Origin of the sequence: Alkalihalophilus pseudofirmus (genome assembly GCF_029094545.1) — a bacterium.
In the GTDB taxonomy this organism is placed as follows: Bacteria; Bacillota; Bacilli; order Bacillales; family Bacillaceae_D; genus Alkalihalophilus; species Alkalihalophilus pseudofirmus.
Window position 1 is genome coordinate 634,386 of the sequence record NZ_CP117835.1, and the last position, 57,671, is coordinate 692,056.

Annotated in this window: 47 protein-coding genes, 16 tRNA genes, 2 rRNA genes and 1 riboswitch (2 of these 66 cut by a window edge); of the genes, 53 read left to right on the plus strand and 12 right to left on the minus strand. The window is 41.2% G+C overall.

Translation table 11 applies throughout. From position 1 onward, the window contains the following. From PQ478_RS03235 to PQ478_RS03355, 25 genes are all read left to right on the plus strand, one after another. Positions 1-1,723 (plus strand): 23S ribosomal RNA (locus PQ478_RS03235); it begins 1,217 nt to the left of the window's first position. Positions 1,724-1,801: 78 nt separating this feature from the next. Beyond that, a 5S ribosomal RNA gene (rrf, locus tag PQ478_RS03240) occupies positions 1,802-1,917 on the plus strand. Positions 1,918-1,925: 8 nt separating this feature from the next. Beyond that, positions 1,926-2,000, plus strand: a tRNA-Asn gene (locus tag PQ478_RS03245). Positions 2,001-2,004: 4 nt separating this feature from the next. Further along, a tRNA-Ser gene (locus PQ478_RS03250) sits at positions 2,005-2,098 on the plus strand. A gap of 26 nt (positions 2,099-2,124) precedes the next feature. Further along, positions 2,125-2,199, plus strand: a tRNA-Glu gene (locus PQ478_RS03255). 25 nt (positions 2,200-2,224) lie between these two features. Further along, positions 2,225-2,300 (plus strand) — tRNA-Val (locus PQ478_RS03260). Positions 2,301-2,464: 164 nt separating this feature from the next. Continuing rightward, positions 2,465-2,541 (plus strand) — tRNA-Met (locus PQ478_RS03265). Positions 2,542-2,545: 4 nt separating this feature from the next. Beyond that, positions 2,546-2,622, plus strand: a tRNA-Asp gene (locus PQ478_RS03270). Positions 2,623-2,634: 12 nt separating this feature from the next. Next, a tRNA-Phe gene (locus PQ478_RS03275) sits at positions 2,635-2,710 on the plus strand. A 74-nt stretch (positions 2,711-2,784) separates the two neighbouring features. Then, a tRNA-Tyr gene (locus PQ478_RS03280) sits at positions 2,785-2,869 on the plus strand. 7 nt (positions 2,870-2,876) lie between these two features. Then, positions 2,877-2,950, plus strand: a tRNA-Trp gene (locus tag PQ478_RS03285). Positions 2,951-2,963: 13 nt separating this feature from the next. Beyond that, a tRNA-His gene (locus PQ478_RS03290) sits at positions 2,964-3,039 on the plus strand. Positions 3,040-3,049: 10 nt separating this feature from the next. Next, positions 3,050-3,124, plus strand: a tRNA-Gln gene (locus PQ478_RS03295). Positions 3,125-3,130: 6 nt separating this feature from the next. Further along, a tRNA-Gly gene (locus tag PQ478_RS03300) sits at positions 3,131-3,205 on the plus strand. 18 nt (positions 3,206-3,223) lie between these two features. After that, positions 3,224-3,297, plus strand: a tRNA-Cys gene (locus PQ478_RS03305). Positions 3,298-3,313: 16 nt separating this feature from the next. Beyond that, positions 3,314-3,402 (plus strand) — tRNA-Leu (locus PQ478_RS03310). Positions 3,403-3,408: 6 nt separating this feature from the next. Continuing rightward, a tRNA-Arg gene (locus tag PQ478_RS03315) sits at positions 3,409-3,485 on the plus strand. A 27-nt stretch (positions 3,486-3,512) separates the two neighbouring features. Then, positions 3,513-3,594 (plus strand) — tRNA-Leu (locus PQ478_RS03320). A gap of 772 nt (positions 3,595-4,366) precedes the next feature. After that, entirely contained in the window at positions 4,367-6,037 is a 1,671-nt protein-coding gene (gene ilvD / locus PQ478_RS03325) for a dihydroxy-acid dehydratase (RefSeq protein ID WP_289235814.1), read from the plus strand. A gap of 279 nt (positions 6,038-6,316) precedes the next feature. Then, on the plus strand, positions 6,317-6,691 hold the full coding sequence (locus tag PQ478_RS03330; RefSeq protein ID WP_289235815.1) for a VOC family protein: 375 nt from the start codon (positions 6,317-6,319) through the stop codon (positions 6,689-6,691). Positions 6,692-6,808: 117 nt separating this feature from the next. Beyond that, positions 6,809-7,636: an SPL family radical SAM protein gene (locus tag PQ478_RS03335; RefSeq protein WP_289235816.1), complete on the plus strand. Its 828-nt coding sequence runs from the start codon at positions 6,809-6,811 to the stop codon at positions 7,634-7,636. 328 nt (positions 7,637-7,964) lie between these two features. Then, positions 7,965-8,369 carry a YidH family protein gene (locus tag PQ478_RS03340; protein WP_012957609.1) on the plus strand — a complete coding sequence of 135 codons (405 nt, stop codon included), beginning with the start codon at positions 7,965-7,967 and terminating at the stop codon, positions 8,367-8,369. A gap of 44 nt (positions 8,370-8,413) precedes the next feature. After that, positions 8,414-8,791 (plus strand): rhodanese-like domain-containing protein, encoded by a 378-nt coding sequence (locus PQ478_RS03345; protein ID WP_289235817.1) that lies wholly within the window; start codon positions 8,414-8,416, stop codon positions 8,789-8,791. Positions 8,792-8,834: 43 nt separating this feature from the next. Beyond that, entirely contained in the window at positions 8,835-9,455 is a 621-nt protein-coding gene (locus tag PQ478_RS03350) for a polysaccharide deacetylase family protein (RefSeq protein WP_289235818.1), read from the plus strand. Between the two features lie 11 nt (positions 9,456-9,466). Then, positions 9,467-9,832 carry a rhodanese-like domain-containing protein gene (locus tag PQ478_RS03355; RefSeq protein ID WP_289235819.1) on the plus strand — a complete coding sequence of 122 codons (366 nt, stop codon included), beginning with the start codon at positions 9,467-9,469 and terminating at the stop codon, positions 9,830-9,832. Between the two features lie 40 nt (positions 9,833-9,872). On the opposite strand, the gene PQ478_RS03360 is transcribed toward PQ478_RS03355, so the two are convergent. Then, complete coding sequence (locus PQ478_RS03360) at positions 9,873-11,498, minus strand: PAS domain-containing sensor histidine kinase (protein ID WP_289235820.1); 1,626 nt, start codon at positions 11,496-11,498, stop codon at positions 9,873-9,875. A 398-nt stretch (positions 11,499-11,896) separates the two neighbouring features. Here PQ478_RS03360 and PQ478_RS03365 point away from each other — a divergent pair, with 398 nt between their 5' ends. From PQ478_RS03365 to PQ478_RS03375, 3 genes are all read left to right on the plus strand, one after another. After that, the gene (locus tag PQ478_RS03365; RefSeq protein WP_289235821.1) at positions 11,897-14,719 is read left to right on the plus strand and encodes a 5'-nucleotidase C-terminal domain-containing protein; all 2,823 of its coding nucleotides are present in this window, start codon (positions 11,897-11,899) and stop codon (positions 14,717-14,719) included. A 125-nt stretch (positions 14,720-14,844) separates the two neighbouring features. Continuing rightward, positions 14,845-15,447: a DUF3298 and DUF4163 domain-containing protein gene (locus PQ478_RS03370; RefSeq protein WP_041822578.1), complete on the plus strand. Its 603-nt coding sequence runs from the start codon at positions 14,845-14,847 to the stop codon at positions 15,445-15,447. Between the two features lie 123 nt (positions 15,448-15,570). Further along, positions 15,571-16,980 (plus strand): NAD-dependent succinate-semialdehyde dehydrogenase, encoded by a 1,410-nt coding sequence (locus PQ478_RS03375; protein WP_289235822.1) that lies wholly within the window; start codon positions 15,571-15,573, stop codon positions 16,978-16,980. A gap of 328 nt (positions 16,981-17,308) precedes the next feature. On the opposite strand, the gene PQ478_RS03380 is transcribed toward PQ478_RS03375, so the two are convergent. After that, a complete protein-coding gene (locus PQ478_RS03380) occupies positions 17,309-17,749 on the minus strand; it encodes a Dps family protein (RefSeq protein WP_012957618.1) in 441 nt (146 codons plus the stop codon). A 103-nt stretch (positions 17,750-17,852) separates the two neighbouring features. After that, the gene (locus PQ478_RS03385) at positions 17,853-18,527 is read right to left on the minus strand and encodes a B3/B4 domain-containing protein (RefSeq protein WP_289235823.1); all 675 of its coding nucleotides are present in this window, start codon (positions 18,525-18,527) and stop codon (positions 17,853-17,855) included. A gap of 74 nt (positions 18,528-18,601) precedes the next feature. On the opposite strand from PQ478_RS03385, the gene queG reads away from it, so the two are divergent. The 6 genes from queG (at position 18,602) to PQ478_RS03415 (ending at position 23,337) form a co-directional block, all read left to right on the plus strand. Then, complete coding sequence (gene queG / locus PQ478_RS03390) at positions 18,602-19,759, plus strand: tRNA epoxyqueuosine(34) reductase QueG (protein WP_012957620.1); 1,158 nt, start codon at positions 18,602-18,604, stop codon at positions 19,757-19,759. A gap of 69 nt (positions 19,760-19,828) precedes the next feature. Next, positions 19,829-20,374 carry a methylated-DNA--[protein]-cysteine S-methyltransferase gene (locus tag PQ478_RS03395; protein ID WP_075683204.1) on the plus strand — a complete coding sequence of 182 codons (546 nt, stop codon included), beginning with the start codon at positions 19,829-19,831 and terminating at the stop codon, positions 20,372-20,374. 127 nt (positions 20,375-20,501) lie between these two features. Continuing rightward, positions 20,502-21,434, plus strand: coding sequence for an amidase domain-containing protein (locus PQ478_RS03400; RefSeq protein ID WP_075683203.1), 933 nt, complete (start codon positions 20,502-20,504; stop codon positions 21,432-21,434). A 144-nt stretch (positions 21,435-21,578) separates the two neighbouring features. Continuing rightward, positions 21,579-22,052, plus strand: a complete 474-nt coding sequence (gene trmL / locus PQ478_RS03405; protein ID WP_012957623.1) for a tRNA (uridine(34)/cytosine(34)/5-carboxymethylaminomethyluridine(34)-2'-O)-methyltransferase TrmL — start codon at positions 21,579-21,581, stop codon at positions 22,050-22,052. Positions 22,053-22,357: 305 nt separating this feature from the next. Beyond that, positions 22,358-22,663, plus strand: coding sequence for an antibiotic biosynthesis monooxygenase family protein (locus PQ478_RS03410; protein WP_012957625.1), 306 nt, complete (start codon positions 22,358-22,360; stop codon positions 22,661-22,663). Between the two features lie 116 nt (positions 22,664-22,779). Next, a complete protein-coding gene (locus PQ478_RS03415) occupies positions 22,780-23,337 on the plus strand; it encodes a YufK family protein (RefSeq protein WP_289235824.1) in 558 nt (185 codons plus the stop codon). A 34-nt stretch (positions 23,338-23,371) separates the two neighbouring features. Here PQ478_RS03415 and PQ478_RS03420 read toward each other — a convergent pair whose 3' ends face one another. After that, positions 23,372-25,228 (minus strand): transglycosylase domain-containing protein, encoded by a 1,857-nt coding sequence (locus PQ478_RS03420; protein ID WP_289235825.1) that lies wholly within the window; start codon positions 25,226-25,228, stop codon positions 23,372-23,374. 204 nt (positions 25,229-25,432) lie between these two features. On the opposite strand from PQ478_RS03420, the gene PQ478_RS03425 reads away from it, so the two are divergent. The 8 genes from PQ478_RS03425 (at position 25,433) to PQ478_RS03460 (ending at position 35,262) form a co-directional block, all read left to right on the plus strand. Then, positions 25,433-27,328, plus strand: coding sequence for a PrkA family serine protein kinase (locus tag PQ478_RS03425; RefSeq protein ID WP_012957628.1), 1,896 nt, complete (start codon positions 25,433-25,435; stop codon positions 27,326-27,328). A gap of 309 nt (positions 27,329-27,637) precedes the next feature. Then, complete coding sequence (yhbH, locus tag PQ478_RS03430; protein WP_012957629.1) at positions 27,638-28,810, plus strand: sporulation protein YhbH; 1,173 nt, start codon at positions 27,638-27,640, stop codon at positions 28,808-28,810. A gap of 112 nt (positions 28,811-28,922) precedes the next feature. Further along, on the plus strand, positions 28,923-29,906 hold the full coding sequence (locus PQ478_RS03435) for an aldo/keto reductase (RefSeq protein WP_289235826.1): 984 nt from the start codon (positions 28,923-28,925) through the stop codon (positions 29,904-29,906). Between the two features lie 162 nt (positions 29,907-30,068). Next, entirely contained in the window at positions 30,069-31,085 is a 1,017-nt protein-coding gene (locus PQ478_RS03440) for an ABC transporter substrate-binding protein (RefSeq protein WP_289235827.1), read from the plus strand. Position 31,086: 1 nt separating this feature from the next. Next, positions 31,087-33,069: a Fe(3+)-hydroxamate ABC transporter permease FhuB gene (gene fhuB, locus PQ478_RS03445; RefSeq protein ID WP_289235828.1), complete on the plus strand. Its 1,983-nt coding sequence runs from the start codon at positions 31,087-31,089 to the stop codon at positions 33,067-33,069. Between the two features lie 26 nt (positions 33,070-33,095). Next, on the plus strand, positions 33,096-33,983 hold the full coding sequence (locus PQ478_RS03450; protein ID WP_012957633.1) for an ABC transporter ATP-binding protein: 888 nt from the start codon (positions 33,096-33,098) through the stop codon (positions 33,981-33,983). Next, the gene (locus PQ478_RS03455) at positions 33,958-34,686 is read left to right on the plus strand and encodes an IucA/IucC family C-terminal-domain containing protein (RefSeq protein ID WP_289235829.1); all 729 of its coding nucleotides are present in this window, start codon (positions 33,958-33,960) and stop codon (positions 34,684-34,686) included. Before PQ478_RS03450 ends, PQ478_RS03455 begins: the two co-directional genes overlap by 26 nt. Before the next feature lie 114 nt (positions 34,687-34,800). Next, positions 34,801-35,262, plus strand: a complete 462-nt coding sequence (locus tag PQ478_RS03460; protein ID WP_289235830.1) for a GNAT family N-acetyltransferase — start codon at positions 34,801-34,803, stop codon at positions 35,260-35,262. A gap of 543 nt (positions 35,263-35,805) precedes the next feature. On the opposite strand, the gene PQ478_RS03465 is transcribed toward PQ478_RS03460, so the two are convergent. Continuing rightward, positions 35,806-36,990 carry a DUF418 domain-containing protein gene (locus PQ478_RS03465; protein ID WP_289235831.1) on the minus strand — a complete coding sequence of 395 codons (1,185 nt, stop codon included), beginning with the start codon at positions 36,988-36,990 and terminating at the stop codon, positions 35,806-35,808. Between the two features lie 141 nt (positions 36,991-37,131). Here PQ478_RS03465 and nfsA point away from each other — a divergent pair, with 141 nt between their 5' ends. The 5 genes from nfsA to PQ478_RS03490 all read left to right on the plus strand — a co-directional run bounded on the left by nfsA (position 37,132) and on the right by PQ478_RS03490 (position 42,145). Further along, entirely contained in the window at positions 37,132-37,884 is a 753-nt protein-coding gene (gene nfsA / locus PQ478_RS03470; protein ID WP_289235832.1) for an oxygen-insensitive NADPH nitroreductase, read from the plus strand. Between the two features lie 94 nt (positions 37,885-37,978). Then, a riboswitch (SAM riboswitch) is annotated at positions 37,979-38,082 on the plus strand. Between the two features lie 97 nt (positions 38,083-38,179). Continuing rightward, positions 38,180-39,358: a pyridoxal phosphate-dependent aminotransferase gene (locus PQ478_RS03475; protein ID WP_289235833.1), complete on the plus strand. Its 1,179-nt coding sequence runs from the start codon at positions 38,180-38,182 to the stop codon at positions 39,356-39,358. A gap of 71 nt (positions 39,359-39,429) precedes the next feature. Next, positions 39,430-40,326 (plus strand): manganese catalase family protein, encoded by an 897-nt coding sequence (locus PQ478_RS03480; protein ID WP_012957639.1) that lies wholly within the window; start codon positions 39,430-39,432, stop codon positions 40,324-40,326. Between the two features lie 116 nt (positions 40,327-40,442). Further along, the gene (locus tag PQ478_RS03485; protein ID WP_289235834.1) at positions 40,443-41,504 is read left to right on the plus strand and encodes a tartrate dehydrogenase; all 1,062 of its coding nucleotides are present in this window, start codon (positions 40,443-40,445) and stop codon (positions 41,502-41,504) included. Between the two features lie 14 nt (positions 41,505-41,518). Next, entirely contained in the window at positions 41,519-42,145 is a 627-nt protein-coding gene (locus tag PQ478_RS03490) for a fumarylacetoacetate hydrolase family protein (RefSeq protein ID WP_289235835.1), read from the plus strand. Between the two features lie 268 nt (positions 42,146-42,413). On the opposite strand, the gene PQ478_RS03495 is transcribed toward PQ478_RS03490, so the two are convergent. The 3 genes from PQ478_RS03495 to PQ478_RS03505 all read right to left on the minus strand — a co-directional run bounded on the left by PQ478_RS03495 (position 42,414) and on the right by PQ478_RS03505 (position 45,679). Continuing rightward, the gene (locus tag PQ478_RS03495) at positions 42,414-43,052 is read right to left on the minus strand and encodes a class I SAM-dependent methyltransferase (RefSeq protein WP_289235836.1); all 639 of its coding nucleotides are present in this window, start codon (positions 43,050-43,052) and stop codon (positions 42,414-42,416) included. Between the two features lie 147 nt (positions 43,053-43,199). Next, entirely contained in the window at positions 43,200-44,162 is a 963-nt protein-coding gene (locus PQ478_RS03500; RefSeq protein ID WP_289235837.1) for a sensor domain-containing diguanylate cyclase, read from the minus strand. 143 nt (positions 44,163-44,305) lie between these two features. Beyond that, positions 44,306-45,679: an alanine/glycine:cation symporter family protein gene (locus PQ478_RS03505; RefSeq protein WP_289235838.1), complete on the minus strand. Its 1,374-nt coding sequence runs from the start codon at positions 45,677-45,679 to the stop codon at positions 44,306-44,308. A 258-nt stretch (positions 45,680-45,937) separates the two neighbouring features. On the opposite strand from PQ478_RS03505, the gene PQ478_RS03510 reads away from it, so the two are divergent. The 6 genes from PQ478_RS03510 to PQ478_RS03535 all read left to right on the plus strand — a co-directional run bounded on the left by PQ478_RS03510 (position 45,938) and on the right by PQ478_RS03535 (position 52,133). Next, positions 45,938-47,212, plus strand: a complete 1,275-nt coding sequence (locus PQ478_RS03510) for a GntP family permease (protein WP_289235839.1) — start codon at positions 45,938-45,940, stop codon at positions 47,210-47,212. A gap of 108 nt (positions 47,213-47,320) precedes the next feature. Beyond that, entirely contained in the window at positions 47,321-47,494 is a 174-nt protein-coding gene (locus PQ478_RS03515; RefSeq protein ID WP_139314710.1) for a YfhD family protein, read from the plus strand. A 126-nt stretch (positions 47,495-47,620) separates the two neighbouring features. Further along, a complete protein-coding gene (locus PQ478_RS03520) occupies positions 47,621-48,361 on the plus strand; it encodes a glycerophosphodiester phosphodiesterase (protein WP_289235840.1) in 741 nt (246 codons plus the stop codon). Positions 48,362-49,150: 789 nt separating this feature from the next. Continuing rightward, positions 49,151-50,194, plus strand: coding sequence for an ArsR/SmtB family transcription factor (locus PQ478_RS03525; protein WP_289235841.1), 1,044 nt, complete (start codon positions 49,151-49,153; stop codon positions 50,192-50,194). A gap of 89 nt (positions 50,195-50,283) precedes the next feature. Next, on the plus strand, positions 50,284-51,552 hold the full coding sequence (locus tag PQ478_RS03530) for an MFS transporter (protein ID WP_289235842.1): 1,269 nt from the start codon (positions 50,284-50,286) through the stop codon (positions 51,550-51,552). 83 nt (positions 51,553-51,635) lie between these two features. Beyond that, positions 51,636-52,133 carry a hypothetical protein gene (locus PQ478_RS03535; protein WP_289235843.1) on the plus strand — a complete coding sequence of 166 codons (498 nt, stop codon included), beginning with the start codon at positions 51,636-51,638 and terminating at the stop codon, positions 52,131-52,133. Between the two features lie 44 nt (positions 52,134-52,177). Here PQ478_RS03535 and PQ478_RS03540 read toward each other — a convergent pair whose 3' ends face one another. The 4 genes in view from PQ478_RS03540 to PQ478_RS03555 are tightly spaced (at most 23 nt apart) and all read right to left on the minus strand, a layout consistent with a single transcriptional unit that may run on beyond the window. Next, positions 52,178-54,607 carry a glycogen/starch/alpha-glucan phosphorylase gene (locus PQ478_RS03540; protein ID WP_289235844.1) on the minus strand — a complete coding sequence of 810 codons (2,430 nt, stop codon included), beginning with the start codon at positions 54,605-54,607 and terminating at the stop codon, positions 52,178-52,180. Then, positions 54,600-56,039 (minus strand): glycogen synthase, encoded by a 1,440-nt coding sequence (locus PQ478_RS03545; protein ID WP_289235845.1) that lies wholly within the window; start codon positions 56,037-56,039, stop codon positions 54,600-54,602. Before PQ478_RS03545 ends, PQ478_RS03540 begins: the two co-directional genes overlap by 8 nt. Positions 56,040-56,062: 23 nt before the next feature. Continuing rightward, positions 56,063-57,169 carry a glucose-1-phosphate adenylyltransferase subunit GlgD gene (glgD, locus tag PQ478_RS03550; RefSeq protein ID WP_075683181.1) on the minus strand — a complete coding sequence of 369 codons (1,107 nt, stop codon included), beginning with the start codon at positions 57,167-57,169 and terminating at the stop codon, positions 56,063-56,065. 16 nt (positions 57,170-57,185) lie between these two features. Continuing rightward, positions 57,186-57,671: the 3' end of a glucose-1-phosphate adenylyltransferase gene (locus tag PQ478_RS03555; protein WP_075683180.1), read on the minus strand. The gene runs 669 nt beyond the window's last position; 486 of the gene's 1,155 nt are visible here — the last part of the coding sequence; its start codon lies beyond the right edge, outside the window — the gene reads right to left on this strand; the stop codon is at positions 57,186-57,188.

Here is a 57,671-nt window from a genome sequence, read left to right on the forward strand (position 1 = left end):
CCTTAGGTGTCAGTGGTAGGGGAGCGTTCTAAGTGCAGCGAAGTCAGATCGTGAGGACTGGTGGAGCGCTTAGAAGTGAGAATGCCGGTATGAGTAGCGAAAAGAGGGGTGAGAATCCCCTCCGTCGAAAGCCCAAGGTTTCCTGAGGAAGGCTCGTCCGCTCAGGGTAAGTCGGGACCTAAGCCGAGGCTGAAAAGCGTAGGCGATGGACAACAGGTTGAAATTCCTGTACCACCTCCTCACCGTTTGAGTAATGGGGGGACGCAGTAAGGTAGGGTAAGCGCACTGATGGATATGTGCGTCCAAGCAATTAGGCTGAGAAGTAGGCAAATCCGCTTCTCACGAAGGCTGAGTTGTGATGGCGAGGGAAATTTAGTACCGAAGTTCCTGATCCTCCACTGCCAAGAAAAGCCTCTAGCGAGGTGAGAGGTGCCCGTACCGCAAACCGACACAGGTAGGCGAGAAGAGAATTCTAAGACGCTCGGGAGAACTCTCGTTAAGGAACTCGGCAAAATGACCCCGTAACTTCGGGAGAAGGGGTGCTCTGGTAGGGTGTATGCCCGAGAGAGCCGCAGTGAAAAGATCCAAGCGACTGTTTAGCAAAAACACAGGTCTCTGCGAAGCCGCAAGGCGAAGTATAGGGGCTGACACCTGCCCGGTGCTGGAAGGTTAAGAGGAGGGGTTATCCCTTACGGGAGAAGCTCTGAATTGAAGCCCCAGTAAACGGCGGCCGTAACTATAACGGTCCTAAGGTAGCGAAATTCCTTGTCGGGTAAGTTCCGACCCGCACGAATGGTGTAACGACTTGGATACTGTCTCAACGAGAGACCCGGTGAAATTATAGTACCTGTGAAGATGCAGGTTACCCGCGACAGGACGGAAAGACCCCATGGAGCTTTACTGTAGCTTGATATTGGATGTTGGTACAGTTTGTACAGGATAGGTAGGAGCCTTGGAAGTCGGAGCGCCAGCTTCGATGGAGGCGTCGGTGGGATACTACCCTGACTGTGCTGACATTCTAACCTCGAGCCGTGATCCGGTTCAGGGACAGTGTCAGGTGGGCAGTTTGACTGGGGCGGTCGCCTCCTAAACAGTAACGGAGGCGCCCAAAGGTTCCCTCAGAATGGTTGGAAATCATTCGTAGAGTGCAAAGGCAAAAGGGAGCTTGACTGCGAGACCTACAAGTCGAGCAGGGACGAAAGTCGGGCTTAGTGATCCGGTGGTTCCGCATGGAAGGGCCATCGCTCAACGGATAAAAGCTACCCTGGGGATAACAGGCTTATCTCCCCCAAGAGTCCACATCGACGGGGAGGTTTGGCACCTCGATGTCGGCTCATCGCATCCTGGGGCTGAAGTAGGTCCCAAGGGTTGGGCTGTTCGCCCATTAAAGCGGTACGCGAGCTGGGTTCAGAACGTCGTGAGACAGTTCGGTCCCTATCCGTCGCGGGCGTAGGAAATTTGAGAGGAGCTGTCCTTAGTACGAGAGGACCGGGATGGACACACCGCTGGTGTACCAGTTGTTCCGCCAGGAGCATCGCTGGGTAGCTACGTGTGGACGGGATAAGTGCTGAAAGCATCTAAGCATGAAGCCCCCCTCAAGATGAGATTTCCCATGGAGTTAATCCAGTAAGACCCCTTAGAGATGATGAGGTTGATAGGTCTGGTGTGGAAGCATGGCGACATGTGGAGCTGACAGATACTAATCGGTCGAGGACTTATCCAAATTATTCTTGACATATGTTTACACATTATCTAGTTTTGAGAGAACCATCTCAAACATTCACTGTAAAGTGAATCATAGTCTGGTGGCGATAGCAAAGAGGTCACACCCGTTCCCATGCCGAACACGGTCGTTAAGCTCTTTTGCGCCGATGGTAGTTGGGGGCTTCCCCCTGTGAGAGTAGGACGTTGCCAGGCTTTAATATTCCACAGTAGCTCAGTGGTAGAGCAATCGGCTGTTAACCGATCGGTCGTAGGTTCGAGTCCTACCTGTGGAGCCAATTAGGAGAGCTGTCCGAGTTGGCCGAAGGAGCACGATTGGAAATCGTGTAGGCGGTGTAAAACCGTCTCGAGGGTTCGAATCCCTCGCTCTCCGCCAGCAAAGATTTCATATACTTATTAGTTGGCCCGTTGGTCAAGCGGTTAAGACACCGCCCTTTCACGGCGGTAACACGGGTTCGAATCCCGTACGGGTCACCATTTATATATCTATTATTTCTGCGATGGAGGATTAGCTCAGCTGGGAGAGCACCTGCCTTACAAGCAGGGGGTCGGCGGTTCGAGCCCGTCATCCTCCACCATTTATATCATACTCATTTACTTTTTAAAACGACGCGGGTGGAGCAACGAGCACTACATCATGAGAAACTTCGAGTAACCTCGACGCATGATAGCATCGTTGGCAAAACTTTTAGAGGAGAGGTATTCTTCTTTGAAAAAACAACATCCGTTTACTTTAAAACGACGCGGGGTGGAGCAGTTCGGTAGCTCGTCGGGCTCATAACCCGAAGGTCGGAGGTTCAAATCCTTCCCCCGCAACCAAAATGGTCCGGTAGTTCAGTTGGTTAGAATGCCTGCCTGTCACGCAGGAGGTCGCGGGTTCGAGTCCCGTCCGGACCGCCATTTTAAAAATAAGGCTTGGTAGCTCAGTCGGTAGAGCAATGGACTGAAAATCCATGTGTCGGCGGTTCGATTCCGTCCCAAGCCACCATCTTAATATATCAATTATATTAATTTAGTATTGACGAATTGATAGATGATATTGTATTATAGGTATTGTTGTTTGGAGGGGTAGCGAAGTGGCTAAACGCGGCGGACTGTAAATCCGCTCCCTCAGGGTTCGGCGGTTCGAATCCGTCCCCCTCCACCATCTTCATAGGGGCATAGTTTAAAGGTAGAACAGAGGTCTCCAAAACCTCCGGTGTGGGTTCAATTCCTACTGCCCCTGCCAATATATTATTACGGCGATTGTGGCGAAGTGGTTAACGCACCGGATTGTGATTCCGGCATTCGTGGGTTCAATTCCCATCAGTCGCCCCATTTTTAATTTTGGGCTATCGCCAAGCGGTAAGGCAACGGATTTTGATTCCGTCATGCGTAGGTTCGAATCCTGCTAGCCCAGCCATTTTTTGCGGAAGTAGTTCAGTGGTAGAACACCACCTTGCCAAGGTGGGGGTCGCGAGTTCGAATCTCGTCTTCCGCTCCATTTTTTTGTTTAAATTGAGGCGGCATAGCCAAGTGGTAAGGCACGGGTCTGCAAAACCCTTATCCCCGGTTCAAATCCGGGTGCCGCCTCCAATGATTTTTCTGCCGTGCCGGGGTGGTGGAATTGGCAGACACACAGGACTTAAAATCCTGCGGTAGGTGACTACCGTGCCGGTTCAAGTCCGGCCCTCGGCACCATATATTGCGCCCTTAGCTCAGCTGGATAGAGTGTTTGACTACGAATCAAAAGGTCGGGAGTTCGAATCTCTCAGGGCGCACCATTATTTTTTTTTATCTTTTTTTGATTTGCCGGTGTGGCGGAATTGGCAGACGCGCACGACTCAAAATCGTGTTCCTTCTGGAGTGTCGGTTCGACCCCGACCACCGGTACTTAATAGCTACTAATACCAAGACTTCAACGTTATGTTGAGGTCTTTTTTTTATTGTTTTCGTAACACGATCAAAATAACTTAAAATCGTGTGCGTTGGAGCCTGTTAGTGAAAAACGAAATAATTAACTGCTGATGAATTACGAATGATTAAGAAGAAAATTAATGATGACGAAGCATTTGATAAATTCTTTAGAGATTGCTATCTCAGAAATCTTAGACCAGCAACCATAACTTTAAGCATTAAGGAACGGTTTCTCAAGTACAAAATCAATATTTTGCTACATAATCAACCTAAACTGTGCAGCATAATCTTCATTTCAGGGTGACTTTGTGAAAGAATTTAAGAGTTTAAGAACAAGATGAACACTTCCGATACGAACACGCTCTTTACGTCTTATCTTGTTAGGAGATACCCCAACTACAAATTTGTTAAATAGCTGCAAAGATTGAATCCATACTTTCTAAAAAAAGCATTGATCTAAAGAGGGATTAATGCTTTTTTTGTTTAAGTATGTTATTATGATATTTTAATATTCTTTATATTTCGATAAAATTATACAGAGCTTCAGGATTTTTAAGTTGAGGGGTTGTTTTTTTCTAATTAAAGTAAACTTATAGTTTACTTGGAAGTGGAAGTTTGCAATAGACAAAACCTGTGCACAGTTGTTTACCAAGATGGATCAACGAGATGCTTTAACTTGTTTTTAGTTAGAATAATCTAGCTATACATTTTATTTTAAAATTATAAAGATGAAGGAGAATGTGTTCAAATGAGTAAAAATATTTCAAAAAGCCGTAGTTCAGTTTTTAACGATATAAATCGTGCCCCAAATCGTGCAATGATCAGGGCAACGGGGATTAATGACGAAGGCTTTAATAAACCCTTTGTAGGAATTGCTAGTACCTGGAGTGAAGTTACACCGTGTAACATGCATATTGATAAGTTGGCTCTAAAGACAAAGGAAGGAACTTTAGAGAATGGGGGAACTCCTTTTATTTTCAATACGATTACAGTATCAGATGGTATCTCAATGGGAACTGAAGGGATGCGTTATTCATTACCGAGTCGGGAGGTTATAGCCGATTCCATTGAAACAGTAATCGGTGCTCAAAGTTATGACGGGGTTGTAGCAATAGGTGGATGCGATAAAAATATGCCAGGATGTATGATTGCGATAGGGCGTTTAAATTTGCCGTCTGTATTTGTATATGGGGGGACGATTCGACCAGGAAAAGTAGATGGGAAAGACATAGATATTGTTTCTGCCTTTGAGGGAGTCGGAAAATACAATAATGGAGATATAGACCGTGATGAACTACATAAAATTGAATGTCAAGCCTGTCCGGGAGCTGGGTCATGTGGCGGGATGTACACAGCAAATACAATGGCCTCGGCGATCGAAGCAATGGGAATGAGTCTGCCAGGAAGTTCTTCCAATCCAGCCGAAACGCCAGATAAATTAAAAGATTGTGAAGAAGCAGGAAAGGCAGTGATGAATTTACTGGATAAAGGGATTACTCCAAAGGATATTATGACTAAACAAGCATTTGAGAATGCCATCACAGTTGTAATGGCTCTTGGCGGATCTACTAATGCAGTACTCCATTTACTCGCTATGGCTCATTCAGTTGATGTTGACCTTGACTTAGATGATTTTGAGCGAATCGGAGAGCGTGTGCCGCATATTGCAGATCTTAAACCAAGCGGGCGATATGTTATGGAACACTTATCAGAAATTGGAGGCGTACCGGGAGTAATGAAATTACTTCTTGAAAAGGGGCTTCTTCATGGTGATTGTATGACAGTTACTGGGAAAACACTCGAACAAAATCTTGCTGAAGTGGAACCATTAAGGGAAGGTCAAGAAATTATTTCTTTTGAAAATCCTAAGCGTAAAACAGGGCCTTTAGTTATCTTGAAAGGAAACTTGGCACCTGAGGGAGCTTTAGCAAAAATGTCAGGATTAAAAATAAAAGAAATAACCGGACCTGCTCGTGTGTTTGATACAGAAATAGATGCTACTAAAGCTGTGTTAAACAATGAGATTAATTCAGGAGATGTTATCGTAATTCGCTATGTAGGTCCTAAGGGCGGCCCAGGGATGGCTGAAATGCTGTCTATTACTGCCATCGTAGTTGGAAAAGGCTTAGGCGAAAAGGTCGGTTTAATAACTGATGGGAGATTTTCAGGAGGTACACATGGATTAGTCGTTGGTCATATCGCTCCTGAAGCACAGGTAGGTGGACCAATAGCATTAATTAAAGAAGGAGATATGATCACGATCAATAGTGAGACTCAGGAACTCCAAGTCGATATTTCACCAGAAGAATTTAAGGTGAGAAGAAAGGAATGGTCTGCTCCCCAACAAGATTTAAAAGGGTATCTTTCTAAATACGCACGTTTAGTTTCCTCTGCATCTAAAGGGGCAATAACTGATTAATAATTTACTTGAGGAAGAACAATAAAGAGAAAGGCCCACGTTGTTATGCTGATTTGCAAGGAGGACCTATACCTAAAAACCAACAAGGTTCTTATAATGCTTCACACTTCATTCGTACACAATCATCGAAAGACGATTATGCTTAGCGTGATCGTCTTTCTTCTTGCATAAAGAATACCTACCCTAGCAAGATAAGAAACTCCTAAAAAAGTGAAAGGATATCTCTCCCTCACGTCAAATAGACTTAATAACTAGTTTTTACAAAGAGGGGAGAGTGCCATGAACCAATCATTCATTGATCAAGTCCATTACATTCGCATTCCGGTGAGGAATTTAGAGACTGCATCTGTGTGGTATAGAGATGTGTTAGGGTTTCAACTTTTGAGCATTACCCACGATCCTTTTGCGATCATGAAAGTGAATGAGGGGCCTTTGTTGATTATCTTAGTGCCAACTACAGAGGCGACGTATGCTCATTTTTCAGTGAACGGGGAATCTGAGTTTTGTGTTGGTTTCACAAATCCTAAGCTGCAGGAATTTCATCAGCACTTATCTGAGCAGGGAGTTAAAGTAGAGGAAATAAAAGAAGACAATGGTCATGCTTACTTTTATTTCTATGATCCAGATGGAAAACAGCTTCAGGTGCATTGGTAATGCTTATCCCTGCTCTTAAGACTCTGACGATGGTCAGGGTCTTTTTTGTCGGGAGTGGAGGATTGTAATCTGCACAAAAGGGAATTAGACTAACACATAGAAAGTGAGGGATCTCAATTGACTCGGCATCAAATCGCATACAAGGAACCGAAGAAAATATTAACTCCTGCGAGCGGATTTTTATATGGGTATACCCATTCTCTTAACCCTTATACCGGCTGCTTATTTGGGTGTTCTTATTGTTATGTTAGACAGAGCCCGGTTGGCTTATTTAGAGGAGAAGAGTGGGGCGAGTGGGTTGATATAAAAAAAGGCATTCACGAAAAATACATTCGTGAAATGAGCAGCCTGCGAAAGCGGGGCAAAGAAGTAACGATTTTCATGGCATCTGCGACAGATCCATATCAATCGGTTGAATATAAAGAAAAGATAACAAGGGCTCTGCTTGAAGCAATGGTAGAGATGCCTCCAGATTTTCTTTTTGTGCAGACAAGGAGCCCGCTTGTCACGCGAGACATTGACTTGTTTTTAAAGCTTAAAGACAGCCTGCGCCTCAGTGTGACAGTTGAGACAGATCTCGATGAAGTACGAAAAAACTTCTCACCACAAGCCCCTCCAATTCAAGCAAGGCTGAAGGCAATCGGAGAGCTTCAAAAAAATGACTTGCCAGTACAAGCCGCGGTGGCGCCTGTACTCCCTTTTTCAAAACAATTCCCAGAAACCTTGGCTGCTCTCGTTAATCGAATAGTCATTGATGATTTTTATACGGGGGATGGAAGCAACGGGAAGAGAACGGAACGGCTTAAAATTAAAGAACGATTTACAGAAGAAGAATTAGAAAAGTGGTACGGAGAACATGTACACGAGTATGCGTATGAACAAATGAAAACAGCATTCTCTACTGAACAGATTTTAATCAGCAAGGAAGGGTTTATGCCTTATTAACTCATCTATAAGAACGTTCTTTAGCTAAAAGCAAAGGCGTTTCTTTTTATTTGACCTTATACCCTTATAGGTATATAATGTTGATATAAAGTAAAAGAAGAGGAGGAAGTTCCTGATGTCAGAACAAGAAAAACATGCATGCAAAAGTGATCAGTGAGGCATAACAAAGAAAGGAACAGATGGGGTAAAAAAGGCATCTAAGCCGCCTATATGACCAGCTGTTTACTTATGGTTCCTGGTAGGAGCTATCTTTATTGTATATAATGTCGGCCTGTACTTTATGGGTTTTTTCAAATAAATAGCTATAAGGGTAAGATCGGAGGCTTATATGGATGAACAGAAGAATGAGAGCAAGAATGGTGCTAGTAAAAATGAGACGGTCGAATCTAAATATATTCAACAGCATCTAGCAAACGAGCGAACGTATCTAGCGTGGATTAGAACGGCTATTGCTATTATTGGGCTAGGGTTTTTAGCTACGACTCTTCACTTTAATACGCCTTTGCATCAATTTATGGATAATGCATTAGCAATGTTTATAAGCGGCTTTTCACTCATGCTCGGTCTATTGACAATCGCACTCGCTACTCATGTGTATTTTCGTAACAGGAAAATGATTAATACACAAGAGTTTCATTCTTCTTTTAAGTTTATCGTGTATATGACTGCCGTAATTTTTATGATTTTAGTATTATTTATGGTGTACTATTTCTATCTAATGGCTGGAACGTAAGAAACGCAGTATACCTAATGGTGTATAAGGGTGAGGTGATTTACATGACAAGTGTGGTTGTCATTATGGCAATGGGCATTGCGTACTTTTTGTATAAAAGATATATACCTGTTATCGGTTTAAAATGTACTGATATACAGAATATAAAAGATAAAAATGAGGTTGTTATTCTCGATGTGCGTGATTTTCCCGTTGCAAATAAAACAAGTATAGACGGTACAATGAATATTCCGTTAGCCTATCTTAAAAGATATTATCACGACCTAGATAAGAAAATGATCTATCTCGTTTGTGCAGAAAGACAAGAGGTTAATTTAAGCGCACGTTTTCTAAAGAGTAAAGGATATCGTGTAGGAGGCTTTATGATTAAGAATGAGGCGACTCCTCACCCTTGTCGTGGTAAAGAGGCATACGGATTGTAAAATATACAGAGCAGAGGTGGGGTCTATGGTGAAAAGTCCTTGAATGCCAAGTGCTAGAGCGGTTGGAGACCACTCACTAAGAGAACATCATTTGATCACAAAAGCTGACTTTTCTTTAGAAGGTGAGAAGGCAGTTGTATTAACCTTTGATGATGGGCCTAGTAAATACATAGGTTCATTTCTTGATGTGTTAAATGAGGAGCAGGTTCAAGCCATGTTCTTTTGGCAGTCTCGGTTACTTCATTATAAGCGGCTGTGGAAAAGAACGATAGCTGAAGGGCATATGATAGGGACACATACTCATAGACATCCAAATCTTGCTCAATTGAATGCAGATAAGCAGAGAGAAGAGATCGAAACGAGCAAAAGAGAAATGGAGAGGATCATAGGCCTGCCCATTCAGCATTTTAGACCGCCTTTCGGTCAATATAATGTGGATACACTGAATATTGCAGCTGCTATGCAGCTCGATGTAGTCCTTTGGGATGTTCCTTCTTATGACTGGGAGTTAAAAAAAGATCCGGATAAAATCGTTTCAAATGTAGTAGAAAACGTAGAAAATGGATCAATTATCCTGCTGCATGAATTAGAGCAGACATTATATGTACTGCCACAATTGATAAAAGAATTAAAAAGAGACGGCTTCAGTTTTAGGACATTATAGGGGGAGTTAGAATGGAATTAATTATTCAAGGATTATTTATTGCTTTTATCGTATGGTTTGTTGTGAAGAGAATTTTACCTGCTAATGGCGTAAAACAAATCACAACTGAAGAACTAAGAAAAGAATTAACACGAAAAGATGTACAGCTTGTTGATGTAAGAACGCAAGGGGAATTCAGCGGACGTAAAATTAAACAAGCTAAAAACATTCCATTGCATGAGCTAAAAGGTCGTCATAACGAGCTTTCAAAGGGTAAAGAAGTGTTTGTGATCTGTCAAAGCGGGATGAGAAGCAATAAGGCCTGCGGTACATTAAAGAAATTAGGATATTCGAATATAACAAATGTCAAAGGCGGAATGTCCGCTTGGAGAGGCTGATCTCCATTAAAAACAAGAAGACTAGAGCAGATTCATTGCTCTAGTCTTCTTTTGTTGGAAACGTCATAGTGACGGTCGTGCCCGTTCCAACTTTACTATCATATTTAATTGTTCCGTTATGAGCTTCCACGATTTTAAAGCTGACTGTCAGCCCTAATCCAGTTCCCTTTTCTTTTTCGGAATAGAAAGGTTCTCCTAATTTTTTGATTCTCTCTTCACTAATGCCTTGGCCGTTATCTGCAATACTCACAATAATGGAGTCATCTTGTTTCTTGATATGAATACATATGTTCTTGGCCTCTGCTTCGATCGCGTTTTTAAGCAGATTAATGAATAGCTGCTTAAATTGATTCGGCTCACAATCAAGGAGTGTTGGATCATCCTCTGTTTGGAAATCAACAGACACCCCGTGCAAGTTCATCTCTGACTCAAGCAGGGTTAAGACATCTTTTATGGAGTGATTTATATTTTTCTTAGAGAACGTAATTTCTTGCGGTCTTGATAATACGAGCAGCTCACTGACAATCGAATTGATCCGATCAAGTTCATCTAACATAATCGTATGGATAAAGTTCTCCTTTTTGCTCTCAGACTGAAACATTTGCACGAACCCTTTTAAAGAAGTGAGCGGATTTCTGATTTCATGGGCAATCCCCGCAGCAAGTTCTCCAATCACAGCAAGTTTTTCTGTAGTTTTAAGCTTTTCTTCCGTCTCGAGTATTTGAGTAATATCAGTGGCATAACCGATAATTCCAGTTGTTTCATTATCAATAATAATCGGTACAAATGCGAAGTGGGCGATAACCTTTTTCCCTTCTTTATGGCAGATCGCTACTTCACGATTAGTTTTAGCTCGCTTTTCTTTAATGACCGCATTAAATGCTTCAAAGATCCGCGTCTTGTCTTTTTCGCAAATGTAGTTAAAAATCGGTGTGCCCATTGCTTCATCATCGCTGTAGGCAGTCAGAGGTTCGAACTTAGGATTTAAGTCTGTAATCGTTCCGTTTAAATCCACCATGAAAACGAGCTCAGGATTATATTTAAAAAGAGATTTATATTTAAGTTCATTCTCTTTCATTTGCTTCTCTGCTAGTTTCCGTTCTGTAATATCTCGCCCGATCACAACTAACCCTTTACGTTCTTTATTTGATTTGAAAAGAGGCACTTTAATCGTATCAAACGTTTTCTCATCCCCATTCGGCAGCGGTATGACTTCTTCACAGCGTGTCACTTTAGCTGCTTGCCATGTCTCCTCATCCGACGTCATGCAGTAATTCAGGGCATCATGATAAAAGTCTGTAAACTTTGCAAGTTCAGCATCTGTTTTTCCGCGGTAATCAACATCCTCTAGTTGAAAAAGCTTTAGACCGAATTCATTCGATTCAATCCAGCGTCCTTCCCCGTCTTTAAAGTTAACAAAATCAACCATGGAATTAATCAGGGTTGTCAGTTTCTCCTTCTCATTTTTAAGGAGTTCAACTTCTTCTCGTTTTCCTAGAATATAGTAAATGAAAAATCCAGTTAACACCACAAAGATAATTCCTTTGATTTTCTGGATGCTAAGATAGGTCCCAAGGTCTAACATTAAGACTAGGTAGTCCGTGAAGACAATCCATACCAAACCTAAGACCAAATAGATAAGAAGCATTTTCTTCTTGTAACTCATCTCAAAGCCGCCTTCTCTCTTATTCCTTGATCAACGTTTCGTCTCAGCTGAATCAAGTAGTATCTAACTATTTATTATAACCATATTCGCATCAAAAAAATGTACTAATTCACTAGAAACATTTCCTAATACGTAGAAAAAATTCGACAAATCCCTATAAAAAGAGGATGAATCTTTCTGTCTATCAAAAACGAATCTTTTGGTCTGCTAACTATGAACTATATAATGTAACAGTTTGGTTAAAATGAAGTTTTTTATGTAATTATAAGTTAATTTAGGCTATACCAAATTTACAAAAAATAATGCTAGACTTAGAACGAATGGAAAATGTTGTCGAAATAAGTCAATGGAAATGCTCGGCAATAGCCATTTAAACTACATATTATGGAGGGTATGAGATGTCTACAAATGATTCAATGAGATGGAAGAAGATTCTCTCTATTATTCTTTGTCTAGTATTACTAGCAATCCCTTTTGCTTGGAATCAAGTACAAGCAGAGGAATTGAATGAAGACATAGTAGATTTACGTGTGTTATACACCAATGATATTCATGCGAGTATCGATGGTTTTGGAGCAGCAGCAGCGTATATTAATGAGCAACGCAACGCGGCTGATTATTCTCTATATTTAGATGCAGGAGATATTTTTAGCGGCAATCCTGTAGTCGATTTAAACTACGGAAAACCGATCATTGAAATTCTTAACCTTGTTGGTGTAGATGCAATGACAATTGGAAACCATGAGTTTGATTACGGACAAGAGATCTTTGCTGAGAGAATGGAAGAATCAAACTTCCCATGGATGGCTGCTAATATGGAAGTATTTGATGAATCCATTGCGATTGAACAGCCAAAGCCATATGAAATCTTTGATGTGAACGGAGTAAATGTAGCAGTATTTTCTCTTACTCAAGCCCCTCCATCAACTGCCCCTGCTGGAGTAGTTGGTATTGATTTTGAAGCTGATTATGCAGCGGTTGCAAAGCAGTATCAAGAAGAACTTGAGGGTCAATCCGACATTATTATCGCGTTGACTCATATTGGACATAACGATGACCGCCGTTTAGCAGAGGAAGTAAACTATTTTGATGTGATTATTGGCGGACACAGCCACACATTGTTAAATGAACCAGCAATTGTGAATGGCACACCAATTGTACAGACAAATGGCAACTTGAACTTCGTCGGTAACTTAAATCTGCAGCTTAATACTGCAACAAATGAAGTGACAGTAACAGAGGGCTTCGTTCAAAGAGTTAATGAATTAACAAATGTGGATGAGGACGTTCAAGCAGTAATTGATGAATATAATGAAGAAATGAATGAACTTCTTGGTGAAGTCATTGGTTATTCAGATACAGGGTTAAGCCGTGATGGACGTTATGAGTATGATGCGCCGCTTGGAAACTTCTGGACAGATGCAATGAGTGCATATGCAGATACGGACTTTGCAATTACAAATAATGGTGGAATTCGTGATAGTATCGCACCAGGTGAAGTAACGGTAGGCGATATTTATGCGATCGAGCCATTTGCGAATGAAATTATGGTTTATGAAATGACAGGTCAGGCGATTAAAGATGTTCTTGCATTCTCATACTCTCGCGGGGACCGTCATCAAATTGACTTGCAAGCATCAGGCTTTGAATATGAAATTGTAGCAGGGCCTGTTGGAAATCTATTAGATGTAAACTTAACAAGAAATGGACAGCCCCTTGATTTAGAAGAACGTTACACGATTGCTGTGCCTGATTATATCGGGACAGGCGGATCTGGTTATGAGTTTGAAGGAACGATTGTTAATCCGTTAGTAGGTCAAATGACTACAGCGATGATCGACTATGCAAAAGAGCTTACAGAGAATGGAGAAGCAATTAACTACATTCGCGAAGGAAGAATTAAGATTTCTGTTGATCCAAGCGGTCCAATGCCAGGTGAAGTGATTGGAACAACGGACAATGGACTGTTTTCTAGCAATAAAAACATTGCTGATGTAGGTATGGGAAATCTTTATACAGATGCAATCCGTGATAAGGCTGATGCAGATATTGCTTTACTAAACGGCTCTTCTGTATCAGGAGAAATTCCTGCAGGATACATTACAGATAAACAAATTGAAGCACTTGATCGATTTGGAAATGAAATTGTTGTTGTAGAGACTACAGGAGCTAAATTGAAAGAAGTGATTTTATCACAATCTAGCTACCACCGTGGAGTAGACCTGCAAGCTTCTGGAATCAAGTATCAATTGATCCCTAGTGAGGGTGGTTCAGGGATGCAGGATGTTCTGTTATTTAATGAAGATGGTACAGAGCTAGATCTTGATGCAAACTATACAGTTGCTTACAACGATTACATGCATGGCCAAGGATTCTATCGTCTAAGTGACTCTACTTTATCTCAATCAGAAGGTACCGTTTGGGAAGCGACAGTTGAGTATATTCAAAATCATGATGGTGCGATTGATTATATTGAGGGAGAACGAATTTCTATTGAAGGCGTAGACCTTCCTGATGGAGATCGTTTCCTAACAGTAGCTGAAGCGATTGCACAGAATTCAGGTATTGCGAATGTTCGTGGATACATTGTTGGGTCGATTAACTCGAATCAAGTGATCTTAGGTGAAGGGACACACGCAGCTTCTAACCTGTTGCTTGCAGATGATCCTAATGAAACAGATCGTGAGAAGATGCTGCCAGTTCAATTAGTAAATGGAACAACAGTGCGCACAGGTTTAAACTTAGTATCCCACCCTGATAACCTAGGGAAATATGTATCGATTACTGGTTCTCTTGAAGCTTATTTCCAAACACCAGGCATGAGAAACCCATCAGCTTTCACATTTGAAGCGGTGCCAGGTGATGAAGAACCAGGTGATGATGAAGAAGAGCAAGAGCCACAAGGTCCTTTATCTGTTGAAGATGCCCTGAATCAATCTGAGGGTGAAGTAGAAGTAAGCGGCTATGTAGTTGGAAATGCTCGTTCAAAAAATCATGTAGCCCTAGCTCCAGCTTATTACGATGATTTAAGTGTACTTATTGCCGATGATCCGAATGAAACGGACCAAAGCAAAATGATGATCGTTCAGCTTAAGCCAAATGACCGTGCAAGTTATGGTTTAGTCACAAATCCTGAATTGCATGGAGAAAAAGTAACTGTCCTAGGGGAACGCGATCACTTTAAGGGGTTTGAAGCAGTAAAACACCCTGAATTTAATTAAGTAAGATAGAAGAGACAGCAGAGAGATGCTGTCTCTTTATTTTTTGTTTTATGTATCTGACGTTAAGTATTCCTCCTCTGCATATATATCAAACAATAATGAGAAGGAGGGAACTTGGATTGAATATGTCGATACTGCCTGTTGAGATTCGTACTCGTCACCTGCTCCAGCCGAAGCTCGATGTTTACTACCCGCAGCTTGCTGGCTTAGTTGATCACACCATAGAAGAGAAATTAAATGAGCGGATCTATCAGCAAGTGCAAACGATGATTACGAAGCAAGGATTTTATGATTATCCAGAAACTGAGATTACGGGTGGCTATGAGGTGAAAACGAACGAAAGGAATATTGTCAGTCTTACGAATCTACACTATTCCTATTCTGGCGGGGCTCATGGCCTATCTACGCTGCGCTCCCTGACAATGGATGTACAAACAGGAAAAGTTTATAAGCTGAAGGAATTATTTAAACCTGATGCTCCTTACATCAAGAGGTTGAACAAGATCATTGAAGCACAAATAAAAGACCGAGACCTTCCATTGCTATCTCCATTTAAGGGAATTGCTCCAAATCAATATTTTTATCAAGCTGACCGGGCCCTCATCATTTACTTTCAATTATATGATCTCGCTCCTTATGCATTTGGATTCCCGTTCTTTGTCATCTCTGTGTATGAAATAGAAGATATAGTCGATCAAGAGGGGCCGTTAGGGAGGATGCTGTATTAGCATTCTTCTTTCTTTTTTACAGAGAATTCTCATCCAGTATCTCGTTTAGCTCTCCTAGATAAAGGAACCTATACAATAAATGTCGAATACATATCAGGTGACTAAAATGGAGGAGATGAGTAAATGAAAATGCTGATTGGCGGCTCTTTTGTAGGAGAAGGGCTCAGTACGATTAATGTGTTCAATCCGGCAACTGGAGAAAAGGTTGGGACGGCCCCGGATGGCGGAGAAAACGAAGCGAAGGCTGCGATAGATAAAGCTTATTCAGCATTTAAAACGTGGTCTAAAAAGACAGCGAATGAACGAAGCAAAGCTTTAATGAGCTGGTTTAGAAAAATTGAAGAAGCAACCGAAGAGCTGGCTGAATTAATGACTAAAGAGCAAGGGAAGCCGCTAAAAGAAGCCAAAGGTGAGATTGGCTATGCGAATTCTTTTATTGAATGGTATGCAGAAGAAGGTAAACGGATCTACGGTGAAACAATTCCTGCATCAGCTGCGAATAAACGAATTTTCGTCCAAAGACAAGCCGTTGGAGTCGTTGCGGCTATTACTCCGTGGAACTTCCCGGCAGCGATGATAACAAGAAAGGTAGCGCCGGCTCTTGCTGCAGGTTGTACGGTTGTAGTTAAGCCTGCTGAGCAAACACCGCTGACAGCCTTACGCTTAGGAGAGCTAGCAATTGAAGCTGGCATTCCAAGCGGAGTAATCAATATTGTTACAGGAGATGCAAAAACGATTGCAGAGGTGTGGCAGGAAGATTCTCGCGTGCGTAAGCTGACGTTTACCGGCTCAACGGAAGTGGGAAAAATCTTAATGGAAGGCGCTTCTAAAACGATGAAGAAAATCTCTTTAGAACTTGGCGGACAAGCACCGTTTATCGTAATGGATGATGCAGATCTTGATGCAGCCGTTTCTCACTTTATCGCTTCTAAATATCGGAATGCGGGGCAGACATGTGTATGTGCTAACCGAATCTATGTGCATGAAGATGTAGTCGATGCTTTTTCTGAAAAAGCAAAAGCTGCCGTCTCTGAGCTGAAAGTAGGCAACGGGCTTGAAGAGGGCGTTGACCTTGGGCCATTAATTGATGAAGATGCGGTTAAAAAGGTTCAAGAACATATTGAAGATGCAAAAGATAAAGGGGCAGAGGTCGTATATGGTGGAGCAGAAGCAGATGGTCAATTTATCGGCCCGACTGTACTACGCGGCGTCACCGAAGAAATGAAGTGTATGCGGGAAGAGACGTTTGGCCCGCTCGCTCCTATCTCGACGTTTAAAACAGAGGAAGAAGTCATCGAACGTGCCAATGGAACCCCATTTGGTCTTGCTGCCTATCTATTCACTCGTGATATAGGCAAGGCTGTGCGCTTAAGTGAAGAGCTGGAATTTGGCATTGTAGGGATCAATGATGGATTGCCTTCTGTTCCACAGGCGCCATTCGGCGGATTTAAAGAGAGCGGATTAGGACGTGAAGGCGGACATCACGGCATGGATGAATTTCTTGAAGTAAAGTATATTTCACTTGCTTTTTAATAATTAATAATAATAGTGGTAAAAGAGCTGTCCTAGTCTGGGCAGCTCTTTGCTTGGTTAAGAGAGGCAGGATGGGCGCAATTATGTGAGAAAGAAATATAATTCATCTTAACAGTGACGCATATCGGCTGTGAACTGACGCAATGAGAGCAGATAAGCGAAATAAGGCTCTTAACAGACGCAATTACAAAGAACAGGAATATAATTCACAATGTTACTGACGCATAAACTACTTGAATTCATACAATTCCAGAGAACCGATTGATAAGGCACCTACAGAAATAAAAAAACGAGTCTGAAGGGGTTGCCTCAAACTCGTTTTACTTCATTATTTCAAGAATGAACGGAGCATCCAGTTGTGTTTCTCAAGAGATTGGTGGATAGAGAGTAGCATATCAGCTGTCGTTTCATCTCCAAGAGAATCTGCAGCATCCATACCTTCTTTTAGTTCATCAATTAGTTTTGTGAAATCATCTGATAACTCACTTACCATTTCTTCTGCTGATTGGCCTGGTTTCGCCTCTTCAATTGAAGAAGTTTCAAGGTAATCTTTCATTGTAGCGACTGGATGGCCTTTAAGTGCTAAAAGTCTCTCAGCAAGCTCATCAATATACGTTTGTGCTTCATTGTAAAGTTCTTCAAACTTTGTGTGAAGCGTGAAGAATTGTGGCCCTTTAACATACCAGTGATAGTTATGTAGTTTTACAAAAAGAACACTCCAGTTAGCAATTTGCTTGTTTAGAATAACGGAAACTTTATCTTGACTCATAATAACATCGTCCTCTCTTTGTAAGTAATAGTCTCTTTATACATTCCCATAATACCCTTACATTAAACGTGTTAACAACAAGAACTTCCAATGTTTAGGAATTTCATAAATTGATCACAGATGTTTGCAGGAGTTCTCCTCCGTGTATTTGGGTGAACATGGATGCCGCTGCAGATACAAGTTTTTCAGCTTCTTCTACTTCCATGGAAGGCTTTAAATAAATAAGCTGGATCGCATCAGTTGTCGATGTTGATACGCTTGTACGTCTGGAGTCGACGATAGGGCTGCCGAAGGGACCGTGTTCATCTGCGGTAATAATCTTTCCAGACATATCATTAAAGCGGCCATTCACCCCCTCATAGCCTTCACCCGCCTCACCTAAGCGAACAGAGAGATCTCCTTTTAAAGCAGAAGCATCGTAAATTCCAAAAGGGATCATGTACTGTAGAGAAAAAAACGTGTTCAGGTCAACCGCAGATTGAACAGTAGGTAGAAAGTTTCCTTTTTTAATTCTTCGCATCAAAGCTTCATGTGAGGGACGGTATTTAGACGGATCTATTTTACAAATTTTAAATACGTCTCTCCATTCAGACACACCGCTAAAGGCTGTTAAAGGTTTTTCCTCAAGGTCCATCTGCAGAGTTTCTTGAAAAAATTGCAAACGGCCTTTTAACATTTGTGGTGAGTCGCTAATCACGATAGAATGGTATGATATATAGCCAAGCTTAAATTGAGGGATAAGAGATGAGATGCTTTTATCTATTTGTATGGCTGACATAAGACTGCCTCCTCCATTCGTTGTGTACGTATTGTAGCATAAAGGTGGATTTGGTAGAAGAAAGGTGATGGGGCATGATACTCGCCCAATTAAAAGAAGAGCTTATTGCATATAGTAAAACTATCGGAGTTGATAAAATCGGCTTTACTACAGCTGATCCATTTCTAGATTTGAAAGACCGCTTGGTGACCCAGCAGAATCTAGGCTATCAATCAGGTTTTGAAGAGCCGGATATTAATAAAAGAGTGCATCCTAATCAGAATTTAGAAGAAGCTAGAAGCATTATTTCCATAGCGTTAGCCTATCCTTCTAAAATGAAAGATGCACCGAAAAACACGAAGGATGCACGCCGCGGGATTTTTTGCCGGGCATCATGGGGGCAGGACTACCATGACGTGCTTCGTGACCGGTTAAGCAAAATTGAGAAGTTCTTAGAAGAGAAGGTGCCTCAAGCAAAAAAGGTATCAATGGTTGATACAGGAGCTCTATCTGACCGTGAAGTCGCAAGAAGAGCTGGAATCGGCTGGAGCGGGAAAAATTGTGCGATTATTACTCCTGAGTTTGGCAGCTATGTGTACTTAGGAGAAATCATAACCACTATTCCGTTTGAGCCAGATACACCGATGACTGATCAATGCGGCACATGCAATAAATGTGTGGATGCGTGTCCGACAGATGCCCTTGTTCAAGGGGGGCAGTTAAACTCTCAAGCTTGTATTGCCTATTTAACGCAAACAAAAGGATTTCTTCCTGAACCATATAGAGAAAAGCTTGGTAATCGATTATACGGGTGTGACACATGTCAGCAGGTGTGTCCTGAAAATAAAGGGAAAGATGTTCATCATCATCCTGAAATGGAGCCAGACCCAGAAATCGCTAAGCCGCTTCTGAAGCCTTTATTAACGATTTCAAACCGTGAGTTCAAAGAAACATTTGGTCACGTATCGGGCTCTTGGAGAGGGAAAAAGCCGATTCAGCGAAATGCAATCATAGCCTTAGCCCATTTTAAGGATGAATCAGCACTGCCTATTTTAGCTGAGTTGATGAAATCTGACCCAAGGCCCGTTATTCGGGGAACGGCTGCATGGGCGATCGGCAAAATAAGTCGAATGAACGAGAATCGTCGAAATGAAGAGAAAATTAAGCTTATATCAGCGAAAGAGCGTGAAAAAGACGATGAGGTACTCCGAGAGATTGATAGAGCGCTTGAAATGCTCGAAAATGCACAATGAGTAATTGGTCAACTTACCTAACAGTAAGGTAAGATGATGGAAAATGGACAATCGGAAGGAAGGGCTAACATGGCAGTAGAATCAACGCTTTTTGTTAATGAAATGGATAGTCCACTTGGTACGCTAACAATCGTTGCAACAGAACGAGGCGTTTGTCATATACATTTTGGAGATTTAGAAACATGTACAGCAGCTCTTCGGGCTAAATTAAGAAAGCAAGGTTTGACAGGTGAATTTATCAGGTGCGAAGAACAATCTGCAAACGATACGCTGCATTCTGTATGTGAGCAGCTGGGTGATTATTTTAAAGGTGAAAGAATTCAATTCGATGTTCCGCTTGATCTCTCAGGCACACCGTTTCAACGAAAAGTCTGGGAAGCCTTGCGAGAGATTCAATATGGTGAGACCAGGTCTTATAAACAAATTGCTGAATCTATTGGGGCACCTAAAGCTGTGCGTGCAATCGGCGGGGCTAATAATCAAAATCCCCTTCCAATTATTGTTCCTTGCCACCGCGTGATTGGCAGTAATGGAGCAATGGTAGGGTATGGCGGAGGATTAGACAAAAAAGAGATCTTACTTAATCTCGAAGGTGCAATTGAAAAAATTTCATAAACAATTTCTCAATATATAGCCTCTTTCATTTGAAGGGGGCTTATTTTTATATGAGAGGCATGATGGACAATACCTCGCTCATAAATTAAATAAAAGCATATTCGGTTATAAAAGGCAGGTGCGATGGATGGAAAGACGAATTGTTGAGCCTATTCATGCATTAATTCAAAAGAGAAATACACGATGGGTACAGACTGCCGAGCGTGATTCACCTGGTTCTCTTGAAAACCCCGAGGCAATGGAAAACCAATCAGAGTTGAATTGCTTTATGCGAGCTAAGGAGTCGTTAGTTCGGCGGGGAGGAGAATGTATCCGCTCTAAAGCATCCGGCACAATCCTTCGTAAACAGCAGATTGGCAGAAAGGAATTTGTGGATTATGTTGTTAAATATGAGCAGTTTATCCGCATCAAAAAGAACATTCATTTAACAGAAATCGTGGAAGAAAGAAGAGCTGTATTTGAAGACGGTCTCCTAACAAAAGACAGTGAGAAGAGGCCTCTTATTCAAAGAAGAGAGGACAAAGAGAGTTCTCAACCGTTAACATTTTTAAATGCAGCTGAAACAAGGAGCAGCCGTAATGCCTATAATCGTCTTGAGGCAGTAAAATATGCAGAGCGATGGTGGAATGATTATAACCCCGCCTATAAAAAGTTTAAGGATAACTGCACGAATTACATTTCTCAATGTCTTCAGGCTGGGGGAGCTCCAATGACAGGTGCCGGTAATCGTTCTAAAGGCTGGTGGATGCAAAAAGGCAATTGGAGCTACAGCTGGTCTGTTGCTCATTCCTTTAGGTGGTATTTGAGCGGGGCAAAGACAGGACTGCGGGGTGTTGAGAGAGAAAAGGCACGTGATCTGACTTTAGGTGATGTAATTTGCTATGATTTCAACGGAGACGGAAGGTGGCAGCACTCTACGATTGTGGTCGCAAAAGATGGAAACGGGGAGCCGTTAGTCAATGCACAGACAACGAACAGCCGGATGAGGTATTGGGCCTATGAAGATTCAACGGCCTGGACGCCGAATATAAAATATAAGTTTTTCCATATTAATGTATAAGGATCAAAAACCGCTTGAAGGTGACAAGCGGTTTCTTCTTTGATCTCACCTTTTGAAGTGATATACTAATTGTTATGTAAAATGAGATGTAAAATGAGATAATACATGATCATTTAAGAACATGAAGAAATAGAGGTGTGCCACTTGGGCTTACATATTGTCCTTTATCAACCTGAAATTCCTGCAAACACTGGAAATATTGCTAGAACATGTGCTGGAACGAATACATCGCTGCATTTAATCAGACCGCTTGGTTTTTCAACAGACGATAAAATGTTAAAACGTGCTGGCTGTGATTATTGGCCAAGCGTTGATATTCATTATTATGACTCGTTAGAAGAGCTGTTTGATACGTACAAAGAGGGCGAATTTTACTTTATTGAAACGGTTGGAACGAAAAATTTCAGTGAGTTTGATTACTCAGATGATAATAAAGATCATTTCTTTGTATTTGGACGTGAGACAACAGGTATTCCACAAGACATTATTGACCGTAATCTTGACCGCTGTTTTAGGATCCCTCAAACAGATAAAGTGCGTTCACTAAATGTGTCTAATACTGCGGCGATTGTGATTTATGAAGCCATCCGCCAGCAAGGATTTAAAGGGTTATCATAAATACGAAAAATCGACCTTACATCATGGTAAGGTCGATTTTTGTTAGTTCTTATGTGGATTGTCTTCGTAGCCAGCTGTGAAAATCGCAGCTAAAAATGCTACACAGACACCAAGGATTAGGATTGTACCCATGATTATTCCTCCTTGTGAGTCAACATAGTTTCTATTATAAAGCAAGTCTCTTGCAAATGAAATAAAAGCTGTCGAAAATCTTTGTCAAGCTCATGACGCTTTGCCAGAATACTTTGCAACTATGAGTGAAAACGTTATACTTAAAGGGAGCTTATGACAAAGGAGGAAGATCAATGTACGTTGTAATGAATGAACTTCACGTGCCAAAGCAAGCTAAAGAAGAACTTTCTAATCGTTTTGGCAATGCTGCTGAGAATATGAAGAAGGTACCTGGCTGCCTTGAATTTATGTTTTTAGGAAACGAAGACGAAGATGGTAAGCAAGTCGTTTTCACAAAATGGGAAACAAAAGAGCATTACGAAGAGTGGTTACATAGTGATGCGTTTAAGCGCGCACATAAAGAAAAGCGCGAGTCAAAAGAAAAAGGACCAACAACAGGAAATGAATTAAACGCCTATACGGTTATTCATCAATCCTAAGCAGCAGGCCCGTCCTGCTGTTTTTTTAGTGACTATGAACGATGTCTGGAAACGATGACTAGAAACGATACTTTGAAGCCAAGCTGGTATGAAATGAGAATAGGAGACATATAGGAATGTCGAATCGATATATTACGAGTCATTTCCCCTTAATTTCTATTTTGCTATTTAGTTTAACGTTTGCCCTTTATACTCAAACCCTCATTTTAACGCAGCTTGTTGACCTTGGAGTGTATGAGGGGATGCGCGAGTTTTTCTCTGAAAATGGGATTAAGTTAACGCTGTTATTTTTATTAATGTTGTTCTTTTTTATGATTTTTTCTGCGTTAAAGCTTATTGCAGATACTACGGTTGAGCTCTCCATGCTATTTTTCTCAAAAGATATTGAAGGGGTAGAGCTGAATAAAATACGTGCCGGATCGTCTATTTTTATGGCATTGAGCATTATTTCGCTTGCTCTTACACAGGATATCATTTATTTAACTGCGGCTTTTGCAGCTGCTTGTTTTATTTATTTTGTCTACTTCGTTTATAAAGTAAGTGATTCGCTTTCCATTCTAGGATTGATTGGACTTATCTTTTTTCATATTACCTTTTGGAGTACATTATTAATTGCTGTGATCTATGCGTTAGTAAAACTATATAACAGCTTTATGGCAAGTCTGCCAATATAGAAGGCCCGTTACAACGAATGTAACGAGCCTTTTCTTATTTCATAATCTCTCTCCAGATTGTTAAATGCGGGGAGCTGCCGTAAATAGCTGACAGTGATTCACGTCGATCCTTTCCGATCCAGATGCCTGTTGTATATTGTTCATTTAAGCCGATAAACCACATGTCATGATAATCATTTGTTGTTCCCGTTTTTCCTCCAACATAATTCGAGGAAATCGAGGCGCGCCTGCCGGTTCCGCTTCTTACAACCTCTCTTAAAAGAGTACGCATTTTATCATTTGTCTCAGGACTCCAAATCTCTGCATCCACGGCTTCCCAGCTGTATAAAATATCCCCCTCATCCGTTTTTACAGAACGAATGCCGTAAGCGGGAGCATACTGGCCATTGCGGCCAAACGGAGTATAGGAGCGGGTAAGTTCAAGCGGCGACATCCCGTAAGTAAAACCTCCTAATGCTGCAGGGAGAAAATGATCCTCTTTAGTTACTTCTTTAAAGCCGAATGTGTCTAAATAAGTAAAGGCTGTCTCAATCCCTACACGGTCAAGAATTCTTACTGCGGGCGTATTATACGAGTGTTTGAAAGCAGTCATTAAGCTGACATTCCCATATTGGCCGCCGCCGTAATTTTTTGGACAATATCCGTTCGAACAAAAGTTATTCGCATTAATAGAGCTTTGAAGAGGGACGGCTGATTCTTCCATATACGGTGCATAGACGAGAATCGGCTTAATCGCTGACCCGGGCTGCCTGTACATTTGATATCCACGGTGGAAATCAAACTTTTGATACGCTTTGCCGGCAGTTATCCCAACAAGTTCATTACGCAGATGATCAATCATAACTGCAGTTGCTTGGATGTCTGTTTGTGGCAGTGTGTTTGCGATCACATCATTGGCTCTTTTTTGCATGGCAGGATCGAGTGCCGTCTCGATATGTACACCTGATTGAAGCACCTTTTCCACTTTCTGATTCAGCTCTCGTTCAATCGCTTCAATCTGACGAGGAGATTCAGCAGACGAAAGTCTTCTGTTAAAGCCCTCCTCTTCAGCAATTAATTCTTTCAATTCATAATGAATATACGTTATGTAATCAGGGAAAAGATCAATCCTTTTCTTCGGAGTAACGGTTATTTGCTGTTTCTTTGCTTGATCAGCTTCCTCTATTGTAATGACCTCGGCTTCTAGCATTTTCTCAATGATCCAGTCTTTTCTGAGGTTCGTATTTTGACTGTTCTTTATTGGGTCATAGTGGGTTGGGTTATTAGGAACAGCACTCAAGAACGCGACCTCTGCTAGCGTGAGCTCTGAACTCGTACGCCCGAAATAAAATTGACTGGCCGCTTCAAAGCCGTACACACCATTTTGAAAATAGATCGTATTTAAATAGAGTTCAATAATTTCTTCTTTTGAGTACTGCTTTTCAATTTCATGAGCATATAACAGTTCACTTAACTTACGGTTATAGCTTTGTTCATGAGAAAGGAACACGTTGCGAGCAAGCTGCTGAGTCATCGTACTTGCCCCTTCTTCAATGGAACTGCTTTTTGCATTTATAACAAGCGCACGAATAATGGCTGTCCCGTCGTATCCTTTATGATCAAAGAACCTGCGATCCTCTGTTTGAATAAAGGCATCAATGACTTTCTTTGGAATGTCTTGAAATTCTATATACTCACGGTTGCCTTCATTATAAATCTCTGAGATAACTTGCCCTTCCTTATCATACATATAACTATTCGAGGACAATTCAATCGTATCTATGGCTACATGTTCTTCGAATACTTCACTTAAAGTCTGAATATCCTTTATTTCTGCTGCTGCTTCCATAAACAAAAAGGAGAAGCCGAAAAGCAGCAGGATAATCAGAAACCAGCCTATCAATGTTTTCATCTGTTTACACTCTTTTCCTATTAATCAATGATGATTGTACCACGACTTTTGTTGTTTTTGGGTTAAAGAATTACAGCTGTCATGGAAAATATTAATCTTTGTATTTGCCGAATGAAGTCATTATCTGAAATGGGATGCATGTTCACTTGGGCCTGTGCATAAAGTATATTAATCTCTCTTGACGATGAGGATGGGGGTAAAATAATGGATATCTTAAAAAAGATTGAGAATTTCAGAGAAGAAGAAGAGCGGTTGAAATGGGAAGGAACATTCGCTGACTACTTAGAGTTATTAAGAGAAAAACCGTACGTAGCCCAAACAGCACACTCCCGCGTTTATCATATGATTAAAGATGCTGGGGTGGAAGAAGAAAATGGAGGAAAGAAATACTCATTTTTCAGTGATCAAATCTATGGCTTAGAAGAATCAATTGAAAAGCTGGTAGAAGAGTATTTTCACTCGGCAGCGAAGCGATTAGATGTACGCAAACGTATCCTTTTATTAATGGGACCTGTCAGTGGTGGTAAATCAACTCTTGTTACGATGCTGAAAAGAGGTCTTGAGCAGTATTCACGCTCAGATCAAGGTGCTGTATATGCGATTAAAGGTTGTCCGATGCATGAAGATCCGCTTCATTTGATCCCGCAGCATTTACGAGGAGATTTCTTTGAAGAATACGGAGTGAAAATTGAGGGGAATCTTTCTCCACTTAATATGATGAGGCTTGAGCAGGAATATGGCGGAAGAATTGAAGATGTGATGGTTGAGCGTATCTTCTTCTCAGAGGATAAGCGAACAGGTATCGGTACATTTAGTCCGTCTGATCCTAAATCCCAAGATATTGCCGACCTGACAGGGAGTATCGATTTTTCAACGATTGCCGAATATGGCTCAGAGTCTGACCCGCGCGCTTACCGTTTCGACGGAGAATTAAATAAGGCCAATCGCGGGATGATGGAATTTCAGGAGATGTTGAAGTGTGATGAGAAATTCTTATGGCACTTATTATCACTAACTCAAGAAGGAAACTTTAAAGCTGGCAGGTTCGCGCTGATTTCTGCTGATGAGCTGATTGTCGCTCATACGAATGAATCAGAGTATAAATCGTTTATTTCAAATAAGAAAAACGAAGCCTTGCACTCGCGGATTATTGTGATGAAGATTCCTTATAACTTAAAAGTGAGTGAAGAGGAACGAATTTATAAGAAAATGATTCAAGACAGTGACTTGTCTCATGTTCATATTGCTCCGCATGCGCTTAAGGTGGCAGCTATATTTACCATTTTAACGAGATTAAAAGATCCTAAGAAACAAGGGGTCGACCTGGTGAAGAAAATGCGTCTATACGACGGAGAAAGTGTGGAAGGCTTTAACTCTCAAGATCTTGAAGAGTTAAAAGCAGAGCATCCAGATGAAGGGATGAGCGGGATTGATCCACGTTATGTCATTAACCGGATCTCATCTGCGATTATTAGAAAGCAATTAACATCGATTAATGCGCTTGATGTGTTAAGGTCGATTAAAGAGGGATTAAATCAGCACGCCTCGATCTCACAAGAAGACCGCGAGCGCTACATGGACTTTATTGCAGTTGCTAGGAAAGAATACGATAAAATCGCTAAGAAAGAAGTTCAAAAAGCGTTTGTGTATTCGTATGATGAGTCTGCTAAAACGTTAATGGACAATTACTTGGATAATGTTGAGGCCTATTGTAATAAAAATAAGCTGCGTGATCCATTAACAGGCGAGGAAATGACTCCAGACGAGAAGTTAATGCGCTCGATTGAAGAGCAGATCGGCATTTCAGAGAATGCTAAAAAAGCGTTCCGTGAAGAGATTCTCATTCGTATTTCTGCCTACGCACGTAAGGGTAAGAAATTTGATTATAATTCACATGAACGTCTGCGTGAGGCTATTCAAAAGAAACTCTTTGCTGATCTTAAAGATATCGTGAAAATTACGACATCTGTTAAGACGCCAGATGAGTCGCAGTTGAAGAAGGTAAATGAAGTTATTGCTAGATTAATTGATGAGCATGGCTATAACTCTACTTCAGCCAATGAGCTGCTTCGTTACGTCGGAAGCTTGTTAAATCGCTAATAAAGGGTGTCATCATCTCAAAGAAGAGATGATGACACTTTTTTATTTAGAGGAAGCGTATGTATGGTAAGGGATATTGATGTATTTTTGCTTGTACAACACGAATTTGTCAGAATTTATTAGCAACTCTTATCCCTGTCTGCATAGGATATTATAAGCCCCTATCTAAACGACAGTAAAACAAAGGGCGGTTCGAGATTAGTATATGACATTATTTGAGAAGTGTGCTTGGATATGTTGAAGGAAGTTGCTGATTATCAGGTTTGATTCATTGTATACAGAGGATGGAGATATAGGAGGGGAAAAGGTGTGAAAAATCCAAACAATCATAACTTTGTCGTGTCGCAAGAGAATTGGTCCCTCCATCGCAAGGGACATCAAGATCAAAGACGTCATCAAGAGAAGGTTCAGGAAGCGATTAAAAAGAACCTTCCTGATTTAGTAAGTGAAGAAAATATTGTTATGTCAAATGGACGTGAAGTCATACGTATCCCTATTCGGTCTTTAGATGAGTACAAAATTCGCTATAATTATGATAAGAATAAGCATGTTGGGCAGGGAAAAGGTGACAGTAAAGTAGGCGATGTAGTAGCAAGAGATCCGAATGCGCAGCAACAGCAAGGACCAGGAAAAGGCCAGGGTGCAGGAGAAGATGCAGGAGAAGACTATTTTGAGGCCGAAGTGTCAATTATGGAACTGCAGGAAATGCTGTTTAAAGAGCTAGAACTTCCTAACTTGCAGAAAAAAGAAGAAGCTGAAATTATTGTAGAAGATATTTCATTTAATGATATTCGAAAAAAAGGATTAATGGGTAATGTCGATAAACGCCGTACGATTTTATCAGCAATTAAACGAAATGCCCTAGAAGGCAGACCAGGTCTTATTCCGATTTATAATGATGATCTACGTTTTAAAACATGGACAGAAACGACCAGACCAGAATCAAAAGCCGTTGTACTTGCGATGATGGATACAAGCGGCAGTATGGGGCGCTGGGAAAAGTATATGGCACGCAGCTTCTTTTTCTGGATGACTCGATTCCTGCGTACGAAATATGAAACCGTTGATATTGAATTTATTGCTCACCATACAGAAGCTAAAGTCGTATCTGAGGAAGACTTCTTCTCAAAAGGGGAGAGCGGGGGAACGATTTGTTCATCGGCTTACCGCAAAGCACTAGAATTAATCAATCAAAAATATGATCCTAAGCGTTTTAATATTTACCCATTCCATTTTTCAGATGGGGATAATTTAACGAGTGATAATGCAAGGTGCTTAAAGCTTGTGCAGGAGCTGATGGAGAAGAGCAGTATGTTTGGATACGGGGAAGTCAATCAATACAGCCGTCACTCTACTTTGATGAGTGCCTATAAAAATATTGATGACCCTCGCTTTAGACATCATATTTTAAAAGAAAAAGGCGATGTATATCATGCGATGAAAACCTTCTTTAAAAAAGAAGAAGAAGGTGCGATGGCGTAGTAGACATTATAGTAAGCATTTCTTCGGCTGCGAAGAGGTGCTTTTTTTCTTTGTTTAAGGATTGTTTTGGCCGGATAGAGAGGGGGTAGAGCATTGATAAAGGAGTGATAGTATGAATTTACAAGAGGCATTGAAGAAGAAAATCGGGTTCGGTACAGCTCCTCTCGGCAATATGTTCCGAGATGTACCCGAGGAAGAAGCCATTAATACAATACAATCAGCTTGGGATCATGGTATCCGCTATTTCGATACAGCCCCTTTCTATGGATTCGGTTTAGCAGAAATGCGCTTAGAAAAGGTGCTTTCAGCATATCCAAGAGAGGAATACTTACTCAGCTCTAAGGTAGGGCGGATCGTGTCAGAGGAGAAAGAAGACAAAGAAGGTCTTTTCGAATATGCTCGTAAAAATAAAATCATTCATGATTACACCGAAGACGGTACGTTAAAGTCAATCGAAGATAGTCTTACACGTCTAAAAACAGATTACTTAGATTTTGTATTCGTGCATGATATTTCGCCTGATTTTCATGGGGATGAATGGATAACAAAATTTGATGAAGCCCGTAAAGGAGCCTTTCGAACTCTCAGCCGATTGCGTGATGAGGGAGTGATTAAATCATGGGGACTTGGAGTGAATACTACGACCCCAATTGAGCTCGCTATGCAATTAGATGATGTCCGGCCGGACCTATGTTTATCAGCCACTCAATACACGCTTATGCAGCATGAAGGTGCATTAGAGAAAATGATGCCCTTAGCTCAAAGAAAAAACATGGAATTTGTAATCGGCAGTCCTTATAACTCTGGGGCGCTCTTAGGAGGCGAGCACTTTGATTATGCAGAAATAACAGATGATAAAAAAGCGCATGTCCAGAAATTAAGGAAAGTGGCAGATGAACATAACGTTTCTCTTAAAGCAGCAGCCTTGCAATTTTCAACTGCTCATCCTGCAGTAAAAGCAGTCATACCTGGATCTACTAGACCAGGTCGAATAAAAGAGGATTTGGCTTCTATGGACGAGCAAATCCCTCGAGCCTTTTGGGAGGACTTGCTTGATCGTAAATTAATTTCTGCAAAAGCACCACTACCTAAATAAAAGAAAGCTGGTAAGACCATTCAGATTAACCTCTGAATGGTCTTAATTTATATAATAATGATAATCGATATCAATTAAACCTTGATCCTATTTAAATAGGATAGTATACTGTGAGTGTCAATGATAATCATTATCAAATTTACTTACATATTGGAGGAACAAATGATGAAGACATGGTTACGTTTAGCGGTCCTTGTTTTACTTATCTCTTTGCTTGCTGCTTGCGGCGGGAATACGGATGAACAGGAGTCAGCTGAAAATACAGAGGAAAACACAGAACAAATGGAAGGTACAGAAAGTACAGAGGCGGTGACAGTTCGAGATGCCTTTGGAGAAAAAACATTTGAGGAAACCCCATTAAAAGTTGTAGCACTTGAATGGACGTATGTAGAAGATTTACTTGCCTTAGGTGTGCAGCCTGTTGGTGTAGCTGATATTGAAGGCTATAACTCATGGGTCGATATTGATGCCGAGCTAGACCAAGACGTAGTTGATGTAGGGACACGTCAAGAGCCTAATCTAGAAATGATTGCTGAACTGGAGCCTGATTTAATTATTACAGCAGGTTTCCGTCATGAAGCGATTCAACAAGAGCTTGAATTCATTGCGCCAACATTATTCTTTGATCCTTACCCAACCGATGAAACGGTAAGTCAATACGATGAGATGGAAGAAACATTCCGTACGATTGCTAAAGTCGTTCAGAAAGAAGATGAGGCAGAGAGTGTTCTAGAAGAGCTAGATGCCAAATATGAAGAAGCTAAAGAACAAATTGCAGCAGCAGATCTAAAAACGAATGAGTTTGTGTTAACGCAAGCGTTCAGCGCCAACCAAGCCCCTACTCTTCGCTTATTTACACCAAATGCAATGGCTACACAGATTTTTGAAAAAGTGGGTCTTGAAAATGTATATGATTCTGGCCAATTTGAAATGTACGGTTACTCAGAGGTAAACGTAGAAGCATTGCCGGCAGTTGAAGATGCTAATTTCTTCTATGTTGTGCAAGATGATGACAATGTATTTGAAAATCAGCTTCAGTCTAACAGCGTTTGGCAGAACCTAAACTTTGTTCAAAATGATCAGCTTTACCCGCTTGGCGGAGATGCTTGGTTATTTGGAGGTCCGCTTTCAGCAATGACGCTTGTTGATCGCATTGTTGAAGTAGTGGAAGAGGAGTAGTATGAGCAAGTCTACAACTAGACGGAAGTCCATTTTCCTTTTTGGGGTGGGCTTCCTTCTCCTATTTATCACAAGCCTTGTTCATATCAGCCAAGGCCAAGCTGGCTATAGTGTCATGACGCTGTTAACTGAAGTATGGACGAATGGAAGGGTTCAAGATGTTGTGCTTGGACTGCGACTTCCTAGAGTAGTGATTGGAATACTTGCTGGGGGTGCATTGGCTGTTGCAGGTGTGTTACTACAAACAATCACGAAAAACCCGCTTGCATCAGCGAGTACACTCGGAATGAATGCGGGAGCTCATTTATTTGTTATAAGTGCCTTAATCTTTATGCCTGGAACACTTGGACAATTTCCGTTTCTGGTCGCTTTTCTAGGAGCAGCATGCGCTTCATTGCTGGTGATGATGCTTGTAGGAAAGGCGATGGAGCCCGTCCGGGTAGCATTAACTGGAATGGTGGTTGCCCTATTATTTTCATCTATTACGGGAAGTCTTCAATTAATCTTTGAAAATGAAACAAACGGTTTGTTCCTTTGGGGATCAGGGACACTTGTTCAGCTTGATTGGTCAGGTGTTCAATTTGCGGTAGGCTTTATTTTAGCAGGTGTAGGTATCGCGTTGTTAAATGCTAAAAGTTTAGATGTACTTACACTTGGGGAAGATATCGCCACCTCATTAGGTCAGCCCGTGCAAAGAGTGAAGGCGTTTGCTTGGATTAGTGCGATCTTGCTTGCTGCAACGACGGTAAGTGTGGTCGGCCCTATAGGGTTTGTCGGGTTAATTGCCCCTCATCTCGTTAGAATGATGGGAATTAAAGGACATCAACCGCTGATTATTCATTCATTTTTATGGGGAGCTATTCTCCTTATTACAGCTGATGTATTAGCACGCTGGATTCAGCCCGGTCAAGAAATACCTGTTGGTGCCATGACAGCTTTGATAGGTGGTCCGTGGCTGATGTATCTTGCGTACAAAACAGGTAAGAAACATTCAAGAAGACAGACGAAGCTAGGCGGACATACTGTATCTATGCCGTACCCGCTTTTATTAATGGCAGGAGCCATGGTGGCTGTTATAGTCACAGCCCTATCCGTTTCTTATGGGGCAGGTTCATTTTTCAGCTGGAATGATTGGCTGAATCAAGCTTATTTATCTCCTTTTGTATGGGAGTTTAGGGTGCCGAGGATTTTGACAGCTTTTGTGGTAGGGATGCTTCTTGCCATGTGCGGCGTGCTGCTTCAAGGAGTGCTTCGAAATCCATTAGCTGATCCAACGGTATTAGGGATCACATCAGGCGGAGGCGCGGGGGCAATGATTTTTCTTGTTTTATTCCCTGCAGCATCTATTCAATTTCTGCCTTTTGCTGCAATGATCGGTGCGGCCGTTTCAATCGGAATTATTTTACTTGTGACATGGAGGTCTAATTGGGAGCCTATTCTCCTTGCTTTAATGGGAGTTGCCGTATCTGCAGTAGGATCTGCCATTATTCAAATTATGGTCGTGAAAGCAAAGATGGGTGTCGCACCTGCACTTGCCTGGCTTGCAGGTTCTACGTATGCAAAGAGCTGGTCGCATTTACAGATTGTTCTTGTCGTCGCACTGATTACGATTCCTTTAGGATGGTTTTTATCAAGAAAGCTAGATTTACTATCATTTGGTGACGATGTGTCCACTGGACTTGGAATGAATGTCGGTCAAACAAGAATTCTCGCCATTATGTTAGGGGTCGCAATGGGTGCGGCTAGTGTCTCGATTGTAGGAACGATTGGATTTATCGGATTATTAGCACCCCATGCGGTAAGAAGGCTTGTGGGAGTGGAGCATCGCCGCCTTATTCCGTTGTCTCTACTCCTTGGAGGTATTTTACTTGTAGCTGCTGATTTTGTCGGACGATATATTTTAGCACCAAAAGAGATACCGGCGGGACTTGTCGTGGCCGTTCTTGGAACACCATATATTTTGTATTTATTAAGAAAAACATAAAGCTTTTAAGAGGGAGTGTGGCAAGTATGAAAAAGGCTGACAAAGGGCTGAGTGAAGTAACTTCAATACAAACAAATCGTCATGCCATCAGTGCAAGCGAGTTAACATTAGGTTACGATGAAAAAGTAGTGATCGATCAATTAGATGTGCATATCCCTGAAGGCGAGATTACGGTTTTCATAGGGGGAAATGGCTGCGGGAAATCAACGCTGCTTAGATCACTGGCGCGTCTTTTAAAGCCTCAGTCCGGTTCGATTCTCTTAGACGGCGAAGCTATTCATAAGCAATCTACTAAAGAAATTGCACGCCAGTTGGCCATACTCCCTCAAGGGCCTGAAGCACCAGAGGGGTTGACGGTCCTTCAATTAGTCAAACAAGGAAGATTCCCTTATCAAGGACTATTCTCCAAATGGACGGCAATGGATGAGGAGAAAGTGCAAGAGGCATTGAGAGCGACTCATTTAACGGAGCTAAAAGACCGCCCTGTTGATTCATTATCAGGGGGGCAAAGACAGCGCGCATGGATTGCGATGACTCTTGCTCAAGATACTGATATTATTTTGCTTGATGAGCCGACTACTTATCTGGATATGACCCACCAGATTGAAATATTGGATTTGTTATTTGATTTAAATGAAAAAGAAGGGCGGACGATTGTCATGGTGCTGCATGACCTTAACTTAGCATGTCGTTACGCGCATCACTTAATAGCTGTTCAAGATAAGGGGATTTATGCAGAAGGGAAGCCTGAGGACGTCATTACCTGTGATTTAGTCCGTGACGTATTTAAAATGGAGTGTCAAGTGACAGCCGATCCTCTATTTGGTACTCCTTTATGTATCCCGCATGGGAAAGGGAGATGCGTTGTGCGTGAGGAGGTCGAGAGAATTGATCCTTACAAAGCTCTCAGCTGAGGAAATTAGTGCCCTAGAGTCCACCCGTATGAATTTTCAATTGAATCAAACATATCCTCTCTCATGCAAGTCAGAAGAGTTATTTGATGATCATTTTCTCCTTTCTTATTTAGAAGGAGTGAAAATAGAAGTCCAAGCACCAGACTTGCTTGTAGCAGCTTCAATCTTCTCTAAACGATACAGCCTAGTGGTCACACTGCCCGCGCTTATGATGATGACGGTATACAATAAGCGTATGAGCTGGAAAACAGAAGATCTTGTTCTCACGGACTCGTTATCGGAAGAGTGGTGGCTTCCTGGCATCTTTCATCAACACATCGTTACCTATGAAATAAATGATGACCACCGCCTGCAGCAGCAAGAAATCTTATTTGAAGAATTATTTGCTTATCATTTATCTCCGTTATGGAGTAAACTAAACAAGCTCTCAGGTATTCCTGTCCCTACTTTATGGGAAAATGCCTTTTCATATATTAAGTGGTTTTATGAGACAGTGCTTCCTGAAAAAGCAGATCCTGCGAGAGTAGAGGATGATTTTGAATGGGTTGGGAATGCGGATGGGAACTTATTTGCTTCTAGAAAAAATCCATTTCAATCCTTTTGGCATGATGCAAAGAGGCATAAAGAGATGAGAAGGACCTGCTGCTTTGCTTACAAATGTTCTTCTGATAAAATCATGTGCAATTCTTGCCCCAAAAAATAAATACCTTTCCGGGAAGGCATCTAGGAAACTAGGTGTCTTTTTTGTGAAAACATTGGAAGGATATGACTTGTAGTGAATAGAATCATATAAAGAATGAAGAGAAGGAGAGTAGATATGGAGGTCAATTACATTCATGAAATGAAAGAAGAGCTTGCGAAACAACTGATTGAGTTGCAGCAGCAATCCTACCGCATAGAAGCCAATTTGATTAATTATCCGAATATCCCTCCTCTCAATGAAACCGTGGCGGACCTTTTGCGGGAGCCGAAGACCTGGCTTACTGCAAGCTCTGACAATCACATTATTGGAGCAATTGCTATAGAGACAAGAGCCGACCACTGGCTGTTAAACAAAGTGATCGTGTCACCTCGCTTTTTTAGAAGAGGAGTCGGGAGGATGCTCATTCAGAAAGTAAAGGAAGAGACAAGTGTCCCGCTTTATGTAACAACAGCAAGTCATAATACCCCTGCTGTTAAGTTATATGAAAGTGAAGGCTTTACTCAATTTAAGCACGAACGTACAACAGACGGACTGCTCCTTAGAACATTTGTGTATAGAAAAGAGCCTGAGACATAATTAAAGGTCACAGGCAAAGTAAATTGTATTCCTATAGTAGTTGTTGATTTCCGCTGCAGGGACTCGCTTTCCGCGGGCGGTCCGGAAGCCTCCTCGGGCTTTCGCCCTGTGGGGTCTTCCCTGGCCACGCACATCCCGCAGGAGTCGAGTCCCTTCCACTCCAATCAACGGAGTAAGGCTGTTGTTAAGTTGCTCCTTCAATTTTCAGTCCTTAGAAAGCGATTGGGGATGAAAGCATTTATACGTTGGCCTTAAGTGAACTGAATCGTAACAAAATCACCCCACTTAATACTTTCACAATGCAATAAATCAGCGGATGAAATATGCGAGACTTCTGTGGGGACTAGAGCAGGAGTGAGATCCCACAGGGCATTAGCCCGAGGAAGCTCACTAGCTCCCCACGAAAAGCGAAGTGTATTTCAGGAGCGGCGCCCCCCTCAAACATTCGGTTATTTTCAAGCTGCATTTGCGAGCTGTTTACATAGGCCGCATCTCTAATATCCATATATCCACAAGTTAAAATACTCTTATCCCATTCTCTGTTTATCGCTTTAACTTAGGAATCTCAAGATAGGTTCCTGCTCGCCATACCCATTCAAATGGTCCCATTTTAAAGCGCGAGAGCCACCAGCTGCTGAATAGTACTTGGAGCAAGAAAAATCCAACGGCAAGAAGAGCACCCGCAAAATAGCCAATACTATTAAATAAGCCAATTCCATACCCGAAGAATAAGGTAGTAAAGACGATGGACTGCATTAAATAGTTTGTTAGAGACAGCCTGCCGACTTTTGCTAAAGGCTGTAACCATTTTTGTGCTTTAGGGCTTGTAGCTAAAAGAGCAATACTTGTTGCATAGAACATTGCGACAAGCGGTCCGCCGATTGTCATATGAAGCATTTCATAGGAATAGGAATCCCCCATAAAAGCATGTGGAATTTTAGCAGGGAACCCAACGAGCATCGTGATCCACCATATTTTCTTTATGAATGGACGGTTCTCTTCAATAGTCAACAGCCACTTTTTCCGCGCAACAAATGCACCGAGTAAAAACATGCCAAGAACAGCTACTACCGCATTAAATGTAACAAGAAGCTGGCCCCATCCGCCCATTCCAAATGGATCTGTTGTTAACCTGAATTGTACAACTTCTGCATATGTCCCAGACGTGAGCACTTCTTTTTCTTCTGCAGAGTAGGCTGCTAGTGAATCTTCAAAAGTGAAGGTGGATTCATCCTCTGGCATTGCAATACTTGAAGCCATCAATAACAAAATGATAAAAGACCAGATAAGAAGGCCTCGTTCCTTTAAGCGGAGAAATAAAAATAAGATAAATCCTCCGATCGCATATGTTATCAGAATATCTCCATCCCAAATCAAAAGGTAATGGGCTAACCCAGCGAAAAGCAGAATGAACATTCTTCTATAATATACGGTTCCAAATCGGAGTTCGCGTTGTTCAAGCCTCTCTTTCAAAAGGGCCATCCCGTAACCGAATAAAAATGAAAATAAGGTATAAAAGCTTGCTGTGGCAAAGAATAAGGTCGCACTCTCAGCAACTCGGTCAATTGTACCTAATGGGTAATAATCATGCAGCCCTGGAATCAAGAAAAGACCGTATTGAAAATGCAGGCTGTTAGCAAGTAAAATCCCGAGTAATGCGAGCCCGCGCATCATATCAAGGGAGGCAATCCGTTCATTGTCTTGGATTGAGGTAGCTCGTGTGTTCATCTCAAACCTCCTGTGTAAAATTGGAATCATAGTAACTTACTCATTGTAAAATATTTCTATTACTCTCACAAGACACAATTCTTTCTCCAGCTAAATAGATCATGTAAACTATTTAATAAATCAGAAAAAAGGGTGATTCTTATGAAAAATGAAATGACAGAGCTCTTGCAAAGCCACCGTTCGATTCGTGCCTTTACTAGTGAAAAAGTAAGTAAAGGGATGATAGAGGAAATCATCGAGTCCGGCAGGTGGGCGCCTACTTCCCATCACGTTCAAGCTTACAGTATTGTTGTCGTCACAGATCAGCAGAAAAAAGATACATTAAGTGAGCTGTGCGGCAGCCAGAAGTATGTCGCTGATTGCCCAGTATTTTTCGTCATTTGTGCAGATTATAACCGTCTAAAAAAGGCTAGCGACAAACATGGGGCTCCTCTTGAAGTTAGAGGCATCGAACAAGTTCTTGTAGGAGCAGTTGATGCAGCCCTTGTAGCTGAAAATATGCTTATTGCTGCAAGGTCCTATGGTCTTGGCGGAGTGATGATCGGCGGCATTCGAAACCTTCCGGACCAAGTAAGTGAGCTTCTCGATCTTCCTGATTATACATTTCCTGTAATGGGATTATGTATCGGTTATCCTGATCAAAACCCTGCTCAAAAGCCACGGCTGCCAAAGGCTGGTGCTGTTCATTATGAGACCTATCAACACGATCAAATCACATCATCTCTTGATCAATATGATGAAGAAATGAAGCAATATTATTCAGAGCGGACAAACGGAACAAGGAAAACTACGTGGACTGAGATGATGGCAGCTCACCACTCTACACCAAAGCGTGCACATCTCGACCAGTTTCTAAAAAATCAAGGATTTTTACATTCTGACACAAAAGATTGACAAATCGTTAACAATTCTGTAAACTCTCATTCATAAAGAGTAAATACATAATGTGTAGCGCTTTCACAGAGTGTTAGACAAAATGAATAATCATCACTTATCCAGAGTGACCGAGGGAACAGGCCCGACGACGTCCAGCAACCGCCGCAAGGAAAGGTGCTCCTTCCTGCAGAATCATTGTATTCTGAAAGATAAGCGAATTGTCTTATTCAGACAAGAGCCTTTTCAGAATATGGAAAGGCTCTTTTTTTATTTTTTAGTTAATAAATAGGTAGAAAATATAGAGGTGACAAACATGAAAACATTTGAATCATCTAGAGCTATGGAGAGGCTCCCAAGTCAATTTTTTGCAAAACTCGTTAAAAAGGTGAATGAAGTGAAGAGACATAGTGATGATGTGATTAATCTCGGGCAAGGCAATCCGGATCAGCCGACACCTGCACATATCGTTGAGAAATTAAAAGAAGCAGCTGACAATCCAATGCATCATAAATATGCTCCTTTTGCAGGCCATACGTTTCTAAAGGAAGCTGTCGCTGAATATTACCATCGTGAATACGGAGTAGAAATAGATGCACAAACAGAAGTGGCTGTACTGGGCGGGGCTAAAACAGGTCTAATTGAGCTTAGTCAGTGCTTGTTAGATCCTGAAGATCTTGCCCTCGTACCAGATCCTGGATACCCTGATTACTGGTCAGGGGTTGAGCTTGCCGGAGCAAAGATGCACATGATGCCTCTGTTACAAGAATTGGATTTTCATCCCGACTTTACAACACTTAAAGAAGAAACACTTGAACAGGCTAAATTAATGTTCTTGAATTACCCTAATAACCCAACTGGCGCGATTGCTACACCAGCTTTGTTTCAAGATGCAATTGAACTTGGCCAAAAGCATGATCTATGTATTGTTCATGATTTTGCTTATGGGGCGATTGGTTTTGAAGGAAAGAAACCTCTTAGCTTCTTGCAATTAAAAGGAGCAAAAGATGTTGGTGTAGAAGTGATGACGTTATCCAAAACATACAATATGGCAGGTTGGAGAGTCGGGTTTGTTGTTGGAAACAAAAGCGTGGTGAGTGCAATTGAAAAGCTTCAGGATCACTTATTTTGCAGTATTTTTGGAGGGATTCAAGAAGCGGCTGCTCATGCGCTCTTATCAGAGCAACAGTGTGTAGAGGATCTTGTAGCCACATATGAGGCCCGCCGTAACGTACTAGTTGAAGCAGCACATAAAGCAGGGTGGGAAGCAGAAGCGCCGCTTGGTTCGTTCTTTGCATGGTTCCCTGTCCCAAAAGACTATACATCAGAAGAATTTGCCGATATTCTTCTTAAAGAAGCAAGAGTTGTGGTCGCTCCTGGGGTCGGGTTTGGTAAATACGGAGAAGGATATGTTCGCATAGGGCTGCTTGCAGATGAAGACACATTAAGAGAGGCAATGGAGCGTATCGGGGCTCTTCGGCTCTTTGACAAATAAAAGGTAATAAGACAAACAATCTCTCACATAAAACATATAGAGTTACTATATGTGAAATAGGAGGGATTGTTTTGTTTACTCGCTATAATCGCTTAGCTATTGAACTCCCTAAGCCAAAGGCTCCTGATGCCAATGCCGCTGCTGCTGTACAGGAACTTCTTGGCGGGAAATTTGGGGAGATGTCGACGTTAAATAACTACTTATTTCAGTCATTTAACTTCCGGAACAAAAAGAAGCTGAAACCGTTTTTTGATTTAGTCGCTAGTATTACAGCTGAAGAGCTTGGTCATGTTGAACTGGTCTCAAACACGATTAACTTAATGATTGAAGGGACGACATTCCCAGGAGACCCGAATATTGCACCGATGCAGGCAGCTACTGACAAGCGGAATACAGCCCATTTTATTCAAACGGCACAAACGTCTTACCCAATGGACTCAATGGGAGGATCGTGGAGAGGAGACTATGTTTTTAACAGCGGCAACTTAATCCTTGATTTATTACACAATTTCTTCTTAGAGTGCGGAGCGAGAACACATAAGATGCGTGTATATGAAATGACAAGCAACCCAGTAGCTCGTGAGATGATTGGGTATTTACTTGTGCGCGGCGGAGTTCATGTTGTGGCTTATGCAAAAGCAATTGAAATTGCAACAGGTGTTGATGTAACAAAGATGCTTCCGATTCCAAACTTGGATAATGCGGCGTTTGAGACAACAAGGAAATTCGAAGCTGAAGGCGTGCACCGTAAATTATATACATGGAGTGCCACAGATTACAGAGATATAGATAAGATCTGGAAAGGAAATCACCCACTGCAGGGAGGCCAGCTCGAAGTGATCGTAGGGGCCCCAGCCGGAGCACCAATGCCTGACTTAGAAGAAATTCCTGAGGAGTTTGCACCTGGGATCTCTAAGGAAGATTTTGATGAAATTGTCAAACGTCTTCAACGTTCTGCTGGTATATGATAAACGGAGCGCACAGTATGAACATATATTGTGCGCTTCTTTCGTTTTACGAAACAAAGCGCTTTCAATTTTTAGAATTATTTAATAAAATATGAATTGGAGAGGAGTGTTGAAAAATGAAACAGATAAAATTAGCAGTCATCCCAGGAGACGGGGTTGGCGTTGAAATTATGCCGTACGCAACAAAGGTACTAGATGCAGTAGCAGACTTGCACGGAGGTCTGAAATTTGAGCATGAGTGGTATCCATACAGCTGTGAGTATTATCTTGAGCATGGCGAGATGATGCCAAAAGATGGACTAGACCAGCTTAGCCAGCATGATGCTGTCTTTTTAGGAGCAGTAGGAAATCCAAAGCTTGTTGCGGACCATATCTCTTTATGGGGGCTACTAATCAATATCCGCAGGGGCTTTAAACAAACATTAAATATTAGACATGCTAAACAATTAAGAGGCATTCAACCGATGGTCACTAATCCTGGCGGGTTTGATCTTATTGTTGTTCGTGAAAATAGTGAGGGTGAATATAGTGAAGTAGGCGGCCGTATCCATTCTGGTGAAGATGAGCTTGTTGTCCAAAATGCAGTTTTTACGAGAAAAGCAACAGAACGCGCGATGCGTTATGCCTTTGATTTAGCTAAAACTAGAAAAGGTCATGTCACAAGTGCCACAAAGTCAAATGGAATTGTATTCTCTATGCCGTTTTGGGATGAAGTATTTGAACAAGTAGGACAAGACTATCCGGACATTGAAAAACGTACAGCTCACATCGATGCCTTATCTGCGTTCCTTGTATCTAAACCAGCAGAATTTGATGTGATTGTGGCGAGTAACTTATTTGGCGATATCTTAACTGATATTAGTGCAGCAGTCATGGGGAGTATTGGAATCGGCCCTGCTGCCAACTTAAATGTAGACGGTACACATCCTTCCATGTTTGAGCCTGTACATGGCTCTGCCCCTGATATCGTTGGGCGTGGAATTGCTAACCCAATCGGTCAAATTTGGACGGGGAAAATGATGCTTGATCACTTTGGAGAAAGCGAGCTTGCTGATCAGCTGCTCACCATTGTGGAAGATGTAACGGAATCGGGTATGAAAACCCCTGATGTGGGCGGCAATGCGACAACAGGCGAAGTCAGTGAAGAAATCATTTCACGGATTAAACAACTTACTTAAAAGGAGTGATTGTCATGAATGAAGTGAAAAATATCTTTTGTATCGGCCGTAATTATGCCAAGCATGCGGTCGAATTAGGAAATGAAGTGCCGGAAGCTCCAATTCTTTTTACAAAGCCGACACATGCCCTTACTTATGCTATAGGAGAAGACATTACGTTTCCGGCTGATAAAGGGGAGATTCACCATGAACTAGAAATTATTCTACATATCGACAAGCCTGTAAAAAAAGGTGACCGCTTAGAAGATGTAGTAAGTGATATTTCACTTGGGATTGATTTCACATTAAGAGATGTGCAAAGTGAACTTAAGAAAAAAGGTCAGCCATGGGACAGAGCGAAAGGGTTCCCTAATGCAGCGGTCACGACAGAACGCTTTCCTTTCCCAGGCATAGAAGCATGCCGCAAAGAAACATTCTCACTTCTTAAAAACGGCGAAGTGGCTCAAGAAGGAACAATTAACGAGATGATGTTTGATTTTCAAGCGATTATCGATGAATGCCAGGAAGTGTTTGGATTAGGTGCAGGGGATTTAATCTACTCTGGTACACCAGAAGGAGTCGGTCCTATTAAAGATGGAGATCAATTCGAGTTTTTCTGGGGTAGCGAACGCATCGGAAGCTTTATTGTATCAATGAAATAAATGAAGAGGAGCTGATCCGAATGGGTCAGCTCCTTAGTTTATGTGGCGAGAGTGGCGCAATTATTCGGTGAACAAATACAATTCTGCTGCACACTGACGCATATCTTGGTTGAATCCGCACAATAACAAGAGAACGACGCAATAAGTCCGGCAACGAACGCAATAACGTGATCAACACGCACAATCAGCTTGCCAACTAACACATAAATTCCTTAAAAGAATACAATGAACACTCATACATCTACGCCAAAAGATCAGGCAGATTAGGTTAATCATTCAAAGCTGTATAAACGGCCACTTTGTATTCGAATCGAGTTTTCTCCACAGCCTTTCCCGGGTCTCCAAAATAAAAGCCTAACAGCTTACGTGCTTCTTCCACATGATCAAAGATAAAAGCTGTCTCAATTACGTGATAATCAAAACCGCGCTTAATCCAGTAATTTGTGCTGCTCGTAATCGGACGTTCTGAGAGCGCACAAAACTCATCTTCCCCGTAATTGTCAACGATTATCAATGGCCCGCCTTTTTTAACTACCCGCTTCATTTCGGCTATCCCTTTATCAAGGTCAGTAATTCCTTCAAAGAAGAAGGCCCAAGTGGAATAGGCGGCATCAAATGTATGCGTGTGAAAAGGAATATCTTGAGCGCACCCTTTTGTAAAAATCACTTGCTTTGTGCGGTCAATCATTAACTCATCGGGCTCCATTCCAATAATCGTACGTTGAGTGGTTTGCAGCTTTTCTGCTGTAAATCCATTTCCTGCTCCTATGTCAAGAATCAATCCATTAGGCAGCAGTTGTTGTAGTTCATCTATTACTTTCCCCTCCCGGTCCATACACCGGCGTTCAATCTCAAATAATTCAGGGTGGGTGCCCCCGTAAAAAGGAATAATATCAGTTTGTTTCATTTTATATGCCTCCTTTTAAATTTATGAGATGTAAGGAGACACACTTCGTAATTTCACCATCCAATCACCTCTAGCCTATATTATCACGTTTTTCTGATTTTCAGCGGCGGTTGTGGAAGAAGAATGGTATGATGCCAACTTCATAAATTAAACATTTTCACTATAAAAGTGATAAGTGTTCTTCCCTGCTGACTTTGAGCAATATAACGCTTTATCTGCATTAGCAAGCAAAGTCTTTAAACTAATACTATTACTGTTTGGATAAGAAACAATTCCTATACTTGCTGACAGTTTACATTTATCTAATTCGTTAGTCCATGTATTTAAATAGTTAAGTAAACGTTCTGCCTGTTTACACACTTCTTTTTTATTTGAAATGTAAGGGAGATTAACGATAAATTCATCGCCCCCTAATCTTACTGCAAATGCATCAGATTGTTCTTTTATAAATTCATTAAGCTTAAAAGCAACTTCTTTTAATAAAAGGTCGCCAGTTTCATGCCCATATATATCATTTACACTTTTAAACCCATCTAAATCTAAAAAAAATAGTGTTCCCTCGGATTCAACGTTTGTTTCAAAGTGTTTATAGAGGTACTGCCTGTTATATAATCCAGTTAAAGAATCTCTATAAGCTAGGCGCTCTAACTCTAACCAATAAGAAAACATTTTAGCAATTCGTTGGAGCATATTAATATTTTGCTTATCAAAATGTGTGTCTTCATGATGAGCCACACACAATGTCCCAAACACGTTTCCATCAATGAGGTAGATTGGGATTCCCAGATAGGATTTAATATTGACTTCAACAAGTGCTTCTTCCAGGTCACCCAGCCAATCTTCTTTATTTAAGTCCTCATAAATTAAAGGCCTGTTATTTTCAAAATTTACTCGATGACATAAAGTCTCATTAAGGTCTATAACCATTCCTTCAGATATTAGTATCTCTGTATTTGTGTCTGATAACTTGAGTATGGTTTGCTGTTTATCGTTTAAAGCGTTTAAATAAATTAGTTTGCCAGGCATAATTTGTTTTGCTAAGTCTAATAGCTCTTTAGCTAGATCATCAAAATTTTTATACAGCTGTATTTCATGTAATGGAATTCCCATAATACACCTCATAATTTAAAGATTATCTCGCTAGTAATTAGAAGATTATTCTAACTTAAAGAATATCATAATTTTTTATGGTTGGAAGAGAGGTATTAAAATAAAAAATCCAGCCACAACATATGTGGCTGGATTTTTGTTTTTTACCCTTCTTGTCTTGCACCGGCACTTTGGGCCTTCTCTTCTCTCATTTGTTTTAAGAAGCGGTGTGTCTCAGCGACAACAACGCCTGAGAGTCCAAGAAGACCAATTAAGTTCGGGATCGCCATTAGGCCATTCATAATATCAGCTACACCCCATACAACATCTAAGCTAGCACCAGCACCGACTGCTACAGCTAAAACGAATAACACTCGGTAGACAATAATCGAAGTTTGAGATCTAAATAAATAATAGAAACATTTCTCGCCGTAATAGGACCATCCTAAAATAGTTGAATAAGCAAAGAATACAAGACCTACAGCTACAACGACTGCACCAGCCGGCCCTAAGAAATATTCAAACGTCGCGGATGTTAATGCCGCACCAGTTTCGCCGCCTGTATATAAGTTACCCATGACAAGGGCAATACCCGTAATTGAACAAATAATGATCGTATCAATGAATACTTGAGTCATTGAAACAAGCGCTTGGCGTCCAGGATAATCGGTTTTAGCAGCAGCGGCAGCGATTGGAGCAGAACCTAGACCTGCTTCATTCGAGAATACACCACGAGCTACCCCGTATTGAATAACAACCCCGATAGCGCCGCCGGCTACAGCCTGACCAGTAAAGGCATCAGAGAAGATTAAGGCTACTGCACTAGGAACAAGTTCTACATTACCTAAAATTAAAATAAGTCCAGCTCCTACATAGAATAAAGCCATCAATGGAACGATAAAAGCAACGGCACGGCCGATACTGCGAATACCGCCAAGTAAAACAAGTCCTGTGAAAATCGCTAATAAAATACCTGTGATCCATGGATTAATACCCCAGTTGCTCTCAATAACAGCAGCTACTGAATTTGATTGAACAGTGTTCCCAATTCCAAATGCAGCAATGGCAGCCAAAACAGCAAATGTTACACCAAGCCATTTCATTTTCAGTCCTTTTTCGAGATAGTACATCGGACCGCCAGCCATTTGACCGTTTTTATCTTTTTCACGATACTTAACAGCTAAAATAGCCTCTGCATATTTTGTTGCCATCCCAAAAATCGCAGACAGCCACATCCAAAATACAGCACCAGGTCCCCCGATTACGACTGCGGTTGCTACCCCGGCAATGTTACCGGTACCGACAGTTGCGGCAAGAGCAGTCATTAATGATTGGAAATGGGAGATATCACCTTCTGAACTCTTATCTTGCTTTTTACTGAAAGCAAGTTTTAGAGCGTAAGGTAATGTTCTGAATTGAAGAAAAGCGAGACGAAATGTAAGATAAATACCCGTACCGACTAATAAAATAAGCAGCGGTGGACCCCATACAAAGCCACTAATTTCATTGATTGTCTGAATTAATCGGCTTTCTTCCATAATAAAACCCCCTTTTAGTTGCATTAATAGTATTAATATTCCGAAAATATACCGAGTTTGTCAAGCTAATAAAAAAATTTTGTCTGCAAGACAAGCTAGTTGTCATACTAGCAAGCAATTTGTCATCTATCAACTAGTTTGTAAGGTATTCTCACAATGCTAGTTTTCTAAAGCGAAAAGGGGTATGATGAATGGGTATGAATGACATAATGATAGCTTTTTAATTGAAATAGTTACATATAGTTAGGTGATGACAACATGGATATACAATTAACGATTCTAGGAACGATGCTCGCACTTTTTGTAACGATTGGCTTAATCCTGATTCGAGTCGCACCAGCCTATGCGATGATGGCAGGTGCTTTAATCGGCGGAGTTTTTGGCGGTGCTACTTTAGTTGAAACAGTCGGCCTAATGATTGGCGGAGCCGAAGGAATGGTCGGTGTTGTTTTACGTGTATTAGCAGCCGGTATTCTAGCTGGCGTGCTGATTGAATCAGGCGCAGCAAAGACGATTGCCGAGTCTATATTATATAAGCTCGGAGAAACGAAAGCGTTACTTGCCGTGTCCGGTGCAACGATGGTTTTAACAGGAGTCGGCGTGTTTATTGGCGTTGCTGTTTTAACAGTAGCACCAATCGCGCTTTCTATTGCTAAGCGAGCGAATTTGTCTAAGATGGCAGTACTCTTGGCGATTTCTGGCGGGGGCAAGGCTGGGAATATTATTTCTCCTAACCCAAATACAATAGCGGCAGCAGAGGCTTTCCAAGTGCCATTGACTTCTGTGATGTTTGTTGGAGTAGTACCAGCACTTTTTGGAATAGGTGCTACGTATATTTTGGCAAAAAGAATACGTAATGTCGGAGCGCCTGTTGATGATACTGAACTCTCAAGTGAGGTAAAAGGGGATTCTCCAAGCTTGGCAAAAGCCCTGACTGCACCAGGTGCAGCAATTGCTTTATTGCTTTTACAGCCATTGTTTGGCATCCATGTTGATCCGCTTTTTGCCCTTCCTATTGGGGGGATTGTTGGAGCACTCATTATGGGGAAAGGTAAACATTTAAATGCTTATATTACATCTGGTCTTGAAAAAATGGCAGGGGTGGCTATCTTATTATTAGGCACAGGAACATTAGCTGGTATTATCGCGCATTCCGCTTTGATTGAAGCCATCTTAAATGGGATTGATGCTTTGAGTTTACCTGCTTACTTCCTAGCGCCTATTGCAGGAATTACGATGTCAGCAGCCACTGGATCTACCGCTGCAGCGACAGCCGTAGCGGGTAATGTGTTTGCTCCGACCATTCTTGAACTTGGTATTCATGCCTTAGCAGGTGCTGCTATGGTCCATGCAGGAGCAACTGTTCTTGATCATATGCCTCATGGGACGTTTTTTCATATTACAAGAGCAAGTGTTGGTATGGCGATGAAAGAGCGCTTTAAGTTATTGCCTTATGAAACACTTGTTGGACTAGTCATTGTGATTGTTTCAACATTAATCTTTGGTGTGTTTGGATTCTTGTTTTTTAGTTGATGTGAACTGGGACTTGGTTGTGAATGAATAACTCACTTATTCCTTCGTACATACTAACAGTTGATAAAGATCAAGCGGTCTCTTTATCTAATACGAGGAGGTATGAAGATGAATAAGAACCCAAATCAAAAACAAAAACAACAGAACAGCCAAGAGAACATGCAATACCAAGGTCCATACGATGAGGTAGAGTTTTCAAAAGAATTTGCTGATTCAGAAGATCAAGAAGCAATGGCTCGCATGAAAGAAGCAGACGCAAGAGCTAGTCAAAAAAAGAAATAATATAAATGGGGGTGCCTTTCTTTATAAGCAGGAAGGCATCTTTTTATTTGTATCGAACATATAGTGAATGAAGATACATTTAAAAGATTTCACATGAAGTAAATTTGATGAAAAGGAGATCGATTAATGATCAATACCGCTATTTTTGCTCATCGTGGTGCTTCGAAGTTTTTTCCAGAGAATACGATGTCAGCCTTTGAAGCGGCACATTTATACGGAGCAGACGGGATAGAGTTTGACGTTCAGTTAAGTAAGGACCTTGTACCGGTGGTTATTCATGATGCGACGTTAGAGAGAACGACCAATGGATTAGGCAAGGTTAGTTCATATACGGTTGAACAATTAAAGAGTTTAAGTGCAGGAGAGTGGTTTGGTCCCCGTTTTAAAAATGAGGCGATTCCAACACTCGAGGAGGTACTGATCTGGGCAAGCGGAAGTGGAATGAAATTAAACATTGAACTAAAAGGGGCTATACATCAAAGAAATCATGTGATTCAGACGATTATTCCTTTAATTAAAGACTATCAGCTCATAGATAAAGTAATTCTCTCTTCATTTGATCACCGAGTCATTTACCAAGCGATACAGCACTCACCTGAGATTGAAACAGCTGTCATTGTGACTGCCGCGCTCCATGAGCCTGAGGAATATGTAAAACGTATCGTTGGAGCCCGGGGCTATCATTTTTTATCGCCGTTATTATTGGAGGAAGAAGCGAGAGAACTTATAAAGAGCGGTGTGAACATTAGACCTTATACCGTAAATGAAAGAGAACAGCTTGCTATATATATGAAGTGGGGGTGTCAAGGTGTGTTCACAGATGACCCTAAGCTTGCAATTGAGGTAAGAGAGCAGCTGAATTGTTAAATGCTGTAAGGATAAAAGTATTTTAACTTGTGGGATACTTTTGCGTCCTATATGCAGCGCTCCTGAGATATACTCCGCTAGCTAGTGAGCTTATGCCCTTCAAATGCTTTAAACACGGGCTATAGCAGATTGGCCGCTCCTGAACTATACTTCGCTTTCCGTGGTGAGCTGCTGAGCTTCCTCGGGCTTTAGCCCTGTGGGATCTCAGCCCTGCTCAAGGCACCACAGGAGTCTCCGTATAGTTCATCCGCTAAGTTTTTGCTTTTTCCAGAAATGCAATGGAATGATGTAGGAAGCTTAGTTCTAATTATAATTGCTTTCATCTGCGGCACTGTCCTTTAAGTTTAGATGCTGCTTATAATAAGGGCGCACCATGCAATATCCACGCTCCGTTGATTGGAGCGGAAGGCACCGACTCCAGCGGGATGTGTGTGACCAGGGGAGATCCCACAGGAGCGTAGCGACGAGGAAGCTCCCGGTCCGCCCGCGGAAAGCGTGTGCCTGCAGTGGAAATCAACAGCTGCTGCAGGGAGGTGTTTTCTTCAGTTGCCTCAAAAGTGTGGAGAAGAACGGAGACCTTGCATTAGCCAAGCAACGAGAAAGTCTCCCGGACCGCCCGCGGAAAGCGAGTGCCTGCAGTGGATATTAACCACTATTGCAGGGGACGAGCATATTAGTAATTAAACACTTGATTCCCATTTTATTTTATTTGTATTGACATTCGATCGTGGTCATACATATAATTCTATATAAGTCGAATGTGTAATTTTATAGTGTTGGAGGTGCAACATGGAGCCATTGAAGAAAATGACGTTTGTATCCTCACCTGTCATTGATTTATTAGCCAGTATGCTGAGAGTAGTCAATCATGAGCAGCTAAAGGAAACTGAGGGATTAGGCGGGCAGGTGACAAAAGAGATAGAAACATGGGCGCTTGAAACACGAAAGAAAGTACCTGAAGAAATGATGAAAGAGCTCGAAACGTTCTTTCACCATGAAAGTTACTTAGCAATCACATTAATACCCCTGATTATTAAGTATGAATTGTATAGTGATGTTCATTCGTTTCTTAGTGCATTGCACAATCTAGAGGATGAAGAACTGTATTATTATTTCATAAATACAGGATTTGGGCCTGACGAAGAGCTGACAACGTTTTCTGATCCGAGTGCAGTGATCTCTTTTTTGAATAAATTAAATGTTCCAGAAACAGAAAAATGGAAATTAAGTTATTTAATTTTTGATGGACCGAAAACAAAGCAGCGGTTAATTAAATTAATTGAACGTTTTTATTATCATTACTACGAATCGGTTGAGGCTCAGGTAGTCAAAGATCAACAAAAATGGATTGATACGATGACGGACTTTACCAACGAGAGAACGACGAACTACTTTAACACATTGAATAAACAATTTGTGATCAATGTAGAAGAGTGGGAGAAGGTCATTGTAACACCATCTTATTTTATGGATTTTTCAATGCTCTTTATGTCGATTAGAAAAATAAACCTCACTGCATATGTACCGGGAATCAGGCATATTGAAGTGCAGGATGTCGGCAGAGGGGAGAAAGAAACATTAGAGTCCATTCGTACCATGACAGATGAAAAGCGATTTAAGATGCTTCAGCTTCTTAATAAGCAGCCCATGTATGGTTATGAATTGGCCCAGCATTTAGACGTGTCGAACTCTACGATCTCTCATCACTTATCTGCTTTAGTAGCAAGACAATTTGTGCAGGCCACTAGGAGAGAAAACAAAGTGTATTATGAAGTAAATCAAGAAGAAATTAAGCAAGTAATTAGGTCATTAGAGCGTTTATTAATTAAATAGGTGAGACCAGTATTCATCTATTTTTTTGTAGTAATATTCGATCTGTGTCGTAAGAGACTTACAATTAAATTGAAAAGAGGTTGGCTGTAATGGCAGAGCTATCAGTGGAGAGAGAAGAGTCTGCAGTCGTTCGAGAACGTTCCTTAATGAAAGAGTACCGCTTTTTGCTGTTGTTTTTCACGCTGCTTGTTTCAAGTTTAAGTGTATCCTTTTTTATGGTAGCCACCAATTGGTATGTCGTAGATTATTTAGGTGTAGAAGTAATGCTTGGTATCGTCTTTTTTGCATCAAGTGTGCCGAGACTGATCTTTATGCTGATTGGCGGGGTCATCGCCGATCGAATGAGTAAAGCTTGGGTGATGTTTCTATCAGATTTCTTGAAAGGGCTTTTATTACTTGGTGTCATTGCTTTATTCCTTTTTGATTTATTTACGATCTGGCCGCTTGTTATCTTAGCTTTTATATTTGGTGTTCTTGATGCCTTTTTCTGGCCGGCAAGCGGTTCGATTTTACCTGAATGTGTAAAACAATCACAGCTGACTCGTGCAAATACAATTATTGATATGACCCGGCAAGGATCTATGATTGCAGGTCCATTACTAGCGGCAAGCATGCTGGCTCTAGGTGGATATGTCCTGCTCTTTGGGATAACAGCCTTATTGCTTCTTTTGGCCGGTGTCATTGATTTGGTCCTTAAAAAGAAAATACCTGAGAAAAAAGTGAATGATGCAGGTTCTAATCAAACGGAAACGGTCATACAAGCAATGAAGGAAGGGTTCCGCTACGTAAAGCAAAGTCCGTTCCTTCTTGCTTTAATGGCTTCAACAATCTTTCTAAACTTCTTTTTCAGCGGGCCGCTTCAGTTAGGGATGCCGATATTTGCTTCACATGTACTTCAGGGAGATGAAGTGACGTATGCTTTGTTAAACGGAGGAATTGCAGCTGGCATGTTAGCAGGCGGAATCATTATTGGGATCGTCAATGTACAGCGGAAAAGAGGATTAGTTTCAATCATAGCCATGTCATTTATAGGGCTAATGTTTTTAGGGCTTAGTTTATCAACAACCTTTATAGGTAGCATGTTGTTTATTATTTTGCTCGGAGCAGCTGTTAGTATAACGAACATTCCTCTGATTACTGTTATTCAAAGCCACACAAACGGAGAGTACCTCGGAAGAGTGATGAGTTTAACATCTTTTGCTTCAATGGGATTGATGCCGATTTCTTACTTGTCCACTTCTATGCTTTTAGCGGCTGGCTTGCCGATTGAACAAATTATGTTCTACAGCGCAGCAGGGCTGGTGTTTGTATGTTTAATGATCTTATGGAAAGCAGAGGCATTAAGAACGGCTGATTAGAAATGTGTATCTTTTAGAAAATGTCGGTAAAGCTAACCTTATCAATGAGTATGATTAGTTTTCTTAAGAAGGTGTTGAAAAAGGTGAAGAATTACCGGATATTCTCAATCATGATCATAATCCTTTCTTTCTTTACAGCCACTACATTAGGCAAAAAAACGTTGAAGAGATATCTGCCAGCTACTTTGGTGATGTCCCTTATCGTCACATTAGAAAGTATCATAGCTAAAAAGCGAGTGTGGTGGTGGTTTTATGAAAAGCTTCACCCCAAGGTTCAAGGGGAGCTTCCGCTTATTTTGGGTCCTTTTTTTATTGGATCCTTGATCATATTAAAGGCAACGTACGGAAAATTTTTACGTTATTTCTTATTAAATATGGTGATTCATTTATTATTTGTCGGTCCGATCATTACACTTTTAAAACGATTTGGCATTTCTTCTTTAGTTCGTATAAATCGCACCCAATTGTTTTTCTTATTTTTTACTAAATCAATGATGATGTATATTACTCAAATGGTTATCGATCGAATAAGAGGGGAAGGGCAAGCGTCAGATGACGGAAATAATGATGCACACATATAATAGAAAAAGTGCTTAGGGTTGGATTCCTAAGCACTTTTTGATCGTCATGCTTTTGAATATTGTGAGGAGGAGATATTCCATATTTCATTTGCATATTCCATAATCGTATGGTCGCTTGAAAATTTACCTGAATGCGCAATATTCGTTGCACTTTTCTTTAACCAGCTGGATTGATCGCGGTAGGTCTGTTCAATCAACTGCTGCGCTTCTACGTAACTGTCAAAATCTCTTAGAACAAAATATTCATCGTTATTAAAAAGAAGAGAATAATAGATATCTTTGAATTCTACATCATCTTGTGTAAACGATTGGTTAATTAATTGATCAATTACATTACGGAGGCGGAAATCACTATTATAATAATCGCGTGCTTTATATTTTCCGCTTTGCTGATACTCAAATACTTCATCTGCTGTCAGACCAAAGGTGAAGATATTATTAGAGCCGACAGCAGCGCCTATTTCTACATTTGCCCCGTCCTGTGTTCCGAGTGTTAAAGCTCCGTTCATCATTAACTTCATATTTCCTGTACCGGATGCCTCTTTGCTCGCAGTAGAGATCTGCTCGCTTACATCAGATGCCGGAATGATTTTTTCAGCCAGACTTACACTGTAATTTTCAAGGAAAACGACTTTCAGCTTATCTTTGATAGCAGGGTCATGATTAATTTTATCTGCAACGGTTGTGATTAACTTGATGACATGCTTTGCGAAGTGGTAGCTAGGAGCAGCTTTCGCTCCGAAGATGAAGGTTCTAGGAGTACAGTTCATTGATGGATTCTCACGATACAAATGATAAAGGTGAAGGATATGAAATACATTTAATAATTGACGCTTGTAGCCATGCAGCCTTTTAATGTGAACATCAAAAATTGAGTTCTCATCGACTAAAATGCCATGCTTATGATTAATATAGGAAGCTAGCCTGCTCTTATTTTTCTTTTTCACACGTGCGAGCTCTGATTGAAAAGCGGAATCACCTACGTATTTTAATACATTGATTAATTCTTTAGGCTCTTGGATCCAGCTCTTTCCGATCGTTTCATTTAAAAGGGAAGCAAGCTCAGGGTTCGCATGAAGCAGCCAGCGCCTGTGGGTGATCCCGTTTGTTTTATTTGAAAAGCGCTCAGGATACATCGTATAAAAAGGTTTCATCACACGATCCTTTAAAATATCTGTGTGAAGCTTGGCTACACCATTCACACTAAAGCTGCCCACCATAGCAAGGTGTGCCATATGGATCTGTCCGTATGAAATGATGGCCATGTCAGCAATTTGATCACGCAATTCAGGGTGATTAAACCAAATATCCTGACAGAAACGTTCATTAATTTCTTCAATAATTAAATAATGTCTAGGCAGGAGCTCTCTTACCATTTCTTCAGGCCATTTTTCTAAGGCTTCGCTTAATGTCGTATGATTCGTGTAGGCAACGGTTTTCGTCGTTAACTCCCAAGCTAGATCCCAGCCGAGTCCGTGAACATCCATTAATAAGCGCATTAATTCAGGAATCACCAGGGTAGGGTGGGTATCATTAATTTGAATGGCAATTTTATTTGGCAGTTCACTCAGAGGCTGATTGCTCTTAAGAAATTGATTTAAAATGCTTTGAACACCAGCTGAAACTAAGAAATACTGCTGTTTTAAACGTAGCAGTTTTCCTTCATAAGAAGAGTCATCAGGGTAGAGAAACTCTGAAATTTTTTCAACAGAGCGCTTGTAATCCAAATAATGATAGTAGTCTTTTCCTTGTACGGAATTAAAGTGAAAAGGGTTATTGGTTGATTCTGCACTCCACAATCTTAATGTATTTACATTGTCTGTCGCATAGCCAACGATCGGAACATCATAAGGGACTGCTAGTACTTTTTCGTAATCGTAGTGTTCGAAAACCAGCTTGTTATCTACATAAGCAGGTTTGACGTGCCCTCCAAAGTGAACCTCAATCGCTTTTTCAGACCGTTTCGTCTCCCACATATAGTCGTCTTTAAGCCAGTAGTCCGGAAGTTCAACCTGGTAACCGTTCACCATCTTCTGTTGGAAGAGGCCATATTTATATCGAATACCAATGCCATGTCCAGGGAGGTTTAATGAAGCGAGAGAGTCAAGAAAGCAAGCGGCTAATCTGCCGAGTCCGCCATTACCAAGGCCCGCATCAGCTTCTTCTTGAAACACCTCATCTGGATTAAAATCATATTCCTTCAGTGTTTCACAGCATACATCATACCAGCCGTGATTCAAGAGGTTTGTCTCTAACAGCCGACCTAGCAAAAATTCCATTGAGAAATAATACATTTGTTTTTCATCATTGCTAAGGTGGACTTGCTTTGTTTGCTGCCAATTGCTGTTCACTTCTTTATTGACTAGAAGGGCAATTGCTTGAAATGCTTCTTTATTTGTTGCTTCATCGGGCTGTTTGCTGAATGTGGTTAATAGCTCTTCTTGAAATTGTGCTGCAAATGTCTCTTTATTCATCGCGTTGATCCCACGCTCCTTTTGTCATCACATGATTATAGACGTTCTCATACGCTTTTGCTGAGTGAACCCAATTGCTGCTGCTTTGATATATATTTTGAAGCAGCTGGTTCCACAGATGTTCAACGCGGTATAACCATAAACCGCGTCGAACGGTATAAAGAAAGTCTCTCTCATTGTAATTCGTGAAGCTCAGACCATTTCCTTCTCCATTAAACTCATTAAATGAAGAAATCGTGTCCTTTAAGCCTCCGGTTTCACGAACAATCGGAACCGTCTCATAGCGAAGAGCGATAAGCTGGCTTAGTCCGCATGGTTCAAATTTTGATGGCATGAGCAGGAAATCAGCTGCTGCATACATAAAAGCTGCGAGCTTTTCATTAAAGCCTTTATAAAAAGATACGCGTTCTGGGTGAGTGCGAGCCATGCGTTCTAATTGTTCCTCAAGATGAGCATCACCTGACCCTAACAACACAAGCTGAACATCTTCTTCACAAAGCAGCTCATCGGCGGTATCAACCAATAAAGAAACTCCTTTTTCATCAACAAGCCTTGATATTAGGGCGATCATTGGCGTGTTTTCACTGATTGTTAATCCTAATTTATCTTGAAGGGCCTTTTTATTCTCTTGCTTTTTCTCAGGTTGACGATGGTACGTATAAGGAATATGAAAGTCTTTTGCCGGATTGTAATAATCCTCATCAATTCCATTAACGATGCCCGATAAAGAATGCTTTCTTTCACACAAGAGCCTATCTAAACCTTCTCCAAAAGCGGGGGTTTGGATTTCTTCTGAATAAGTCGGACTTACAGTTGTAATCCAATCAGCATGATAGATTGCCGCCTTCATAAGATTAATGTTCTCGTTATGTTCAAGACCTAAGCGATGCTCCTCGTCTAAATGTAGGAGCTCATCGAAAACCGAGTGGGGGAAGACCCCTTGGTATCTAAGATTATGAATGGTGTAGATAATCTTAGGCTGACTCTTTAATGCTCCGGTTTTTATATATGCAGGAATAAGCCCGGTCTGCCAGTCATGACAATGAACAATATCAATAGTCAAATTTAACTTGTTAATAGTATCTAAGACGGCGTGAGTAAAGAAAGCAAAGCGTTCCCCGTCATCTGCTTGACCATAAAAGGGTACACGGTCAAAATAATAGTCATTTTCAATAAAATAGTATGTCACCTGATGCTCTTTGTAGCGTAACACGGCACAATGTTGATTTCTCCATTTGACAGCTACATCAAATGTTTCCACCCATTCAAGCTGCTCTAAAACAATAGAGGGGAGGGAAGCTGTCTTTGGAAGAAAGACAGTTAGTTCATGATCTAGGTGAGTCAAAGCTTTTGGAAGCGAGCCGATAACATCAGCTAAGCCTCCTGTTTTAAAAAAAGGGGTGCATTCGGTTGCGATCATGGCGATTTTCATTACTGGCTTCTCTCCTTTAATCGTTAAATCACTTTTCGTTTAGCTACAACATAAGGCTGTTTATCTGCTCCAATTAAGGTTTTATTAGGTGTAAGAGTTATGTCTTTATCAAGAACAACATTCTTTAGGACGGTTCCTTTTTTGATGACGCACCGCTGCATGATCACGGAGTTTTCAATCACAGCGCCACGCTCTACTTTAACCCCGCGAAACAAGATGCTGTTAGATACTTTCCCTTCAATAACGCAGCCGTTGGCTATTAATGAGTTCGTTGCGTTTGAACCTCTTTTATACACAGTAGGGGGTTCATTCTTAATTTTGGTCAACAATGGCTTTTTTGATAAGAATAATTCCTCAAAATGTTGATCGGATAAAAGCTTCATGCTTTGTTGGTAGTATGCAGACAGTGAATCAATAACGGCAAGGTAGCCGTTGTATGCATAGCTTCCAATCTTAAGCTTGTCAGCACGGGGGATAATACCCTCTTCGAAAAGAAATGATTTTCCCCGAGCAATACATGAATCCACTAACTCGAGTAAAAGATCTTTTTTAATGATATACATATTCATATAATAGTTAGGATTTTTTTGATCATTTGTAAGATCACGTACGTGGCCTGTTTTATCTATTGTAAGTTTCTTTGAAAATGGTGTATCTGTTACCATCTTTTCATTGTGTTGATAGACGACTGTCACATCTGCATTGGTATTCAGGTGCTGAGTGAAGACTTCTTCAAAATCAACGGTTGAGACGTGCTGGCTGCCCGTAATAAGGACATGGTCTGCTTGGCCTCGGGCAAAGAAGTCGCGATTATTATGAAAATGCTGCAGCTCCCCTTTAGAAATATCAGTCGGGTCATTCCAGTCTGGAGGAAGGATGAAAAGCCCGCCTTTAACATGATCGAGATCCCACGCCTTGCCATTCCCTAAATGATCCATTAATGATCGATATTTCCTTCTTGTGAAAACCGCAATTTCTGAAATTTGTGCATGAACCATATTGGATAAAACAAAATCAATCAAACGGTAGCGCCCGCCAAACGGCACAGCAGCTCCGCACCTAAAGTAAGTTAACTCTCCTAGCAGATCTTGTTCAGCATCTAAGTTAATTACACCCATTAATCGCTTCAATGAACGAGCATCCTCCTTACGCTAACATCGTTAACGCTTCAAATTTTGTTTCTTGATCGATAACTAAAATGTCATGTTTAGAAGAAGTAATTCTTGTGCCATCAGGAATGTGGGTGCCCTCTGTCACAATGACATTTGTTAAGGTCACATTTGAGCCGATCTGTACATTAGGCATCAAAATAGAGTTTGTCACTTCACTGTGTTGCCCGACTTTTACTCCATGGAATAGTATCGATTTCACAAGCTTTCCATAGACTAAGCACCCTTCATTAATGAAAGATCGGCTGACTTTTGCTCCGGCGGCTATATATTGTGGAGGCTGATTAGGATTAGTTGAATAAATTCTCCACGCGTCTTCGTGTAAATCAAGAGGAGAGTCGGTAGCTAAAAGGTCCATACTCGCTTCCCAATAACTTTGAACGGTTCCAACATCACGCCAGTAGCCGGAGAAAGGATAGGCAACAAGCTTGAGATCACTTTCGAGCATAGAAGGGATGACGTT

What these genes read in the sequence shown, in the direction of transcription:
- PQ478_RS03485 (WP_289235834.1), top strand. Translation starts at nt 40,443, where the DNA reads ATGAAACAGATAAAATTAGCAGTCATCCCAGGAGACGGGGTTGGCGTT.
- PQ478_RS03520 (WP_289235840.1), top strand. Translation starts at nt 47,621, where the DNA reads ATGATCAATACCGCTATTTTTGCTCATCGTGGTGCTTCGAAGTTTTTT.
- PQ478_RS03360 (WP_289235820.1), bottom strand. Translation starts at nt 11,498, where the DNA reads ATGAGTTACAAGAAGAAAATGCTTCTTATCTATTTGGTCTTAGGTTTG.
- PQ478_RS03460 (WP_289235830.1), top strand. Translation starts at nt 34,801, where the DNA reads ATGGAGGTCAATTACATTCATGAAATGAAAGAAGAGCTTGCGAAACAA.
- PQ478_RS03490 (WP_289235835.1), top strand. Translation starts at nt 41,519, where the DNA reads ATGAATGAAGTGAAAAATATCTTTTGTATCGGCCGTAATTATGCCAAG.
- PQ478_RS03475 (WP_289235833.1), top strand. Translation starts at nt 38,180, where the DNA reads ATGAAAACATTTGAATCATCTAGAGCTATGGAGAGGCTCCCAAGTCAA.
- ilvD (WP_289235814.1), top strand. Translation starts at nt 4,367, where the DNA reads ATGAGTAAAAATATTTCAAAAAGCCGTAGTTCAGTTTTTAACGATATA.
- PQ478_RS03345 (WP_289235817.1), top strand. Translation starts at nt 8,414, where the DNA reads ATGACAAGTGTGGTTGTCATTATGGCAATGGGCATTGCGTACTTTTTG.
- PQ478_RS03380 (WP_012957618.1), bottom strand. Translation starts at nt 17,749, where the DNA reads ATGAGTCAAGATAAAGTTTCCGTTATTCTAAACAAGCAAATTGCTAAC.
- PQ478_RS03505 (WP_289235838.1), bottom strand. Translation starts at nt 45,679, where the DNA reads ATGGAAGAAAGCCGATTAATTCAGACAATCAATGAAATTAGTGGCTTT.
- PQ478_RS03440 (WP_289235827.1), top strand. Translation starts at nt 30,069, where the DNA reads ATGATGAAGACATGGTTACGTTTAGCGGTCCTTGTTTTACTTATCTCT.
- PQ478_RS03530 (WP_289235842.1), top strand. Translation starts at nt 50,284, where the DNA reads ATGGCAGAGCTATCAGTGGAGAGAGAAGAGTCTGCAGTCGTTCGAGAA.
- PQ478_RS03510 (WP_289235839.1), top strand. Translation starts at nt 45,938, where the DNA reads ATGGATATACAATTAACGATTCTAGGAACGATGCTCGCACTTTTTGTA.
- PQ478_RS03355 (WP_289235819.1), top strand. Translation starts at nt 9,467, where the DNA reads ATGGAATTAATTATTCAAGGATTATTTATTGCTTTTATCGTATGGTTT.
- PQ478_RS03465 (WP_289235831.1), bottom strand. Translation starts at nt 36,990, where the DNA reads ATGAACACACGAGCTACCTCAATCCAAGACAATGAACGGATTGCCTCC.
- PQ478_RS03370 (WP_041822578.1), top strand. Translation starts at nt 14,845, where the DNA reads ATGTCGATACTGCCTGTTGAGATTCGTACTCGTCACCTGCTCCAGCCG.
- fhuB (WP_289235828.1), top strand. Translation starts at nt 31,087, where the DNA reads ATGAGCAAGTCTACAACTAGACGGAAGTCCATTTTCCTTTTTGGGGTG.
- PQ478_RS03365 (WP_289235821.1), top strand. Translation starts at nt 11,897, where the DNA reads ATGTCTACAAATGATTCAATGAGATGGAAGAAGATTCTCTCTATTATT.
- PQ478_RS03495 (WP_289235836.1), bottom strand. Translation starts at nt 43,052, where the DNA reads ATGAAACAAACTGATATTATTCCTTTTTACGGGGGCACCCACCCTGAA.
- PQ478_RS03435 (WP_289235826.1), top strand. Translation starts at nt 28,923, where the DNA reads ATGAATTTACAAGAGGCATTGAAGAAGAAAATCGGGTTCGGTACAGCT.
- nfsA (WP_289235832.1), top strand. Translation starts at nt 37,132, where the DNA reads ATGAAAAATGAAATGACAGAGCTCTTGCAAAGCCACCGTTCGATTCGT.
- PQ478_RS03385 (WP_289235823.1), bottom strand. Translation starts at nt 18,527, where the DNA reads ATGTCAGCCATACAAATAGATAAAAGCATCTCATCTCTTATCCCTCAA.
- PQ478_RS03500 (WP_289235837.1), bottom strand. Translation starts at nt 44,162, where the DNA reads ATGGGAATTCCATTACATGAAATACAGCTGTATAAAAATTTTGATGAT.
- PQ478_RS03545 (WP_289235845.1), bottom strand. Translation starts at nt 56,039, where the DNA reads ATGAAAATCGCCATGATCGCAACCGAATGCACCCCTTTTTTTAAAACA.
- PQ478_RS03540 (WP_289235844.1), bottom strand. Translation starts at nt 54,607, where the DNA reads ATGAATAAAGAGACATTTGCAGCACAATTTCAAGAAGAGCTATTAACC.
- PQ478_RS03350 (WP_289235818.1), top strand. Translation starts at nt 8,835, where the DNA reads ATGCCAAGTGCTAGAGCGGTTGGAGACCACTCACTAAGAGAACATCAT.
- PQ478_RS03515 (WP_139314710.1), top strand. Translation starts at nt 47,321, where the DNA reads ATGAATAAGAACCCAAATCAAAAACAAAAACAACAGAACAGCCAAGAG.
- PQ478_RS03375 (WP_289235822.1), top strand. Translation starts at nt 15,571, where the DNA reads ATGAAAATGCTGATTGGCGGCTCTTTTGTAGGAGAAGGGCTCAGTACG.
- PQ478_RS03400 (WP_075683203.1), top strand. Translation starts at nt 20,502, where the DNA reads ATGGAAAGACGAATTGTTGAGCCTATTCATGCATTAATTCAAAAGAGA.
- PQ478_RS03450 (WP_012957633.1), top strand. Translation starts at nt 33,096, where the DNA reads ATGAAAAAGGCTGACAAAGGGCTGAGTGAAGTAACTTCAATACAAACA.
- PQ478_RS03525 (WP_289235841.1), top strand. Translation starts at nt 49,151, where the DNA reads ATGGAGCCATTGAAGAAAATGACGTTTGTATCCTCACCTGTCATTGAT.
- PQ478_RS03340 (WP_012957609.1), top strand. Translation starts at nt 7,965, where the DNA reads ATGGATGAACAGAAGAATGAGAGCAAGAATGGTGCTAGTAAAAATGAG.
- PQ478_RS03410 (WP_012957625.1), top strand. Translation starts at nt 22,358, where the DNA reads ATGTACGTTGTAATGAATGAACTTCACGTGCCAAAGCAAGCTAAAGAA.
- PQ478_RS03420 (WP_289235825.1), bottom strand. Translation starts at nt 25,228, where the DNA reads ATGAAAACATTGATAGGCTGGTTTCTGATTATCCTGCTGCTTTTCGGC.
- PQ478_RS03415 (WP_289235824.1), top strand. Translation starts at nt 22,780, where the DNA reads ATGTCGAATCGATATATTACGAGTCATTTCCCCTTAATTTCTATTTTG.
- PQ478_RS03395 (WP_075683204.1), top strand. Translation starts at nt 19,829, where the DNA reads ATGGCAGTAGAATCAACGCTTTTTGTTAATGAAATGGATAGTCCACTT.
- queG (WP_012957620.1), top strand. Translation starts at nt 18,602, where the DNA reads ATGATACTCGCCCAATTAAAAGAAGAGCTTATTGCATATAGTAAAACT.
- PQ478_RS03425 (WP_012957628.1), top strand. Translation starts at nt 25,433, where the DNA reads ATGGATATCTTAAAAAAGATTGAGAATTTCAGAGAAGAAGAAGAGCGG.
- PQ478_RS03330 (WP_289235815.1), top strand. Translation starts at nt 6,317, where the DNA reads ATGAACCAATCATTCATTGATCAAGTCCATTACATTCGCATTCCGGTG.